Genomic DNA, 56,845 nt, shown 5'->3' with positions numbered 1-56,845 from the left:
CGGTTCACTCCGTTCAGGCGCGGCGCGAAGTGTGACGCGTGCGCGCCTGAGCGTCTTGTAACGCCCCCACCCCGGCTGCGCTAGAAGAATTACGCCGCCGCGCGCTGCGCCAGCGCGCGCAAGACATGTGCGGCCGCAGCAAAGCCGAAGCTTGCCGTCACGCACACGCTCGAACCAAACCCCGCGCAGTTCAATCCGACCGGCCCGGTATGGCCCGGTGTGGTCGTCACGTGCTCGGCCTCTTCGTCGATGTCGCAAACCGCCACTTCCGGATAGATCAGCGGCTCGTCCGAATACACCGCACTCACTTTGAACTTCGCCTTCGGCCCGCGCGGGAAGCCGTGCTGTTTGCGCAGTTGCGCGCGCACTTTCGACAGCAACGGGTCCTGGATGGTAAGCGCCAGATCGTCGATGCGGATGCGCGTCGGATCGAGCTGGCCGCCCGCGCCGCCCACCGTGATCAACGGCTGGCCCTGTTCGACGCACCATGCGATCAACGCGGTCTTGGTGCGCACGCTGTCGATTGCATCGATCACATAATCGAAGCCGCCGCCCAGTACCGACGCAAAGTTATCCGGCTCAATGAAGTCTTCTACTAGACGCACATCACACAGCGGGTTGATCTGCGCAATCCGCTCGGCCATCGCTTCGACTTTCGGCTTGCCATAGTTGCCGTCGAGCGCATGAATCTGCCGGTTTGTATTGCTCTCGGCAACATTGTCGAGATCGATCAACGTGAGCGAACCCACCGCACTCCGCGCGAGCGCCTCGGCCACCCACGAGCCGACGCCGCCGATGCCGATCACCGCCACCCGCGCGCGCTCGAACGCGGCGAGCGCCGGCGCGCCGTACAGCCGTGCAATGCCGCCGAAACGCCGCGCGTGGTCGGCGTCTTCAAAGGCCCCGGGGCCGGTAGTAAGATCGTTGTGGACGGTTTCGGTGGGGGTCGACATGGTCAGAGGGCTCGTCGTGATCGAACAAAAAAGCAGAGAAAAAACGGGCGCGCGGCGCACTGGGCTTCAGTCCAAACCGCATACGTCAAAGACGTGCGCGAGCCAATCCGCTATTTTGCCTGATCACGTGACATCGGGCCGGCCGCGATGACATACCCATCGGCATTTCAGGCCCCGCGAGGCCTGTCGCGCCGCACGCAGAAAATTCGTTCCCTGGCTATACTGGCCCAACTGTAGCGCTCGCATAAGAAGATGACCACACTCGCTGACCTCCGCAAAAATTATTCGCTCGGTTCGCTGGACGTAGCCGATGTCGATCGCAATCCGATCCGTCAATTCGACGCGTGGTTTGCGCAGGCCGTCGAGGCAAAGCTACCCGAGCCGAATACGATGACGCTGGCCACGGTCGATGCGCGCGGCCGTCCTTCGGCGCGCATCGTGCTGATCAAGCGTGTCGACGAGCGGGGGTTCGTGTTCTTCACCAACTACGAAAGCCGCAAGGGCCGCGAACTCGCGGACAACCCGCATGCAAGCCTGCTGTTTTACTGGATCGAACTGGAGCGCCAGGTGCGCGTCGAGGGCAGCGTGGTCCAGACCAGTGCCGAGGAAAGCGATCAGTACTTCTACTCGCGGCCGCTCGGTTCGCGGATCGGTGCATGGGCATCGGAACAGAGTCAGGTAATTGAAAGCCGCGCGGCACTCGAAGCGCGTGAAAAGGAAATCAGCGCGCAATACGGTGAACATCCGCCGCGGCCGCCACATTGGGGCGGCTACCGTCTGATTCCCGATGCAATAGAATTCTGGCAAGGCCGGCCGTCGCGTTTGCACGATCGCCTGCTCTACACTCGTTCGGCTGATAGCAGCGATTGGCAGATCGCCCGTCTATCGCCCTGAATCTATATACAACGCCGGTGCCCGCGCTGCCATAGAAGCAGCGCCCACACCGGCTGGGTCGCGCGGCCATCGAGGCTTGGGAATCACGCCACGGCACGCAGCGGCTGTGAAAGCTTTGCTTTGTATTTCATCGGACGCGGAGAGATCGCATGTTCTGGGAGAAAAAGCTGGCGCAGTGGGTGGAAGAAGTACGAACCAGGGCGAACCTGCCAGCACGCCTTGTACTGTGGGACGGTCAGCAACACGACTTCGGCACCTTCGCGGCACCGCAAGTCACACTGAAAGTGAACAGTGCCTCGGCGCTGCCGCTGCTGCTCGAACCGAGCCTCGACAATCTGGGCGAGGCGTACGTGAAGGGCAAGATCGACATAGAAGGCAAGCTGTCGGACATCATCAACATCGGCTACTCGCTCGCGCGTAGCACGGTGACGAGCGCAGGCAAGCTCGCCCGCGTACGACGCTACTTCAGTCATTCGAAATCGTCGGACAAAAAAGCTATTCAGTACCACTACGATGTCTCGAACGAGTTCTACAAGCTGTGGCTCGACGAGAACATGGTGTACTCGTGTGCGTACTTCGAAAACGGCGACGAAGATCTCGCCGCCGCGCAGATCAAGAAGATCGACCACATCCTGACGAAAATCCAGTTGCAACCCGGCCAGCGTCTGCTGGATATCGGCTGCGGCTGGGGCGCGCTCGTGTTGCGTGCTGCCTCCAGATTCGGTGCGAAGTGCGTGGGCGTGACGCTGTCGCAAAACCAGTTCGATCTGGCAACCGCGCGCGTCAAGGCGGCCGGTCTGGAAGACAGGATCGAGATCCGCCTGCAGGACTACCGCGACGTCGACGGGCAGTTCGATCGCATCACCAGCGTCGGCATGTTCGAACACGTCGGCCGCAAGAATCTGCCGGGCTACTTCAAGAAGATGCACGATCTGCTGGTCGACGACGGCGTCGCCATGAACCACGGCATCACCTCGAGCGATTCGGATAGCGGCGAGACGGCGCTGGGCGGCGGCGAGTTCATCGACCGCTATGTGTTCCCGGACGGCGAACTGCCGCACATCAGCCTCGCGCTCGAAGCCATGCAGCGCGGCGGCCTCGAAGCGGTTGACGTCGAAAGTTTGCGCCGTCACTATGCGCACACGCTCGACATCTGGGCGGAAAACTTCGAAACCCACGCTGAAGCAGCACGCAAGCTGGTGGACGACGAGAAATTCCGCATCTGGCGCGTGTATCTGGCGGGCTGCGCGTACGCGTTCGAGAACGACGACGTGTCGATCTACCAGGTGGTGTGCCGCAAGGCCGGTCGCAGCGCGACGAGCCTGCCGTGGTCGCGGCATTATATGTACGACAAATCGCTGTGACGCGGTTGCGCCGGAGCTCAGCACCGTCGTGCAGCCGCCCCGGCGCACTCTTCAACACAGCACACCTGGACAGATGGACGAAGGCAGAGCAGGCGAATTCCCGCGCGTGACGGGCGACGGTCATCGGGTTGACGATGCGAGCGGGCAAGCCGGACAACTGGATCTGTTCGGTATGCCGGTTGTGGTGACTGGTGCTGCGAATGGTGCGGATGGCACGGCAAGCGGCGCTCGCCGCAGTGGGTCAGCCATCTCGGCCTCCGTTTCCGCGGCACAGCACACCGCACCTGAGTCCACGGTGCCGGGTGTCGCCACGCTCTGGCAGGATGAAGAGACGCCACCCGCCCTCGCCGATGAGCCGGCCTCAGCGCCTGCCACCCCACCCAAAAAACGCCGCACCCGGGTGGTTTTCGCCGTCGACCCCTCGCCCGAAGTGCTGGAAGTGGCCAACGCGCTGCCGCCGCAGGTGCATCTGGGTACCTCGACGTGGTCGTTTCCGGGCTGGAAGGGCATCGTCTACGGCGACGACTACAGCAACAGCAAGCTCTCGCGCGACGGCCTCAGCGCCTATGGCGCGCATCCGCTGCTGCGAACGGTGAGCATCGACCGTTCGTTTTATGCGCCGCTGACCATCACCGATTACCTGCGCTATGCCCAGCAGGTGCCGGATCACTTCCGCTTCATCGTCAAGGCGCCCGCGCTGGTCACCGACGCCACCGTGCGCGCCGAACGCGGCGAACCGGTGTCGCTCAATCCGTGCTTCCTGAATGCACAGCTGGCAATTGATGAATTCGTGCGGCCCTGCCTCGACGGTTTAGGCGCGAAAGCGGGTTCGCTGGTGTTCCAGTTTTCGCCGTTGCCAGATCAGATGCTGGCGGCCCTGGCGGGCTTCATCGAACGACTCGGCGAGTTTCTGGCGGCCTTGCCGGCGCTGCCGGATGGCACGAGCTACGCGGTCGAAATCCGCGATGCCTGTCTGTTGACGCCGCGCTTCATTCGCACGCTCAAGGCGGCCGGCGTGCGCTATTGCGTCGGAATTCACGCACGGATGCCGGATCCGCTGCGGCAGGCGGCAGCGCTGGCGCTGCTGGATGGCGACGAGCCGGCCGGTCCGCTGATCGTGCGCTGGAGCCTGCATGGCGGCTTCAGGTATGAGCAGGCGAAGGCCAAATACGAGCCGTTCGACCGCCTGGTGGATGAGGATCCGGCTACCCGTATCGCTCTCGCCGAGCTGGCGGCACGCTACGCGTTTGCCGGTCAGCCGGTGGTGATTGCAGTCAACAACAAGGCCGAGGGATCGGCGCCCTTGACCTGCGTGAAACTGGGGCGTGCGATCGCCGACGCCTACGCGCGGATCAGCGAGGAAAGCGCACCCGGCAAGGCGGACGAGCCTGCCGGATGAGCCGGCGCGCTTTGGATTGCGAAATTCCGCAAACGCGCCGACGCCATCAGAGGATCAACTCGCCTTGATCCGATGGGCAAACTTCTGCCGAAACTTCGCGACCTTCGGCGCGACCACGAACGAGCAATAGCCCTGATTCGGATGCTGCGCGAAATAGTTCTGATGATAGGCTTCGGCGGGCCAGTAGTTGCCGTCGAGCGGCAGCACCTGGGTGACGATCTGCCCGTCGTAGATGCCTTCGGCGGCAATCTCGCGGATCGCCTGCAAGGCCGTTTCGCGCTGCGCGTCCGAATGCGTGAAGATCACCGAGCGGTATTGCGTGCCGACATCGTTGCCCTGCCGGTTAAGCTGGGTCGGATCGTGGATCGCGAAGAAAATGTCGAGAATCTCGCGGAAGCTGATTTTCGCCGGATCGAATTCGACCTTCACCACTTCGGCGTGGCCCGTCTCGCCGTCGCAGACCTGCTCATAGGTCGGCCGGCTCACCTGGCCGCCCGCATAGCCGGATTCCACCGCCGTCACACCGTCGACACCCAGGTACACCGCTTCGAGGCACCAGAAACACCCACCACCGAGGGTGGCAATTTCGCCTGTCTGACTCATGCTGCCTGCTCCTTGTTGAATGCCGCCCGCTCTAGCGCTGGGCCACGCCGCGCTGCCGCCCGATTCGTCAGCCTGGCGGCCATACCGGTCACGCGCATAAAGCGCGCCACGCTTCGTCTGAACGGGCCGCACCGTGGATAACCGCTACGCTTCACGGTCGGCCTGCCCGCGATTCCGTTAAAATTGGGACAAATCGCCGATTTTCTACATGACTTTCGAATCAATTTCTTCCATTCGCGCGCCACACTCCTCAGCCCTGTCAGCCCAGTGGACCCGCGTCCAATGAAGCACGCCAATCCGCCCAATTTCGACCAGACCGCCTTCAAACAGGCGCTGAGCCAGTTCGCCACCGGCGTCACGGTGATCACCACCCGTGCGGCGTCCGGCCAGCTGATCGGCATTACCGCCAGTTCGTTCAATTCCGTGTCGCTCGCGCCGCCGCTGGTGTTGTGGAGCCTCGCGACGCGCTCGGCGTCAATGCCGGTGTTCCGCAGCAACAGTCATTATGTGGTCAACGTGCTGGCCGCGTCGCAGCTCGACCTGTGCAAGCGCTTTGCCACCGTGAAGGGGGATCGTTTCGAAGGGGTTTCGCACGCGGCGGGCGATTCCGGCATGCCGGTGCTCGACGGTGCGCTAGCGTGGTTTGAATGCCATAACCGCAGCCGCTATGAAGAAGGCGACCACGTCATTTTCGTAGGCGAAGTGGAACGCTGCGGCGTGCGGGAACACGCCGAGGACGTGGAGCCGCTGGTGTTCCAGAACGGCCAGTTCCACGGGCTGAAGCGGCTCTAGTCCTCAGGCCGTTTCAGGCCGTGTTAGGCGGTGTTACGCCGTGCCAGGCCGCTTAAGACCGCTTCACGCCGAACCGCCGCCGCTGCCCGCTTCCGCGCCGGGCACCAGTGCCACCGGCACGCCCGAGTCCTCCTTGAGCGTCTGCAGCACGATGTTCGAGCGGATATCCATTACGCCGGGCGCCTTGTACAGACGTTGCAGCACGAAATCCGAATAGTGCTTGAGGTTGTGCGCGAGCACGCGCAGCAGGTAGTGCGTCTCGCCGGTCACGACGAACGCGCCGACCACCTCCGGCCAGTCTCGCAACGCCTCCGCGAAGGTCTCATGCCAGTTTTGCTGGTCGTTGCGCATGGATACCTGCACGAACGCTTCCAGTTCGAAACCCAGCACCTCACGGTTCAGGCACGCCCGGTAACGTTCGATGACCCCCTGCTCCTCCAGCAGCCGAAGTCGCCGCAGGCAAGCCGATGGCGAGAGCGAGATTCGCTCCGCCAGGTCTAGATTGCTGATCCTTCCTTCTTGCTGAAGCACCGTCAAGATACGGCAATCGGTGGCGTCGAGCGAGATCGCGTTCATATTCGGTCTCCCTTTCCCATTTGCATCAAATTATGTTCCAAGAGAGAGCAAAAAACGAGATTTTTTCGCAAGCACATTTCGCGACAGCACGCCTATCATTCCTGCCATAAGCCGTTCTGACCCATCGGAGACCCGCAGGAGACGCACAAAAGACATGAGTACGATCTGGGACATCACCCCTGCCATCGACCCCGCCACGCCCGTCTGGCCGGGCGATACGCCGGTCGGCATCGAGCGCGTCTGGCGCATGGAAGCCGGCTCGCCGGTCAACGTGGCACGCCTGACGATCTCGCCCCACACCGGCGCGCATACCGACGCCCCGCTCCACTATGACGAGCACGGCGCTGCGATCGGCGCGGTGCCGCTCGACACCTATCTGGGGCCATGCCGGGTGATTCACTGCATCGGCGCTACGCCGGTCGTGACACCCGGGCATCTCGACGGCGCGCTGCGCGACGTGCCGCCACGCGTGCTGCTGCGCACCTACCAAAGCGCGCCCACCAGCGCATGGGACAGCGCCTTTTGCGCGGTCGCGCCGGAGACGATCGACCTGCTTGCGGCCCACGGCGTCAGGCTGATCGGCATCGACACGCCGTCGCTGGACCCGCAGGATTCGAAGACGATGGACGCGCATCACCGGATCCGCACACACGGCATGGCAATCCTCGAAGGCATCGTGCTGGATGCCGTCGCACCCGGCGACTACGAGTTGATCGCGCTGCCGCTCAAATTCGCCACGCTCGACGCCAGCCCGGTTCGCGCGGTACTGCGCGCCTTGACTGCCACGCCCGGCCTCTAACGACTCCCACCCTTTGACTGGATCACCATGAACAACCGTGAAGAAGCCGTTGCGCTCGACCGAGCCGATCCGCTCGCGCCGCTGCGCGACCAGTTCGCGCTGCCGACCACCACGATTTATCTCGACGGCAATTCGCTCGGCGTACCGCCGGCCGCCGCCGCGCAGCGCGCCCAGACCGTGATTGCCGCTGAATGGGGCGAAGGGCTGATCCGCAGCTGGAATGGCGCGGGCTGGTTCGCGCTGCCACGGCGGCTCGGCAACAAGCTCGCGCCGCTGATCGGCGCGGCGCACAACGAGGTGGTCGTCACCGATACGATTTCGATCAACCTGTTCAAGCTGCTCTCGGCTGCGCTACGGATGGCGCATCAGCGCGACCCGAAGCGGCGGGTGATCGTCTCGGAGCGTTCGAACTTTCCGTCGGATCTGTACATCGCCCAGGGTCTGATCGAACAGCTCGACCGCGGCTATGAACTGCGCCTCGTCGACGATCCATCCGAGCTGCCCGCGGCGATTGGCGACGACACGGCAATCGCCATGATTACGCACGTCAACTATCGCACCGGCTACATGCACGATATGGCCGCGTTGACCCGGCTGATCCACGACAGGGGCGCGCTCGCGCTGTGGGATCTTGCGCATTCGGCGGGCGCGGTGCCGGTGGATCTGAATGGCGTCGGCGCGGACTATGCGGTGGGCTGCACCTACAAGTATCTGAACGGCGGACCGGGTTCGCCGGCGTTCGTGTGGGTGCCGCACCGGCATCAGAGTGCGTTCGCGCAGCCGCTGTCCGGCTGGTGGGGACACCGCGCACCGTTCGAGATGAATCCGGTTTATCAGCCCGATGACGGCGTCGGCCGCTTTTTGTGCGGCACGCAACCGATGGTCTCGATGGCGCTGATCGAATGCGGACTCGACGTGTTTCTGCAAACCGATATGCAGGCGATCCGCCAGAAGTCGCTCGCGCTGACCGATCTGTTCATCGAACTGGTCGAAGCGCGCTGCGCCGAGTTTCCGCTCGAACTCGTCACGCCGCGTGAGCACGCGCAGCGCGGCTCGCATGCGAGCTTCGCGCATCCGCACGGCTATGAAGTGATGCAGGCATTGATCGCACGCGGCGTGATCGGCGACTATCGCGAACCGCGTGTGTTGCGCTTCGGCTTTACGCCGCTGTACACGCGCTTCGTCGATGTATGGGATGCCGTCGAAACGCTGCACGAAGTGCTCGCCAAAGAGACCTGGCGGGCGCCCGAGTTTGCGGCGCGCGGCGCGGTGACCTGAGGAGACGCGCGATGACCGATCACATGCAAACGCCTGGTTTGCCGGAAACACCAGGCGTGCCGGGCGCAACGGCGTCCGCACAAGGCTGCCCGTTCGGGCATGGCGGCGCGGCGCCAGCCCACGCGGCGACCCACGTGCCGCCCGCCGACGACGCCTGGCACAACGCCCAGCTCGATTTCTCGAAGTCGATGAGCTATGGCGATTATCTGTCGCTGGGTTCGATCCTGTCGGCCCAGCATCCGCTCTCGCCGGACCACAACGAGATGCTGTTCATCATCCAGCATCAGACGAGCGAACTATGGATGAAGCTCGCGTTGTATGAACTGCGTGCCGCGCTCGACGCAGTGCATCGCGATGAATTGCCGCCCGCCTTCAAGATGCTCGCACGCGTGTCGCGCATCCTGGAGCAACTGGTGCAGGCGTGGAGCGTGCTATCGACGCTGACGCCGTCTGAATACACCGCGATGCGGCCATATCTCGGCAGTTCGTCCGGGTTCCAGTCGCACCAGTATCGGCAGATCGAGTTTCTGCTCGGCAACAAGAATGAGCTGATGCTCAAGCCGCATGCACATCGTCCCGAGGTGCTCGCGGAAGTTCGGGCCACGCTCGCAGCGCCCTCGTTCTATGACGAAGTGATCCGCCTGCTCGCGCGGCGCGGCTTTGCGATTGCGCCCGAACGGCTCGAGCGCGACTGGACCCAACCGACCACGCACGACGCATCGGTCGAAGCGGCGTGGCTCGAGGTCTATCGCAATCCGTCGCAGTATTGGGAGCTGTACGAAATGGCCGAGGAACTGGTGGATCTGGAAGACGCGTTCCGTCAGTGGCGCTTTCGCCATGTGACGACGGTGGAGCGGATTATCGGTTCCAAGCAAGGCACGGGCGGCACGAGCGGCGCGGCGTATCTGCGAAAAATGCTGGACGTGGTGCTGTTTCCAGAACTGTGGCAGGTTCGGACCATGCTATAGGCGACAGGCTGCCGGCGACAGACGAGCGCGGTGAGACGCCGCGCTCGCCGCGCCGCTCAACGCGCCGTATAGCCGCCATCGATCGGCAAGGCCACACCGCTGATCATCGAAGCCGCGTCGCTCAGCAAAAACAGGATCGGCTGCGCTACCTCGTGCGGCTGCGCAAAGCGCCGCAACGGAATGCCCTGCAACGCAAGCTCGCGCCGAGCGGGATCGCTCCACGCCTGCACCGCCATCGGCGTGAGCGTCACCGTGGGATTCACGCTATTCACGCGGATCCCATACGGCCCAAGCTCGATACAAAGGGTCCGTGTGATGGCATCCAGCGCGGCCTTCGACGCCGAATAACTCAGATGATCATCCAGCGCCGCCAGCGCCGCCTGGCTCGATACATTGACGATGCTGCCCTGCCGCCGGCCCGCCATCATTCCGCGCGCTACATGACGCGCCACCAGCGCCGCCCCGCGCGCATTCACCGCCATCACGCGGTCGAAACTCTCTGCCGTCGTATCCACTGCCTTCTCGAGCACGGTGATGCCCGCGCAATTGACCAGGCCGTCGAAGGCGTCGAGATCCGCGAGCGCTTCGTGAATGGCTTCCGGACTGCCCACGTCGAGCACCAGCGGATCGCAGCCAGTCTCTTCGGCGAGGTGCGCCAGTTCGTTCACGTTGCGCGAAGCCGCGACGACGTTCGCACCGCTGGCGCATAACAGTTCGACGGTCGCGCGGCCAATGCCGCTCGACGCCCCGGTGACGAGAATCGAACGGCCCGAAAAATCGAACGTGGTATTCATGCCGGGTGCAAAGGACGAGCAGCGGGTAACAACTAAAGGTAACCCTGAAAAGCACGACAGGCCACTCTTAAAGAAACCGCGGACCGATACTTTTTTCACCCGGGCTGGTCCCGGCGCAAAGCAGGTCAAATTTGATGCGACGCAGCAGCGCCGCAGAAGCCCTTGGCACACCCCTGGCGGGTTGCCAGCTCGCCGCTTAAGCCCGTGCCACGCCGCGCTGCGCCACAGATAGCCGGGTTTGCCGCCTTGACTTTCGATTCGCCGGGTACGATCATTCGCTCACAGACAGAGCAAATGCTCCGCATCAGAAAACGCACGCGCAGATCGTGCGCGAAAGATTTTCGCAAACATATTGCATGGGACCGGACTGCCCGCTCAAGCGCCAGATCCGGTCGACAAAGGAGACGCAAATGAACAGCGGCCAAGGCGGCGTCGCGGACGCCCATGTGATCTTGCACATCGGCGCAGGATCGTTTCATCGCGCCCATCAGGCGTGGTATCTGCACAAGCTCAACGAAATTCGCAAGGACGGCGAGCCGCGCTGGTCGCTCACGGTCGGCAATATTCGCGGCGACATGAACCCCGTGCTCGAAGGGCTGGCTGCGCAGGACGGCGTGTATACGCTCGAAACGGTCACGCCCGCCGGCGAGCGCGCCTATGAGACGGTCCGCTCGATCGAACGCGTGTTGCCCTGGTCCGCGAGTCTCGACGGACTGATCGAAGCGGGGGCCGATCCGGCCTGCAAGGTCATCGCGTTCACCGTCACGGAAGGCGGCTACTACCTCGACGAACACGACCGCCTCGACACCGCCAACCCGGACCTCGGCGCCGATCTCAAGGGCGGCCACGGCACCATTTACGGTGCGCTGGCGGCTATCCTCGAAGCGCGCATGCAAAGCAACGCGGGCCCGGTCACGCTGCAAAGCTGCGACAACCTGCGCAGCAACGGCGAGCGATTCCACGCGGGCATGAGCGAGTTTCTCGAACGACGCGGCGCCAACCCGCTGAAGGCATGGTTCGACGCCAACACGAGCTCGCCCAGTTCGATGGTCGACCGCATCACGCCGCGTCCGACGCCCGACGTGCGCGAACGCGTGCTGGCCGCCACCGGCTTCGACGATGCCGTGCCGGTGATGGGCGAAGCCTTTATCCAGTGGGTGATCGAAGATCGTTTTGTGGCCGGGCGTCCGGCGTGGGAGCGCGTCGGGGCGGAAATGGTCGAATCGGTGGTGCCGTACGAGGAGGCCAAAATCCGCATCCTCAACGCCACGCACAGCTGCATCGCGTGGGCCGGTACGCTGGTCGGACTGCGCTATATCCACGAAGGCACGCTTGACGCTGAGATCCGCCAGTTCGCCTACGACTACGTCACCCAGGACGTGATTCCGTGCCTCACGCCAAGCCCGCTGGATCTGGCGCGCTACCGCGACGTCGTGCTGGATCGCTTCAGCAATCCGCATATCCAGGACACGAATCAGCGGGTGGCCGCGGACGGCTTCTCGAAGATCCCGGGCTTTATCGCGCCGACGCTCTCCGAGTGCTTCGAGCGCGGTGTCGAACCAGCGGCCACGGCGATGCTGCCCGCGCTGTTCTTCCGGTTCCTCGATCGCTGGCAGGCCGGCAAGCTGCCGTACCAGTATCAGGACGGCGTGATGGATGAAAAGGTCGCGCGCGGGTTCTTTGCCGCGCCCGATCCATTGCAGGCGTTTTGCGCGGACCGGCTGCTGTGGGGCAGCATGGCGCAGACGCCCCACCTCGAAAAGGCGCTGCGCGGCGCGCTCGGCCGGGTGGACGGCTGGCTCGCCAAACGCGGCGCCTGAGTTCGATCATCTCTCACGCCGCGCGCCGACAGCGAAGCGCGGCGCGGGCTCAACGGGTACGAGCAGAGGTACGAGCAGAAACGAACCGGCCGGTTCAGGCATGTCGCGAACATGCCTGAACGCAAACCCGCCTCGCCGGCGCCGCCGCGACCCATCACGAATCCGCACCTGGCCGCCCACGGGTCAGGTCTAACGCCCATGGCATCGCCTGCCGTGTGCGGCTAAAGTAGCGCATCCTCATCGACGAAGGTTCCGCGCCCATGTATCTCGGCATCGACCTCGGCACGTCCGAAGTGAAAGTCCTGCTGCTCGCGTCCGATGGCCGCGTGATCGGCACGGCAGGTTCGCCGTTTACCGTCTCGCGCCCGCATCAGCGCTGGGCCGAACAGAATCCCTCCGACTGGTGGGAAGGCACGCGTGCCGCATTGTTCACGCTGCGCACGAGGCATCCCGACGAATTCGCGCAGATCCGCGGCATTGGCCTGTCCGGCCAGATGCACGGCGCAGTCCTGCTCGACGCGCAAGAGCGCGTGTTGCGCCCGGCCATCTTGTGGAACGACATGCGCAGCGTCGAGGAATGCGCCGAGCTGACCGAACGCGCGCCCGAATTGCACAGGATTGCCGGCAATCTGGCCATGCCCGGCTTCACCGCGCCGAAGCTGCTATGGGTCGCGCGCCATGAACCGGACATTTTCAAACAGACCGCTTACGTGCTGTTGCCGAAGGACTATCTGCGCTTGCAGCTGACCGGCGACAAGGTCTCCGATCCATCGGATGCGGCCGGCACGCTGTGGCTCGACGTCGCCAGACGCGACTGGTCCGACGCGCTGCTGGCCGCATGCGACATGCGCCGCTCGCAGATGCCGCGGCTGTGCGAAGGCAGCGAGTCGTCGGGCACCTTGCGCGCCGATGTCGCGCGCGAGTTCGGCCTGAGCGAAAGCGTCGTCGTGGCGGCGGGCGGTGGCGACAACGCGACCAGCGCGATCGGCATCGGTGCGACCCAGCCGGGCGACGGTTTCGTGTCGCTCGGCACGTCAGGCGTGTTATGCGTGGTGGGCGACAGCTTCCGGCCGAATCCTGCCTCGGCCGTGCACGCGTTTTGCCATGCGATTCCCGACCGCTGGCATCAGATGAGCGTCGTGCTGTCGGCGGCGAGTTGCCTGCGCTGGGTCTGCAAGCTCACCTCCACCGACGAGCCCACCCTGCTCGCCGAAATCGAAGCGCTCAAGCCCGATGCACTGGCGAGCGCGCCGTTCTTCCTGCCGTACCTGTCAGGCGAGCGTACGCCGCATAACGACCCGTACGCACAGGGCGTGTTCTTCGGCATGAGCCACGCAACGGATCGGGCGTTGCTCGGCTACGCGGTGCTCGAAGGCGTGAGCTTCGCGCTGACCGACGGACTCGACGCCCTGCGCGCGGCCGGCACTGAGGCCAGCGCGTTATCGCTGCTCGGCGGCGGAGCGCGCAGCAACTACTGGGCGCAACTGCTGGCCGACGCGCTGAACACGACCACCCGCAAGCACGGCGGCGGCGAAACCGGCGCAGCATTGGGCGCGGCACGTCTGGGCTGGCTCGCGGCAGGCGGCGATCCGGCCAAAGTCCTGACCAAGCCGCCGGTGGAACTCGAGTTCACGCCGAACCCCGAGCGGCACGCCGCGTTGCGCCAACGTCTCGAGGGTTTCCGCGCCTTGTACCGGCATGTGCGGCCGCTGTTCGACCCGTCGCGCGAGCGGCTGGCCTAGGTGATTCAGGTGATCTCCATGCCGGGATCGGCAGGCTGAGCGACTGCCTATCCTCGGCGCACATCAAAAGAAGCCTATCGTGCCCAAGTCCAACGAAAAACTCGACCTCGCCACTCGCGCCGCCTGGCTCTACTACGTGGCCGGCAACACCCAGAACGAGATCGCCGAGAAGCTGCAGGTTTCGCGCCCCGTCGCGCAGCGGCTGGTCGCGTTCGCCGTCGAGAAGAACCTGATCCGGGTGCGGGTCGACCATCAGCTGGCCGACTGCCTGTCGCTCGCCGAACAGTTGTCGAAGCGCTATGGACTGACAATGTGCGAAGTGGTGCCGGTCGACAGCGACACGCCCGAGGAAATCGACCGCAAGCTGGCCGTCGCCGGCGCGCAGGTGATGGAGCGCTACCTCAACGAAGAAAAGCCGATGGTGATCGCCGTCGGAAGCGGCCGTACGCTGAAAGCCGCGGTCGATCAGATCGCGCAGATAGAGCGTCCGCAGCACCGGCTGGTATCCATGGTAGGGGCGATCGCCCAGGACGGCTCCTCGAACCGCTATGACGTCGCGCTGCACATTTCGGAGAAGACGGGCGGCAAGCATTTTCTGCTGCCGGCGCCGCTGCTCGCCGACAGCATCGCCGAACGCGCCCAGTGGTGCAATCACCGCCTGTACCGGATCGTCGAAGCGCTGACGAGCGAGGCGGATGTCGCGTTTGTCGGGATCGGCAATGTCGGGCCGCACTGTCCGCTGCACGAGGACGGCTTCATCACCGGCGCGGAGGTCAAGGAACTGGTCCAGCGCAAGGCGGTGGCCGAGATGCTGGGGTTGCCCATCGACGCCTCCGGTATGCACGTCGATTCGCCCACCGGCGATCGCGTCACCAGCGTCGCGCTGGATTCGCCGCCGCGCCGTCCGACAATCGGCTTCGCCGGCGGCATGCACAAACACGACGCAGTCATTGCGGTGCTCAAGGGCGGCTGGCTGTCGGGGCTGGTGACCGATGAGCTGTGCGCGCGAGCCGCGCTGGGGGCGTAGCCCGAAAAGAAACAGGCGGCCGCTGGCCGCCTGAACCGACACCGCATCGGACGCAGCGTGCGCCGCGTCCTTTCACCTCATCAAGCCGCCAGCACTTCCACGATCTTGCGCTGGAACGCTTGCCCGTTAGCGTCGAACAGATGGCAATGCTCGGGCGTGGCGCCGAGCTTTTGCATATCACCCTTGGTTTGCCGTTGAAGCGGCGGAATGCGCGCAATCAGGCCCTCCGGCGAAACGCTCGATTCCGCGTACAGATACGCCGCGTCACCAAGCGATTCCACCGCCATCGTGCGAGCCGAAACACCGTCGTCAGCCGCGCCCACGTGCAGATGTTCAGGACGAATGCCCACCGTCACCTTGTCGCCCACCTTCACCGCGCCCGGTTCCACCGCCACACGTTGCGTTTCGCCGGTTTCGTAGCGCACCGTGACGCCGTCGTGCGTGACCGACTGCACCACGCCTTCCATGAAGTTCATCTTGGGCGAGCCGATAAACCCCGCGACAAAGCGGTTGGCCGGCGCGTGATACAGCATGGTCGGCGAGCCGACCTGCTCCACATTGCCCGCTGACAGCACCACGATCTTGTCGGCGAGCGTCATGGCCTCGACCTGATCGTGCGTCACGTAGATCATGGTGGTCTTCAGTTCGTCGTGCAGACGGGCGAATTCGAGGCGCATCTTTACGCGCAACGCGGCGTCCAGATTCGACAGCGGTTCGTCGAACAGGAACACCTTCGGCTTGCGCGTGATGGCGCGGCCAATCGCCACCCGTTGCCGCTGACCGCCTGACAACTGCTTCGGCTTGCGATCCAGCAGGTGATCGATGTGCAGGATCTTCGCCGCATTGCGCACCGCCGCGTCGATCTCCGGCTTCTTGGTACCGGCGAGCTTCAGGCCGAATGCCATGTTGTCGTACAGCGTCATGTGCGGATACAGCGCGTATGACTGGAACACCATCGCAATGCCGCGCTTGGCCGGCGGAATGTCGTTCACGCGCGTGCCGTCGATATTCAGGTCGCCGTCGGTGATGTCTTCGAGGCCGGCGATCATGCGCATCAGCGTGGATTTTCCGCAGCCGCTCGGGCCGACGAACACGACGAATTCACCGTCCGCGATGTCGAGGTTGATGTCGCGCATCACTTCGTTGTCGTCGTAAGCTTTTCTGATGTTCCGCAGCGTTAAGCTTGCCATGATGTGTCTCCGTGTGTTGCTGGTACTACGTTGATCTGCTGAAGGGTTCTGCGCGCGCCGTCTTGCTGCGTCGTCGGTACAACCCGTTTCAATCCGATACTGCGCTCATTGCGATTCCGCCGTCACGCGCTGGGTCCATTGCGCCACCAGTGCCGGTAACTGCGTCATGTCGTCGAACACATGAGCCGCGCCCGCCGCGTGCAGCGCATCGATCTGCGCCTCGCTCGCATGACCGCCGCCAATAAAGCCCAGCACCGTCATACCCGCCGCGTTGGCCGCGGTCACACCGGTCACGCTGTCTTCCACGACCAGACACGCCGTGCTTTCCACGCCGAAGCCGCGCGCCGCCGCCAGATACACGTCCGGCGCAGGCTTCGGCTGAGCCACCGAATCCGCACAATACAGCCGCTCGCCGAAAAACTGCTTGAGACCCGTGCGCGCCAGCACCGTCTCGACATACGGCCTGAAACTGTTGCTTGCGCAGGCCTTCGTCAAGGGAATCTGCGCGAGCGCTTCGGCGATGCCGGCCACCGCGGGTGCCTGAACTGCCGCTTCTTCGACCGCGCGCCGTATCGTGTCGACGTCTTCGGCGGACAGGGTTCTGCCCAGCCGGGCGGCGGCGCCGTCCAGCACGCGTTCGATGCGCAAGCCCAACAGCGGCAGAACCACCGGTTCGACATCCGACCCCGGCCAGCGCGCCTCGAGTTCGTGCACCAGCGTGCGTGCCGCCACGGCTTCGCTGTCGATCAGGACACCGTCGCAATCGCAGATCAGCGCGAGATTCGCTTCCGTTACAGGGCCTACGGTCATTTAACCGCCCCGAACGTGAGGCCGCGCACCAGTTGCTTCTGCGACAGCCAGCCGACGATCAGGATCGGCGCCACCGCCAGCAACGAAGCCGCCGACAGCTTGGCCCAGAACAGGCCTTCCGGACTCGAATACGACGCAATGAACACCGTCAGCGGCGCGGCATTCGAACTGGACAGGTTGATGCTCCAGAACGCTTCGTTCCACGACAGGATCACCAGCAGCAGCGCCGTTGATGCGAGACCCGGCAATGACATCGGCATCAGCAGATAGACGATTTCCTGCCAGGTCGCCGCGCCGTCGATACGTCCGGCTTCGAGAATGTCGCGCGGAATTTCGGCAAAATACGTGAAGGTCATCCACACCGCGATCGGCAGATTGATCAGCGTATAGACGATGATCAGACCCGACACCGAATCGAGCAGCCCCGAGTTCTTCCACAGCAGATAGATCGGCACCAGCACGCCGACCGACGGCATCATCTTGGTCGACAGCATCCACAGCAGCAGTTTCTGCGTGCGGCGCGTCGGGAAGAAGGCCATCGCATAGGCGCACGGCACGGCAAGCAGCAGACACACGATCGTGACACCCGCCGAGATCAGCACCGAATTCCACGCAAACGAGAAGTAGTTGCTACGGGCGAACACCTCACGAAAACTGTCCAGCGTGGGAATGAAGAACAGTGACGACGCGTACGCCTGCTGCTCGGTCTTGAATGCGGTGATCGTCATCCAGAAGATCGGGAAAAACAGCAGCAGCGCGATGATCCACGCGAGCACCCCGGGAAGCGCACGCTTGACGACGGCCATCGGCGAATGCGTCGAGCTTTTCACGCTCGTGGTAACAGGTGAAGAGGCAACGTGGCTCATTTTTCGTACTCCCCTTTCAGGTTCTTCGCGAGCATGCGGACAAGGAAGAACGACACGATATTCGCCAGCACGACCGCGAGAATCCCGCCCGCCGAGGCCAGCCCGACATCGAACTGCTGCAGGCCGAGCGAATAGATCAGGTACGACAGGTTAGTGGTTGCCGTGCCCGGGCCACCGCCGGTGGTCGTATAGATTTCAGCGAAGATCGACAGCAGGAAAATGGTTTCCATCATCACCACCACCGCAATCGCCCGTTTGAGGTGAGGCAGCGTGATGTAGAAAAACATCGAAAAAGCGCCGGCACCGTCAATCTTGGCCGCTTCCTTCTGCTCCTGGTCGAGCGACTGGATCGCCGTGAACAGAATCAGGAACGCGAACGGCAGCCACTGCCACGACACGATCATGATGATCGCGGTGAGCGGATAGTCGGCGAACCAGTCGATCGGCTGCATGCCGATGGCGCGCATGCCCTGTGCGATCAACCCGTACACCGGGTGCAGGATCATGTTCTTCCAGATCAGCGCGCTGACGGTCGGCATCACGAAGAACGGCGCAATGGCGAGCAATCGTGCCACGCCCTGGCCGTAGAACTTCCGGTCGAATAGCACCGACATCAACACACCGCCCACCACCGTGATCACCAGCACGGAGATGATCAGTTCGAGTGTGTGCCCGATGGACGGCCCGAACGACGGATCGGAAGCCAGGTATTTGTAGTTGTCGATCCCGGCAAAACCTTTCTCGTCGGGATTGAGCAGGTTGTAGTGCGAGAACGAGAACCAGATTGTCATCGCGAGCGGAATCGCCATCCACAGGACCAGCACGGCCGTGGACGGCGCGGCCAGCCAGCGTGCGGAATTGGCTTTACGCGTTTCGCGTTCTTTTTCAGTCTGGGGATGGGCATGCATGAGAGAAAGGCGCAGAGGACGCATGATGTGACCACCTGTTCGGTAAAGCGCGGGACATCGCGGCTGCTTTGGCTTGAGCGTCATCTCGAGTCGCGCAGCAACGCTGCGCGGCGTGGGATCAGACACTCAGGTTGCAACCGTGACGGCCCGCTGTGCTGCAGGGGCCGGCCAACTGGCGTCAGCCGGCGTGTTTCACGTCACTTCAGATAGCCGGCCTGACGCACCGCGCGCTCGGCTGTGGCCTGCCCGGCCGCCAGCGCCTGATCGACGGTCATCTGACCGGCAACCGCGCCCGAGATGCTCTGACCCACCACCGTGCCAAACGACTGGAACTCAGGAATCCCGACGAACTGCACACCCGTATAGGGCACCGGCTTCGCTGTCGGATGGTTCGGATCAGCCGTTTCGATCGCCTTCAGCACGAAGTCTGCGAACGGAGCCGCAGCCTTGTACTCGGGACGCGCGTACGTCGATTGCCGCGTTCCCGGAGGCGCCGAGGCCCAGCCTTCGTCCTTCGCGACCATTTCGATGTATTCCTTCGAAGTGGCCCATGCGATGAACTTCTTCGCCGCGTCGGCCTGCTTCGACGACTTCGGAATGGCGAGCGCCCAGGCCCACAGCCAGTGCGCGCCGTTCGGCGTCACTTCGGTCGGGGCAGCAGCGAAACCCACCTTGTCGGCGATCTGCGATTGCTGCTTGTTGTACAGCATGCCGGCGGCCACCGTCGCATCGATCCACATCGCGCACTTGCCCGAGGACATCAGCGTCAGGTTTTCGTTGAAGCCGTTCGAGCTGGCTCCCGGCGGGCCGTCTTTCTGCAGCAGGTTGACGTAGAAGGTGATGGCCTTCTTCCATTCCGGCGAGGTGAGCTGCGGCTCCCACTTCTCGTTGAACCAGCGGCCGCCGAAGGTGTTCACCACCGTCGTCGCATAGGCCATGTTCTCGCCCCAGCCAGCCTTGCCGCGCAGGCAGATGCCGTACATGCCGTTGGCCTTGTCGGTCAGCTTGTCGGCGAATTGCTGGATCTGGTCATAGGTCGGCTGATCGGGCATGGTGAGGCCCTTCGCCGCGAACAGGTCCTTGCGGTAGTAAGTCATCGAGCTTTCGACGTAGAACGGCAGCGCGTACAGCGAGCCGTTGTACGACAGCCCTTCGCGCGCCGTCTTCACGACGTCGTTCAGATCGTAGCTGGCGGGCAGATTGGTGATCGGCGTGAGCCAGCCGCGCTTGCCCCATTGCGGAGTCTCGTAAGCGCCGATGGTCATCACGTCGAACTGGCCGCTGCCGGTCGTGATGTCAGTCGTGGCGCGCTGGCGCAACACGTTTTCTTCGAGGATCACCCAGTTGAGCTTGATGTCCGGATTGGCCTTCTCAAACGCGGGCGAGAGCTTCTTCAGCTCGATCATGTCCGGATTGTTCAACGTGGCGATGGTCACCGTCGCGGCCGACGCGCTCAGTGCTGCGCACGCCAGCGCCGCGGCGCTGATCGCTTTCAGCGTAGGTTTAAAGGCTGGTTTCATCACTTGTCTCCTTTCTAGTACGTTATGTTTTGCTGCGTTGTTATACCAACGGGGTGTTGAGCGGGCTTGCGCCGTGCGTTAGCTCATCCAGTTGCCGCCGTCGACGTTCAGGGTTTGCGCGGTGATGTAATCGGCGTCGGCCGAAGCGAGAAACAGTGCCGCACCGGTCAGGTCAGCGGGCACACCCATGCGGCCGAGCGGCACAGCTTCGCCGACCAGACGTTTTTTCTCGCCCAGCGGGCGATTCTCGTAACGGGCGAACAGCGCGTCGACCTGCTCCCACATGGGCGTGTCGACCACGCCAGGGGCAATCCCGTTGACGTTGATCTTGTGCGGCGCCAGAGCGAGCGCAGCCGACTGTGTATAGCTAAGCACCGCAGCCTTGGTCGCGCAATAGTGCGAAACCAGTGCTTCGCCGCGCCGGCCGGCTTGCGATGACATATTGATGATCTTGCCGCCCTGCCCCTGCTCGACCATCCGCTGCGCGACGGCCTGCATCAGGAAGAACATGCCTTTGACGTTGACGGCGAACAACCGGTCGAACACGTCCCACGATTCGTCGAGAATCGGACGCATGTCGAACAGCGCGGCGTTATTGAAGAGGATGTCGATCTGACCGAAACGCTCGATGGTGCTCGCGACAATACGCTGGATGTCCTCACGGCGTGTGACGTCGGCGCTGAGGGTCAGCACGCGCTCGCCGTCCGTGTCGCGCAGAGCGTGTCCGAAGGCGTCGGCGGACTTGACGTCGACCAGCACGCAGCGCGCACCTTCGTCCAGGTACCGGCGGGCCACCGCTTCACCGATTCCGCTTGCCGCACCTGTGAGGATCGCTACCTTGCCTTGCAATCGCGCTGTCACTGCGTGTCTCCGGTTCGTTTCGAGTCTGCACCGCGCGGTGAGCGAACGCTCTGCACGCGAACAATTGCTCTGTTTGTGATCGAATGATCGGATACGCATCCGGTCATGTCAAGGCGGGAAACAAGATTTCGATGGTGCAGCGCGGCAGGACCGAGGTGGGATCCATGACAAATTATCTAGATACGTTATATCATTGCACTCCCGCTTCATTGCCAAGTCCAACTTGATCGACCGGAGCCCCGCCATGGCACCTTTGCCCGCCGAACGGCACGCTGCGACGCTGGCGCGCGCAGACGCGCTCGCGAACCAGCGCGGTCTCGCGCTTACGCCGCTGCGCCGTCAAGTGTATGCGGCGATCGTGACCAGTGAGCGGCCGGTCGGCGCGTACGACCTGCTGGCGGCACTCGAACCGCAGCGCGGCCGGGTGCCGCCCACGACGGTCTATCGCGCGCTCGAGTTTCTGGTCGAGCATGGCTTCGTGCACCGGATCGAATCGAAGAACGCGTTTGTTGCCTGCTGCGCGCTGGATCGCCCGCATCAAGGCCAGTTCCTGATCTGCGAAACCTGCGGCGAAACCGTCGAGATTCCGGGCGGCGAACTGGCCGAGCAGCTCTCGAATAGCGCGCCCGCGCACGGTTTCGAAGTGCATCACCAGGTTGTCGAACTGAGCGGCGTGTGCGCCGCCTGCAAGAACCATCCAGCGGACGATTTGGCCACAGCGCGCCGGCCGCATCGCTCGTAACGTCTGTCGTTCACCCAATTCTCAAGGACCAGGGAAGTCGATGAAAGCAATCAGCCTGAAGTGGAACGGGGCGCGCCGCGCGCTCAACCTGTCGAAGTTTCTGGCGGCCGCCGCCGCGGCGTTCGCCTTCGGCCATGCCGCCTTTGCGCAGGAAGCGAAGATCAACGTGGTCGCCGCGGAAAATTTTTACGGCGACGTCGTGCATCAACTGGGCGGCGAGCACGTGGCGGTCACCAGCATCCTGAGCAATCCGGATCAGGACCCGCACCTGTTCGAAGCCAGTCCCAAGACCGCCCGCGCGCTGCAGAACGCGAGCCTTGTGGTCTATAACGGCGCCGACTACGATCCGTGGATGGCAAAACTGCTGAACGCTTCGAAGGACGCAAAGCGCACGACGATCGTGGCGGCCGATCTGGTCGGCAAGAAAAGCGGCGATAATCCGCACCTCTGGTACGACCCGGCCACGATGCCCGCCGTGGCCCGCGCCGTGAGCGCGGCGCTCGTGACGGCTGACCCGGCGCACAAGTCGGCGTACGATGCGAACCTCGCGAAGTTTCTCGATTCGCTGAAGCCGATCGACGCCAGGGTGGCCGAGCTGCACGGGCGCTACGCCGGCCTGCCGGTGACGGCAACCGAGCCGGTGTTCGGCTATATGTCGGACGCAATCGGCCTGAGCATGCGCAATCTACGCTTCCAGCTGGCGACGATGAACGACACGGAAGCGAGCGCGTCGGACATCGCCGCGTTCGAGCAAGACCTGCGCCAAAAGCGCGTGCGCGTTCTGATCTATAACAGCCAGGCAACCGAAGCCCTGACCAGACGCATGTTGAAACTCGCCCAGCAATCGCACGTTCCGAGCCTGAGCGTCACGGAGACTGAACCGGCCGGCAAGACTTACCAGACGTGGATGCTGTCGCAACTCGACGCGCTCGCAAGCGCGCTCGCCGCGGGAGATGCGGGGGCGGCCGCGAGCACGCCAGCGGGTAAATAAAGGAATCAGGCAATGAATCAGACTGGCCAGTCGGCGCCGGGAATCGCGGCCAAACCCGCACCTGTGCTCGAGCTCGATAACGTGACCCTCGAACTGGGCGAGCGCGTCATCTTGCGCGACACGAGCTTCACGGTGAATCAGGGTGAGTTCATCGGCGTGCTCGGGCCGAACGGCGCGGGCAAAACCACGCTGATGCGCGCGGTGCTCGGCCTCGTGCCGGCCTCGCGCGGCACGATCCGCGTGCTCGGCCAGCCAGTGGTGCGCGGCAATGCCTCGATCGGCTATATGCCGCAGACGCGCAGCGCGCTCGCGGGGCGCCGCGTGCGCGGCCGCGATTTCGTCGCCATGGCCGCCGACGGCCATCGCTGGGGTCTGCCGCATGCGGACGCGAAGACGCGTGCGGACATCGAACGGGTACTGGATCTGGTCGGCGGCCGCGCGCTCGCCGAACGGCCGTTGTCGGAACTATCGGGCGGCGAGCGCCAGCGTCTGCTGCTCGCGCAGTGCCTGCTTGGCAACCCGCAACTGCTGCTGCTCGACGAGCCGCTGATCAGTCTCGATCCGCATCATCAGAAGAGCGTGGTCGAACTGGTGCGCAAGGTGCAGCAGGAACTCGGCATCGCCGTGCTGTTTTCGGCGCATGAGCTCAACCCGCTGCTGCATGCGCTCGATCGCGTGCTGTACCTGGGCAGCGGTGTGGCGGCACTCGGCACGGTTGATGAGGTGATCACGAGGCCGGTGCTGTCGCGGCTCTACGGCTCGACCATCGACGTGATGCGCGTGAACGGCCGCATCTTCGTGATGTCGGGCGACGTCGAAGTAGAAAAGCACGATCACGAGCACGAAGACGACGCGCACGATCACGGCGACGGTGCGGGCCACGCACACGCGCATTCGCATGGTCACTCGCACTCACATCATCAGGCCTCACGCGACGGACACACGAACGATGTTTGAATACGATTTCATGGTGAACGCCTTCGCGGCATCGGGGATCGTCGCGGTGCTGGCGGGGATCGTCGGTTACTTTCTGGTCATGCGCGGCCAGACCTTCGCCGGCCACGCGCTCTCGCACGTCGGCTTCACCGGCGCGACGGGCGCGGTGCTGATCGGCATCTCGCCGATCTGGGGGATGATCGGCTTCACGCTCGCGGCCGGCGTCGGTATGGGCGCCCTGGGTGAGCGTCTCGCCGGACGCGACGTGGCGATTGGTGTGATCCTCTCGCTCGCGCTGGGCTTTGGCTTGCTGTTCCTGCACTTCTTTACGGCGTATGCGACCCAGGTGACGGCGCTGCTGTTCGGCAACGTGCTGGGTGTGAATGCGTCCACGCTCGGCGTGCTGGCCGGACTTGGCATCTTGAGTCTGCTTGCCCTTGCCGCGATCATGCGGCCGCTGCTGTTCGCTTCGCTGCAGCCGGAACTGGCGGAAGCCAAGGGTGTGTCGTTGCGGCTCGTGTCGGTGCTGTTTCTGGCGATTGCCGCACTGGCTGTGGCGGCCTGCACCCAGATCGTCGGCGTGCTGCTGGTGTTCACGCTGATGGTGGGTCCGGCAGCCGCGGCCCAGAACCTCACTACGCGGCTTTCTGTCGGGCTGGTGCTCGCGGCATTGCTCGCGCTGGTGCAGGCGTGGGTCGGCTTGACGCTCGCGTTTTATACGGATTGGCCCACGAGTTTCTGGATCACTGCACTCGCGGCGCTAGTGTATGGCGGGAGTTTGCTGGGGCGGCGGTAGCCAGGCAGGAGGCGCGGTTCGCCCGGAGTTCCAGGCGAACCGCATGCTTTGAAGCGTCAACGCCTCAAGCCAGCAGCACCTTCGCATGATGCGCGAGGTGATCCTCGATAAAGGTCGAGATGAAGTAGTAGCCGTGGTCGTAGCCTTCATGGCGACGCAGCGTCAACGGCTGACCCGCCGCCCGGCACGCCGCCTCGAACACGTCGGGGTACAGCTGTTCGGCAAGGAACTGATCCGACAAGCCCTGATCGATCAGAATGCCTTCCGCGAACTTGTGCGACGCGCGCGCCACCAGTTCGCTCGAGTCGTACTGCTTCCACGCTTCACGGTCCTCGCCCAGATATCCCGAGAACGCCTTCTCGCCCCACGGACAGCGCGAGGGCGCCGCGATCGGCGCAAACGCCGACACCGAGCGGTAGATATCCGGGTTGCGCAGCGCCATCATCAGCGCGCCGTGGCCGCCCATCGAATGTCCGAAGATGCCGAGCCGCTCGCCGTTCACCGGCAGATTCGCCAGCACTGTTTCACGCAGTTCGTCACGCACGTACGAGTACATGCGGAAGTGCCTGGACCACGGTTGCTGGGTTGCGTCGACATAGAAGCCTGCTCCCACGCCGAAGTCCCACGCCGCGCTCTCGCCCGGAATGCCCGTACCGCGCGGGCTCGTGTCCGGCGCAATCAGCGCGATGCCGTGCTGCGCGGCAAAGCGCTGCGCGCCGGCCTTGATCGGGAAGGTCTCTTCGGTGCAGGTGAGACCCGCCAGATAGAACAGCGCCGGCACCTTGCCCTGCGAGGCCTGCGGCGGCAGGTACACGGAAAAACGCATCGGCAGGCCGATCAGCCCCGAGTCATGCCTGTAGATACGCTGCACGCCGCCGTAGCAGGCGTGCGAGGCGAGAAGTTCGAGCATTGCGCGCTCCTTCGTTGATCCAGCGCGAGTTAGTACAGCACGACCGAGCGGATCGATTCGCCCTTCTTCATCAGGTCGAAGCCTTCGTTGATGCGTTCGAGCGGCAGACGATGCGTGATCAGATCGTCGATATTGATCTTGCCTTCCATATACCAGTCGACGATCTTCGGCACGTCGGTGCGGCCACGCGCGCCGCCGAACGCCGAGCCTTTCCACTCGCGGCCCGTCACCAGCTGGAACGGCCGCGTGCTGATTTCTTCGCCCGCCGCCGCCACGCCGATGATGAACGACTGCCCCCAGCCCTTGTGCGTGCACTCCAACGCCTGACGCATCACCTTGGTATTGCCGATGCATTCGAACGAGTAGTCCGCGCCGCCATCGGTAAGTTGCACGATGTGGTCGACCACGTTCTCCACTTCATTCGGGTTGATGAAGTGCGTCATGCCGAACTTCTTCGCCAGCTCGACGCGGCCCGGATTCAGATCCACGCCGATGATCTTGTCCGCGCCCACCATCTTCGCGCCCTGGATCACATTCAGGCCGATGCCGCCCAGCCCGAACACCACCACGTTCGCGCCGGCTTCGACCTTCGCCGAATACACGACGGCGCCCACGCCCGTCGTCACGCCGCAGCCGATGTAGCAGATCTTGTCGAACGGTGCGTCCTCACGAACCTTCGCCACCGCGATCTCCGGCACGACGATGTAGTTCGAGAACGTAGAGGTGCCCATGTAGTGAAACAGCGGCTTGCCGTCCAGCGAAAAGCGCGAAGTCGCGTCGGGCATCAGGCCCTTGCCTTGCGTCGAACGGATGGCCTGGCACAGGTTGGTCTTGCGCGACAGGCAGAACTTGCACTGCCGGCATTCCGGCGTGTACAGAGGAATGACGTGATCGCCCTTCTTCAGGGTGCCGACGCCGGGCCCGACATCGACGATCACGCCCGCACCTTCGTGGCCGAGAATGGCCGGGAAGATGCCTTCCGGGTCCGCGCCCGACAGCGTGTAGTAATCGGTATGGCAAATGCCCGTGGCCTTTACTTCGATCAGCACTTCACCGGCGCGCGGCCCTTCCAGATCGACTTCTTCGATCGTGAGCGGTGCGCCTGCTTTCCAGGCAATTGCTGCTTTCGTCTTCATGGTGAATGCTCCTGTAGTTCGCTCAAATCCTGCCCTGCGTCCGGGACCTTTGCTGACGCGGTCATGCGGTGATGCGCGCGCACCATGCTTCAGGCGCCCGGGCGCGTGTCTCGTGCTGCGTGTTGCACAACGGGCGCATATGATCGCCGAAAATCGCGACGCACGTATTCGAGCCAGCGTCACGCCCTCGCCTGCGGACGACCTCGGATCACCTTCGGTCACTCGTCCCGCGGCGCCGCGAACCAGTCTTCGACGCGCCCATACAGATCGATGAAGCGCTCATAGCGATCAGCGAGCGCCGCATCGTTTTGCGGAGCCGCGACGCGGGTCGCCGCCGGTGCCAGCGCGGCGAGTTCGCCCGCCTGCCAATGGCCGCTTGCGAGGCCGCCCAGCAGAGCCGCGCCGCGTGCCGCCGCATTCGGACAATCGAGCGCATACAGCTCGACGTTCAGCGCGTCGGCAAGCAGCTGACGCCAGCGAGCATCCACCGAGCCGCCGCCTGCGAGGCGCAGCGAGGCCACCGCCGCACCGCTCGCGCGAATCGCATCGAGCCCGGCGCGCACCGAGAACGCGACGCCCTCGAACGCGGCCCGCATCATCGTGCCGCGCGTGTGTCCGAGTGCGAGACCCAGCCAGCCGCCGCGTGCGGACGGATTGAGCCATGGCGTACGTTCGCCCGTGAGATAGGGTAGAAATGCAAGGCCCGGCGCGGCATCTGCCGCGAAGGCGTCGGCATAGGCATGCGTCCATTCGTAGGCGAGCCAGCCGCGCACCGTTTCGAGCGCGACGCCGACGTTCTGCATGGCCGCCATCCGATACCAGTGATCGCTCGCCGCGCGATAGCGATGCAGTCCCTGCGCGGCGGCCGGCGCCTCGCTCGCGAGCACGACAATCTGACCGCCGGTGCCGGTCGTGAGCAATGCGTCGCCGTCCTGCGCGAGGCCGCTGCCGAGCGCCGCGCACGGCGTATCGCCGGCGCCGACCGCGAGGGTGATGCCGGCGCGCAACCCGAGCGCAGAGGCCGCTTCCCGTGACAATATGCCGCCCGCCGCATACGACGGCGCGAGCGGCGCGAACCATTGCTGCGGCAATTCCAGCTGCTCGAGCTGCGTGCCGTCCCACACGCCGGCTGGGTCGGCCAACGCGGTGGCGCACGCATCGGAAGGATCGGTGACGAAAGCGCCGCCAAGCGCGACGCGCAGCCAGTCCTTCGGCTGCAGCGCCCAGCGTGTCGCGCGTGCCGACGCCGGTTCGTGCAGCACGATCCAGCGCAGCAACGGCCCCGCCATTCCCGGCGCGACAGGGTTGGGTTGCGGCGCCGGCCATTGATCGAGCAGACCGAGCGCGCGCGTGTCGGGCCAGAGCATCGCGGGACGCACGGCTTGCCCGTGCGCGTCCGTGAGCACGACACCATGCATCTGCCCGGAGAAGCCAATCGCCTCGACGCTGTCGCGCAGCTCAGCGGGCAAGCGCGCCGCTGCTTCGCACAGCGCGCGCCACCAGGTTTCGACGCGCGTTTCCGCCCAGCCGGGATGCGGCGTTTCGATTGCATACGCCACGCTCGCCGCCGCCTGTTCGCGGCCGCTACCGTCGACGATTGCAAGTTTGAGTGAACCGGTGCCAAGGTCGATGCCGAGAAAGCTCATGAGCGAGAAGGTATCTGGTTGAGCGCAGCGAGCCTGAGTGCGCAGACGAAGTCGAAAGCAAACGCGGCCATGAAGAGACCGCTGGAACGGTATTCTGCCGCATCGCCGCTGCGGCTCAGCGAGGCGCCGATTGCGGGTTAACCCAGCCACCCGGCAGATGGCATTGAAACCGCACTATGCGCCTGCTTGAATACACCTCATGGATTCTTACACATATCGCTTCGCGCATCGCCACTGTGCCGATCCGGACGCGGCACCGTGCCAAGGGGCTCGCAGGCGATTTGCCCGGCTCGCGCATTTCGATTGGCTTTCAAAACAGTCCCATGCATATGCCCATCGGGAAGCCGGGAATAGCCCCCAGTGGTCTTGTTGCGCTTTTTCTCTCCACATACCTTGGAGTCATCCCAAATCATGAAGATGGAGAGAGACAACATGCAATCGAATGCGACTCACCCGTGTGACGAACGACTGCCCGCTGGCCAGTTGCTCACGCTCGGCATTCAGCACGTACTCGTCATGTATGCGGGCGCGGTTGCGGTGCCGCTCATCGTTGGCAGCGCGCTCAAGCTGCCCAAGGACCAGATCGCGTTCCTGATCAGCGCCGACCTCTTCTCCTGCGGTATCGCCACGTTGATCCAGACACTCGGCCTGTGGATCTTCGGCATTCGCCTGCCGGTCATCATGGGTTGCACGTTCGCGGCCGTGGGTCCGATGGTCGCCATCGGCACCAATCCGAGCCTCGGCATTCTCGACATCTTCGGCTCAACCATCGCGGCGGGTGTGGTGGGGATCCTGCTCGCGCCCGCGGTCGGCAAGCTGCTGCGGTTCTTTCCGCCGGTGGTGATCGGCGTGGTGATTTCGGTGATCGGACTTTCGTTGATGGAAGTGGGCATCAACTGGGCGGCCGGCGGCGTCGGCAACCCGGACTATGGCAACCCGGTGTATCTCGGCCTGTCGCTCGTCGTACTCACGCTGATCCTGCTGATCAACAAGTTCGGCAAGGGCTTCATCGCCAATATATCCGTGCTGCTCGGCATCGTTGCGGGCTTCGTGATTGCGGCACTGCTCGGCCGCGTCAACATGGAAGGCGTGACGGCCGCGCCGTGGGTCGGCATCGTGATGCCGTTCCACTTCGGCCTGCCGCATTTCGATCCGCTCGCCATTGCCACGATGGTCACGGTAATGTTCGTCACCTTCATCGAATCGACCGGCATGTTCCTCGCGGTCGGCGACATGGTGGAGCGGCCCGTCGACCAGAAGACGCTGGTGCGCGGGCTGCGCGTCGACGGTCTCGGCACGCTGATCGGCGGCATCTTCAACTCGTTCCCGCACACGTCGTTCTCGCAGAACGTCGGGCTGATCGGCGTGACGGGGGTGAAGAGCCGCTTCGTCTGCGCGATGGGCGGCGTGATTCTGGTGCTGCTGGGTCTCTTTCCGAAGATGGCGCAAGTCGTCGCTTCGGTGCCGGCCTTCGTGCTGGGCGGCGCGGGCATCGTGATGTTCGGCATGGTCGCGGCGAACGGCATCAAGGTGCTGTCGAAGGTCGACTTCGTGAAGAACTCGCATAACCTGTTCATCGTTGCAGTGAGTATCGGTCTGGGACTCGTGCCGGTAGTGTCGCCGCACTTCTTCGCGAAACTGCCGTCTGCGTTGTCGCCGCTGCTGCATAGCGGGATTCTGCTGGCGTCGGTGTCAGCAGTCGTGCTGAATCTGGTGTTCAATGGCGCGAAGGGCGAACGCGCGGCGAAGTGCGACATCCGCCGCGCTGGGCGTGATTTCGACGGACGCGGCGGTCACGAAGACCCCGCCGGCGACGAGATGCTGCGCGCGGCGGATTTGCATTGAGGGGAAGGGCTGCGCGGGACGCGAATAAAACCGCGCTGTAATGCAAAACGCCACGGCATGCCGTGGCGTTTTGCTTTGCTACGTCAGCGAGAAGCGGGCCCCACCAAAGCGGGCCGCCCTCGCCTGTGCTGCTGTCAGTTTGCCGAAGACGCCGAGGCTGCCGCCGGCACGCTGGCCGCACTGTAGTCGACTGCTGCATCGGCCGGACGCGGCTGGTCGCCGTTCCGCTCGATCCAGCCGCCGCCAAGTGCCTGATACAGATCCACCAGGTTCGTCAGCCGCGCAACGCGTGCCGAAATCAACGCCTGCTGCGCCGAATACAGATCGGTCTGCGCCGTCAGCACCAACAGGTAGCTGTCCACGCCGTTGCGATAGCGCAGGTCTGACAGGTCGAGCCGGCGCTGTTCCGCGAAGGTGTCGCGTTCGAGCGCCGCGATCTGCTCGTCGTACGTGCCGCGTGCCGCCAGACCGTCCGCCACTTCGCGGAAGGCCGTCTGGATCGCCTTTTCGTACGTCGCAACCTGAATGTTCTTCTGCACGTTAGCGAGGTCGAGGTCAGCCTTGTTCTTGCCACCGGTGAAGATCGGCAACGTGATGGTCGGCGTGAAACCCCAAGCCGCCGAACCCGGCTTGAACAGACTGCCCAGCGTCGGGCTCAGCGTACCGAAGTTGCCGGTCAGCGAGATCTCCGGGAAGAACGCCGCACGCGCCGCGCCGATATTCGCGTTGGCCGCGAGCAGGTTCTCCTCGGCCTCCATGATGTCCGGACGACGCGTCAGCAGATCGGACGGCAGACCCGCCGGAATATCCGTGAGCAGATCCTGGCTGTCGAGCGTCACGCCCGGCGGCAGATCGTCCGGCAACGGTTCACCGACCAGCAGCACCAGCGCGTTGACCGCCTGGGCACGCAGGCGCGCCTCCTGCTGGTAGTTCGCGCTGGCCTGTTCGACCACGGTTTGCGCCTGGCGCAGATCAAGCTCGGAACCCGTGCCGTTGTCGAACTGCAGCTTGGTGATCCGATACGATTCCTGCGCCGTCTTCAACGTGCCTTCGGTGACCTTCAGCAGATCGTCGAACGACAGCACCGTCAGATACTGGTCCGCCACCTGCGAGACGAGCGAGATTTCCGCCGCCTTGCGAGCCTGCGCCGTGGCCAGATACTGATCCAGCGCCTGGTCCTTCAGGCTTTGGATCCGGCCGAAGAAATCGAGCTCCCACGAACCGCTGACGCCCACCGAATATTCGTTCGTGATCGTCTGGTTGAAGAAAGACAGATCTTTCGGCGTACGCGATTTGGTCTGCGAACCGACTGCGTTGATGGTCGGCATAAGCCCGGCACGCGTGATCTGGTATTGCGCGCGCGATGCCTGGATATTCAGCACCGCGACGCGCAGATCGCGGTTGTTCTTCAGCGAAATTTCGATCAGCCGCTGCAGGCGCGGATCTGTGAAGAAGTCGCGCCAGCCGATGTCGGCCGCAGGCTTGGCATTCGCACTGCGCGTGCCGTTGTCGGCCGCGCCGGGCTGCGTTGCGTAAATGCCTTGCGCCGGAAACTGAGCCGATACCGGCGCGGCCGGCCGCTCGTACTTCGGCTCCAGCGTGCAAGCCGCAGCGAGGAACGCAACCGCCAATGCGATCAAAGAGTGTTTTTGCATCTCAATGTCCTTCCTTGCCCGAGTCGTTGCCGCTCTGAGCGCCGCCTTGCGGCTCATGAGGATGGTGCTCGTTGTAGTGCGCGATCGCCTCATCCGGGTCTTCCTGCTCGCCGCCGAACTTCGCGCGGATCACCACGAAGAACATCGGGATCATGAAGATGGCGAGGAAGGTTGCGGTCAACATGCCGCCGATCACACCGGTGCCGATGGCGTGCTGGCTCGCCGAGCCGGCGCCGTTACTGATGGCAAGCGGCATCACGCCCAGAATAAACGCGAGCGATGTCATCAGAATCGGGCGCAGCCGCAAACGCGCCGCTTCCATGGCCGCTTCGACCGGCCCCATGCCCTCCCCCTGCTGCAGCTCGCGGGCGAATTCCACGATCAGAATCGCGTTCTTCGCCGACAGCCCCACCGTGGTCAGGAGACCCACCTGGAAGAACACGTCGTTCTCGAGGCCACGCAGCGTGGCGGCAAGCAGAGCGCCCAGCACGCCGAGCGGCACCACCATGATCACCGAGAACGGGATCGACCAGCTTTCATACAAGGCCGCGAGACACAGGAACACCACAAGGATCGAGATGCCGTACAGGATCGGCGCTTGCGAACCGGACTGGATTTCCTGGAACGACAGACCCGTCCATTCGTAGCCGATACCCGCGGGCAGTTTCGCCGCAATGGCTTCGACTGCCTGCATGGCCTGGCCGGTACTCTTGCCAGGCGCCGCCGCACCCTGGATTTCCACTGCGGAAATACCGTTGTAGCGCTCCAGCTTGGGCGAACCGTAGGCCCACGTACCGCTTGCGAACGACGAGAACGGCACCATCGTGCCCGCGTTGTTACGCACGTACCAGTCGCTCAGATCTTCCGGGTTCATACGGAACTGCGCGTCACCTTGCAGATACACCTTCTTGATCCGGCTGTCCGTATCGAGGAAGTTGTTGATGTACGCAGAGGCCCATGCAATCGAGAACGTCTGGTCGATCGTGGCGAGCGACACGCCGAGCGCGGAGGCCTTCTCGTGGTCGATCGTCACGTTGAACTGCGGCGTGTCGTTCAGGCCGTTCGGACGTACCTGCGCCAGCACCGGATCTTTTGCTGCCATCCCCAGTAACTGGTTACGCGCGGCCATCAGCGCCGCATGACCCACGCCTGCACGGTCTTCGAGTTCGAAGTCGAAGCCCGCAGCCGTGCCCAGTTCAGGAATGGACGGCGGATTCACCGGGAACACCAGCGCGTTCTTGTACCCCGCGAACTGCATGTACAAACGGCCCACCAGTGCCTGGACCTTCTCGTCGGCATGCTGACGCACCGAATAGTCCTTCATCCGCACGAACACGAGACCCGCATTCTGGCCACGACCGGCGAAGCTGAAGCCGTTCACCGTGAAGACGGATTCGACGATGCCCTTCTCTTTGTCGAGCAGGTAGTCGGAAATGTCCTTCAGCGCGTGTGCCGTGGTTTCCTGGGTCGAGCCTGACGGTGTCTGCACCAGCACGAACATCGTGCCCTGATCTTCATCCGGCAGGAACGACTTCGGCAGACGCACGAACAGCATCCCCACCGCGACGATCACCACCAGATAGATGATGAGCCAGCGGCCCGAGCGCTTGATCACGTGCGCGACGCCGTCGTGATACTTGTCGCGGCTGCGGTCGAACGTGCGGTTGAACCAGCCGAAGAAGCCCTTCTTCTCTTCGTGGTGCCCCTTCGGGATCGGCTTGAGAATCGTCGCGCACAGCGCCGGCGTCAGAATCAACGCCACCAGCACGGACAGCACCATGGCCGACACGATGGTCAGCGAGAACTGCCGGTAAATTGCGCCCACCGAACCGCCCGACAATGCCACCGGCACGAACACCGCCGACAGCACCAGCGCGACGCCAACCAGGGCGCCCGTGATCTGGTCCATGGCCTTGCGGGTCGCCTCGCGTGGCGACAAGCCCTCTTCGGCCATCACCCGCTCGACGTTTTCCACCACCACGATGGCATCGTCCACCAGCAGACCGATTGCCAGCACCAGCCCGAACATGGACAGCGTGTTGATCGAGAAGCCCACCACGTTCATGATCGCGAACGTACCCAGCAGCACCACCGGCACCGCAATCGTCGGAATCAACGTGGCGCGCAGGTTCTGCAGGAACAGGTACATCACGAGGAACACCAGCACGATACCTTCGAGCAGCGTCTTGATCACTTCCTCGATGGACAGGCGCACGAACGGCGTCGTGTCATACGGGTACTTCACGACCAGACCGTGCGGGAAGTACTTCGACAGCTGATCGACCTTCGCACGCACCGCCTTCGCGGTCGCGAGAGCATTCGCACCGGTTGCGAGCTGAATGCCGAAACCCGCGGTTGGCTGGCCGTTGTACTTGGTGTCGAAGTTGTAGTTTTCGCCGCCCAGCTCGATTCGCGACACGTCCTTCAGCAACACGCGCGAGCCGTCCTGATTCACCTTCAGCAAGATGTTGCCGAACTGCTCGGGCGTGCTCAGCAGGGTCGCTTCGCTGATCGTGGCCTGCAGCGCCTGCCCCGGCACCGACGGCGTGCCGCCGAGCGAGCCGCCCGCGACCTGCACGTTCTGCGCGGTAAGCGCCGTCTGCACGTCGACTGGGGTGAGACCGAAGTTGGTGAGCTTGTTCGCATCCAGCCAGATGCGCATGGCGTACTGCGAGCCGAACAGCGTGACCGTACCCACGCCGTCGATCCGGCTAACCGGATCTTCGACATTCGACGCGACGTAGTTCGCGAGGTCGTACTTGCTCATGCTGCCGTCCGTCGACACGAACGCCATCACCAGCAAGAAGCTGCTGCTCGACTTGGTGACCTTCGTGCCGAGCTGCTGCACGGCTTGCGGCAACAGCGGCGTGGCGAGCTGCAACTTGTTCTGCACCTGCACCTGCGCGATGTCGGGATTGGTGCCGGCTGCGAACGTCAGCGTAATGGTGGCGGTACCCGAGTCGTCCGAGGTGGACGACAGATACAGCAAGTGGTCGAGACCACTCATCTGCTGCTCGATCACCTGCGTGACGGTGTTTTCAACCGTCTTCGCCGATGCACCCGGGTACGTTGCGCTGATCTGCACGGCCGGCGGGGCGATGGTCGGATATTGCGCGATCGGCAGGACGAAGATCGACGCGATACCCGCGAGCATCAAAATGATGGCGATCACCCATGCAAAGATCGGGCGATCAATGAAAAACTTTGCCATGAAACAGGCTCCCTGTTATTGCGCGCCTGATGCAGCAGAGGCACCCTGGGCGGTCTGAGCAACGCTGGCGACCGGCGCTGCTTCAGCGGAGGCGTCGGAGGCGGCGGCAGCGGGCAACTGGGCCGCGACTGTTTTGACTTCCATGCCCGGACGTGCCTTGTCGGTGCCTTGCACGATCACGCGGTCGCCCGCGCTCAGGCCGCTATCGACCACCCAGTTCGTGCCGTAGGTACGCGAGGTGACGAGCTGACGCAGCACGACCTTGTTGTCCGGGCCGACCACCAGCGCGGTCGGCGTGCCCTTCTGGTCATGCGTGACGCCGATCTGCGGCACGATGATCGCCTTGTCGTTCACGCCTTCTTCGATGCGCGCCCGCACGAACATGCCCGGCAGCAGGACGCGGTCCTTGTTCTGGAATAGCGCGCGCACCGTGACCGAGCCGGTGCCCTGGTCGACCGTGACGTCGCTGAACTGCAGCTTGCCCTGCTCCGAATAGGTACGGCCGTCTTCGAGAATCAGCGTGACCCTGGCGGCATTCGGGCCGCTCGTTTTCAGACGCCCTTCCTGCACTTCGCGGCGCAGCTTCAGGCCGTCGAGGCTCGATTGCGTCAGGTCGACGTACATGGGGTCGAGCTGCTGCACCGTCGACATCAGCGTGGCGGCGCTTGCCTGCACATACGCGCCCGGCGTGACCTGCGAAATGCCGACCTGGCCGCTCACCGGCGCGACGACATCGGTGTAGCCGAGGTTGATCTGCGCGGTGTCGACCGCCGCCTTGCCCGATGCGACATCCGCCGCCGCCTGGCCTTCCGAGGCCACGGCGTTGTCGTAGTCCTGCTTCGAGACCGCGTTGGCCGCGACCAGCACCTTGAAGCGGTTGGCTTGCGCCGTCACTGAAACGAGGTTGGCCTCGGCCTTCGCCAGGGTTGCCTTGGCACTGTTCAGCTGCGCGATATACGGCGCCGGGTCGATCTTGTAGAGACGCTGTCCTGCCTTGACGTCATTACCTTCGGTGAATTCGCGTCGCAGCACGATGCCGTCCACCCGCGCGCGCACCTGCGCCACGAGGAACGCATTGGTACGGCCCGGCAATTCGGTGATGACGGGCACAGCCGTCGGTTCAACGGTGACGACGCCGACTTCGGGCGTTTGTTGCGGCGGGGCCGATTGTTTTGGTCCGCACGCTGCCAGAAACACGGCAGCCGTCGCGGCACTGATTAAGCGGAATGGAACCCGTTCGACGCGCATGGAGCGACCTCTGTCAAAGACTGAGAATGAAAAAGTGCGCGCGTCCCTACCCCGGGGACAGCAGCGCACACATGCGTCTCGCGACGCAAGACCGGAAACCCGTTGATGCGGACTCGCGGCATCCACGGCAATGAGTGCAATCTGGAAATGCCACGCGGCGCCGGCCGTTTTGACACGACGCCAAGCGTTTTGAAAGACAACAGTGACGGATATTAACCGCCCGCCACGGCTGGGGCTATCCGTTCGATAGGGTGCTATTATATATACATCCGCGAATGCATGTAAAAGTGTCTTTCACTATTGCATGGCCGAAGCGCAGGCAATAATTGTTCGCGAAACACGCAACAATCAGTCGGATCGTGATGCGGCGCGTTTAAAAGTGTCAGGGTTACCCCGCAAAATAAAGCAGGTCGAGAGATATGGTCAGACGAACCAAGGAAGAGGCGCAGGAGACACGCGCAGGCATCCTTGATGCCGCCGAACGGGTCTTTTTTGAGAAGGGTGTGTCACGCACGTCGCTGGCTGATATCGCTCATGCCGCGGGGGTCACGCGCGGCGCGATCTATTGGCATTTCGCCAATAAGGGCGATCTGTTTACAGAGATGTTCGACCGCGTGCTGCTGCCGCTCGACGAACTCAAAGCCGCCTCGATCAACCCGGAAGAAGCCGATCCGCTCGGGCGTCTCGTCGAAATCTGCACGCTGTGCCTGCGCGACACCGCCAACGATCCGCGGCGCCGTCGCGTGTTCGACATCCTGTTTCTGAAGTGTGAATTCGTCGAAGAGATGGGGCCCGTGATGGCGCGCCATCAGAACAACATGCGCGAAGGGCTCGCGAAGCTCGAAGTGGGCTTGCGCAACGCGATCACCAAAGGGCAGCTGCCCGCGGATCTGGATACGAAGCTGGCGGCTTCGCTACTGCACGCTTTCGTGGGGGGGTCGTTGCGTGACATGCTGTTCCTGCCCGACGCCACTGACTTCGGCAAGCATGCACGTCAGCTGGTCGACGCCATGTTCGATGCGCTGCGGCTCAGCCCCGCGTTGCGCACTACCGGCAACACTGGCGCGGCGCCGGCACTCTAGGCGCCGTTTCGCGCCAGCTGCCGGGCCGGCCGGCCGTCATGCGCCGTCAATTCGGCCCGCTGAACCAGTGCGTCGCATAGAGCAGCAGCGCGACGAGGAAGATCATCGCCGCCCACGCCCAGTAGGGCACCGGGTGTGGGGTGGGTTGTTCGCGGGACACGCTGTGCGCAGCACGCGCGCCGAACAGCGTGCTCGTCGCCCGGCCGGTCAACGACCCGTGATGCTCATGCAGCCGTGCGCGGCGCGCCATGCCGCCAAGATTGATGGGGCGCAGGAACACGTGCTGACGTCGTGCGTGCGTGCCGCGCGCCTCGTTCGGCCCCTGGCCGTGCTTGGCTTGCACGACCGCACAGAATTCGGTGAAGAAATCGTCCGCCAGATCGTGCAGCGCCTTTTCCAGCTGGCGGGTCGGCAGTTCGGCGAGCGGCCCGGTCATGGTGGCCCACACCGAATAGTCGATGCGGGTGCACGGCCCCCTCGACGGCCCGGTGTCATCCGCGCGCAAGGTGACGTCGATCTGGCCGCGCAGCGAGCCGACGCCTTCGGCGCGCGCCTTGAAGTTAAGCGCACGCTGCGGCAAACCAGGCTGACCCGCCGTTTTGTTGGCGACGTGGGCACGCACCTCGTAGCGGGCGCGCAACGGTCCGAGCGGCACGGTCAGCGTCAGCGCGTACTCGCCGCCCGCCAGCCGGATGAATGACTCGCAATTGTCGAGGCTTGCCCGCAGCAACGCGAGATCCTGCAGCGCGTCCCAGACGTCTGACGGCGCAAGCGGAATCCGTAATGCGTTGTTCAGTTCCATGGCAGCCTCCCCCGATGGCCGCGTGCGTTCGCCAGATCAGGATGTCTGATCGATGCGGTCGACACGCGATGTGTAAAACGCAAGATACCCCTTGATCCGCTGGGCGCCTTCGAGCGGCGCCTCATAACACCAGACCGCATTTTCGACGAGGCCGTCTTCGGTGCGCAAATGAAAGTACGACGCATCGCCTTTGAACGGGCAATGCGACGTATGGTTCGATCGCTCGAGCCGCGCCATATTCACATCGTCGCGCGGGAAATAAAAAACTTCCGGCAGGCCCGTTTCCGCGAGCGTCAGCGCGGCCTGCGTGTCGGCCATCGTGACGCCCTGGTGAATCACGCGCACCCGATGCCGGTTCAGCGTGATCTCGATGCGGTGGCCGGCGCGCGCCTCGCCCGACGCATTCGCGCCGTGCGCGGGCGTCCCGGCGGGACTTCCTTTGGACGTCGGGGCATCGCTCATGTCTCGGCTCCGTAACACGTAACACGTCAGGCAGCAGTGCTGGCGATCAATCCGCCGATCCGAGCCGAACCAGCCCGACCGCGCGAAATGATAGCTCCAGCAGATGGCAGCGGCTTTTCGATCGAAAAAAGCCACGGGCATCCCGTGGCTTCATTATCGGCCAAAGTTCGGCGGATTGCGCGGCCATCCGCACCCCTGCCGTTACTGGGTGTTCCAGTAGAAAGCTGCCTTCGCCGTGCCCTGAGCCGGCACGGTGACCGCCTTCTGCTGATCGTCGCTCTTGTAGCGGGCATGCACCGTATAGCGGCCAGGATGCAGCCTGACGAGCATGTAAGGTCCGCGCGAGCTGGCGTTCAGCACATCGGCGCCGTGCGCATCGACGATCTGCACATGGACGTCCGCGAGAAAATCGGAGCCGGGACCGGTAAAGCGCATCGACAGCGGCCATTGGCTTTGCGCCGCTTGCAGTGCCTTCGATTCGTCGCTGCCGACGCCGCCGGACACATACTGCACGTCACCCTCGCTCTGGATCTGCGGCATGCCGCCGCCGTTGACGTTGCCGGCGCTGCCGTTATCGGTCGTGCTGCCGCCGCTGACGTCGCTTGCCTGCGCCCATGCGCCGCCGGCAAGACCCAATGTCAGCGCCGCGCCCACGGCCGCCGCAACCAGCCGTCGCCGATTCCCTTGGTTTTTCATTGCATCGCTCCTTTCTGTGAGTCTGACGGGACTGCCGGATCGATATCTGCAACTGCCGTGCCCAGTTCGTGCGCCGGACCCAGCGCCAAGGCGTGACGGTCTTCAGCGCCCCGCACCGCGCGGCGCACCAAAACAAAACGGGCGCCATGCGCCCGTTCCGGAAAGGTCCATCGGCAAGTTATGCAAACGGACCGGCAAGTTTTACGTCATCCATCCGACGCCGATACAGCCACGGCCTGCTGTCAACCGCAGATCAGCCGAGGTCGACCGGCACGAAAATCTGCGAGTTGTCACGCTGGATCAGCAAAGCAATGCTGTTGCCCGCCTGCGCGATCATCTGCTTGAGCTGTTCGACGCTCGACACCGGACGGCCGTTGACCGCGAGGATCACGTCACCCGGCTGGATCCCGGCGTTTTCGGCGGGGCCGCCCGCCTGTTGCACCAGCAAGCCGTGCGAGACCGACGCGCTGCTCTTTTCGTCCGGCGTGAGCGGCCGCACCGCGACGCCCAGACGCCCTTGCAGTTCAGGCGGCGCCTTGTCGTTCGAGGCCACCTTGGCATCCGACAGCGAGCCGATGGTCACCTTGATGTCCTTGCTTGCCTTGTCGCGCCACACCTGCACGTTGGCCGTGCTGCCCGGCGCCAGACTCGCGATCTGCGACGGCAGGCTTTCCGAATCCGTCACCGGCACGCCGTTTACCGAGGTGATCACGTCGCCCGGCTGCAAACCTGCCTTGGCGGCCGGACCATTCGGGTCCACCGAACTGACCAGCGCGCCATTCGGCTTTTGCATGCCGAACGAATTCGCCAGCGTCTGGTTCATGCCCTGCACTGCGACGCCCAGACGACCGCGGCTCACGTGACCGGTCTTGACCAGATCGTCCTTGACCTTGATCGCTTCGTTGATCGGAATCGCGAACGACAGGCCCTGGAAGCCGCCCGTCTGCGAATAGATCATTGAATTGATGCCGATTACTTCGCCCTGCAGATTAAACAGCGGGCCGCCCGAGTTGCCGGGGTTGACCGGCACGTCGGTCTGGATAAACGGCGTGTAGTTCTCGTTGGGCAGCGAGCGCGACTTCGCGCTGATGATGCCCGAGGTCACCGTGTTGTCGAAACCGTACGGCGAGCCGATTGCCACGACCCACTGGCCGACCTTGCTCTGGCTCGGATCGCCGATCTTCACAGTAGGCAGATTCGACGCGTCGATCTTCAGCACCGCGACATCCGACTGCTTGTCCGCGCCGACCACCTTGGCCTTGAATTCGCGCTTGTCGGTCAGCTTCACGGTGACCACGTTCGCACCGTCGACGACGTGCGCGTTGGTCAGGATGTAACCGTCGCTGCTGACGATAAAGCCCGACCCGAGGCTGGCGCTCGGCTGATCCGGTTGATCGCCGCCGTCGCCACCGCCGCCACCGCCCTGCATGCCGGGCATGTTGCCGAAAAAGTGCCGGTAAAACTGGTAGAACGGATCGCTCGGGTCGATCGGCAGTTGCTGCGCGCCGCCGTTGCCCGGATTGCCGCGCAGCGCCGTCTGCTTGACGACGTGTTTCGCGCTGATATTGACGACGGCCGGGCCATAGGTTTCGACCAGACCGGAGAAATCGGGGATGCCGGTTTTTGCTGCGGCCTCGGCAGGCATCATCGCGGCCTGGGCCGGGGAGATGACTTGAGGCGCGGGCACATCACGATGTCCCGCCACGTAGCCGGCGGACAACGCGACGGCAACCGCCACGGCAACGGCACTTCGAGACAGGGTTTTCGCTTTCATCGGGTACTCCTGACAGGGAGGAAGGCATGAGGGATGGGATGAAGCGTAAGGGGCGTCACTTAAAAGAGTCTTAAATATGGGAACTCCTTTAAACCCGCCCACTTCACGTGCCTTACGGCCCTCTTCGCTGCTTCCTTTGCGTTAGAAACGCACGCTGACCAGCAAGCCGCCCGCCGGCGATTCGCCGAGCGTCACGCTCGCGCCATGCTGCGTGGCGATGCGGCGCACGATGGCGAGGCCCAGGCCGCTGCCGGAGACGTCGGTGCGTGCGCGATCCGCGCTGGCCCCGGCCCGATAGAAACGGTCGAAGACGCGTTCGCGCTCGGCGGGCGGAATCCCGGGCCCGCTGTCGGCGATCCGCACGACCGGCCGGCCGTCCCCGGTCAACAGGTTCACGTCGACCCGGCCGCCGGGCGGCGTGTATTTGGTCGCGTTGTCGACCAGATTGTTGAGCATCACACGCAGCGCGTCGGCATTGCCGGTCACGCTGGCAGGCTCGTTGACCTCGATGCCGAGGTCGACGCCGCGCAGTTGCGCAAGCGGCGCGTAAGCGAGCACGCAGTCTTCGAGCAGCGCGCGCAGATCGATCGTCTGCGTCTCCAGATCGCTGTCCGGCTCGGAGCGCGCGAGCGCCAGCAGTTGCTCGGCGAGCCGCGTCGCGCGCGTGACGCCTGCTTGCAGATCGGCGAGCGCCTCGCGGCGGGTGGCCTCGTCGGCGGCGCGCGCCACCAGTTGCGTCTGGATCTGCACGGCGGCAAGCGGCGTGCGCAGTTCATGCGCGGCATCGGCGACGAAGGCCTTTTGTGTATCGAGCGCGGTCGCGAGCCGTTGCAGCAGCCCGTTCAGCGCGCGCACCAGCGGCTGCACTTCGAGCGGCAGACGGCTATCGGGAAGCGGATCGAGTGCTTCCGGATGACGCGCGTCGAGTGCGCCCGTCACGCGTCGCAACGGCTTGAGCCCGCGACCGACCACTACCCAGACCGCGAGGCCGAGCAGCGGCAACAGCACGATCAACGGCCACAACGTGCGCAACGCGACGTTGGCGGCCAGCCGGTTCCGCACGGACACCGGCTGCGCCAGCTGCACGACGTTATCGCCGACGATCGCACCGTACACGCGCCAGTCGCCGCGATCCGTACGCTCCGTCGAAAAACCCAGTTCGGCGCGCGGCGCGAGCGGCGCACGCGGCCGCGAGTAGTACATCAGCGCGCCGTTGCGATTCCAGATCTGCAGCACGATGCCTTCGTCGCCGGTGTCGCGCGAGCCGAGCACTTGCGAAAACGGCTCGGACGGCAGCGCTTCGGCGATTTCCTGCAGCTGGTAATCGAACAGCTCGTTGGCTTCGGCGAGCGCCTGGTGGTAGATCAGCCAGCCCGCAATGCCGACGCCGAGCAGCACGATGGCAAGCAGCCAGAACAGCAATTGACGGCGGATCGAACGCATCGGCTCAGGCGTCCTTGGCGATCATGTAGCCGAGGCCGCGCACGTTGCGGATCAGGTCCGCACCGAGCTTCTTGCGCAGCGCGTGGATATACACCTCGACGGTATTGCTGCCGATTTCCTCGCCCCAGCCGTACATCTTTTCTTCGAGCTGGCTCTTCGACAACACGGCGCCAGGCCGCGCGAGCAGCGCCTCGAGCAGCGCGAATTCGCGGGCGGACAAGGCCACCGGCGCGCCGGCCAGGGTGACCTGATGCGAGGCGGGATCGAGCGTGAGCGCGCCGTGGCGGATCGTCGAATCGCTGCGGCCGGATTGACGGCGAATCAGTGCGCGCATGCGGGCGCCGAGTTCGTCGAGATCGAAAGGTTTGACGAGGTAGTCATCTGCGCCGGCGTCGAGTCCCTTGACGCGGTCGGCCACCGCGTCGCGCGCGGTCACGATCAGCACGGGCAGTGTATGGCCGCGCGAGCGCAAGGTGCGCAGCACGTCGAGGCCGTCGCGTTTGGGCAGACCCAGATCGAGCAGCACCAGATCGTAAGGCTGGCTGGCCGCCGCGCTCAATGCCGCGTCGCCGTCTTCGACCCAGTCGACGGCAAAGCCTTCGCCGCGCAGCGCCTTACGCACGCCTTCGGCAATCATCCGGTCGTCTTCGACTAGCAATATGCGCATGGCTGTACGAGTCCCGAAACATTCATGATGCCGCATTCTAGCGCCCGTGCCGCGCTCACGCGCAGCGGCGCTCGTGCCGGCGAATTTCATCCCGCAATTTCACGCAGGCAGCGGCATGTCTCTACAATGAGCGCTTTTGCGCAGCGCGCCATGTGACTCCAGCCGCAGTGCGTAAGGTTGACGGGACTGACGCGTAGCGTGAACGAAAGGTTGCGCCGTGCTCGCCGGTAGCCGCTCGACTGCCGTGCTCCGCGAAAGCAGCGCGCCCTCTTCCGTAACGCCATACCTGAGCACGCCGCGCCTTGCGCCGTGCTTCAGCCGTGATTTTTTGGTCTTTTCGCCCGTTCATGACGCTCGTCTTTTTGTCTTCACTTGCACGCCGCCTCGCGCCACGTCTGGCTTCGTCTGCTGCCTCTGCCCCATCTGATTTTTCCACCGCCATCAGCAGCCCGCATGCGGCGCGCATGGGGCGTCACTGGCGCGCCGCAGCCTGGGTGATGACGTGTACCGCGCTGGCCTGCGCCGCGCCGGCGCAAGCCCGCGTCAAGGCGACGCATCCGCTGGTCAGCGTCAGCACGGTGCTGCCGCCTGCGGTCATGGCGGGTCTGGAGCGCGCCCACGTGCCGTTGACCGCGATCAGCGTGGTGGTCGAAAAAGTCGGCGATCGCACGCCCATCGTCGCACTCAACGCGGGCAAGCCGATGATGCCCGCCTCGACGATGAAACTCATCACCACCTATTCAGGTCTGTCGATCCTCGGGCCGGACTATCGCTGGCGGACCACCGCGTATGCGGACGGCAATCTCGATGCGAACGGCGTACTGCACGGCAACCTGTACATCCAGGGCACGGGCGACCCGAAGCTCGTGCCGGAAGAACTGATCGACCTCGTGCAGAAGATCCGCAAGGCGGGCATCAACGGCATCGACGGCGCGCTGGTGCTCGACAAGCGCTTCTTCGATCCGTCGACCCGCGATCTGCCGCCGTTCGACGACGACACCACTGCGCCGTACAACGTCGGCCCCGATCCGCTGCTCTACGCGTTCAAGTCGTTGACGTTTACGATGACGCCGTCGCCGGACGGCAGCGTTGCCGTCGACGTGATTCCCGCGCTCTCGCAGTTGCAGATCGACAATCATTTGCACGCGACGCGCGGACCGTGCCGCGGCGAATTGCCCACCCCTGCCGTGACGCCGCAACCGAACGGCACGGTCGTCGCATCGTTCGATGGCGACTATCCCGAACGATGCGGTCCGCGCTCGCTCAACGTCGCCGTGCTCGATCACACCGCGTTCTTCGCGGGCGGCTTCCTCGCGCTGTGGCAGCAGACCGGCGGCACCTTCAGCGGCACCACGCGCGAAGGCGCCGTGCCGCTGAATGCACGTCTGATCGCGACGCACGACGGGCCGATGCTGTCGGACATCGTTCACGACATCAACAAGTTCAGCAACAACACGATGGCGCGCAACCTGTTCCTGACGATCGGCGCGACCGTCAACAAACCGCCCGCGACGCCCGAAAAATCGGCGCGCGCAATCGAAGCGTTTCTGCAGCGCAGCGGCCTGAACACGGAGTACCTCTCGCTGGATAACGGCTCGGGTCTGTCGCGCGACGAACACGTCACGGCGCTCTCGCTGGCGGACCTGTTGCAGGCCGCCAATGCCAGCCCGGTCGCCCAGGTGTTTGTCGATTCTCTGCCGGTGGCGGGCGTCGACGGCACGATGCGCAACCGGCTCACTTCGCAGCCGGTGGGCGGCAATGCGCACATCAAGACCGGCACGCTGCGCGACGTGCGGGCCATTGCGGGTTACGTGGCATCGGCCGACGGTGTGAGTTACATCGTCGTCAGCATCATCAACGACCCGCATTCGGAGGCCGCCCGCGCAGCGCACGATGCCCTGCTCGAATGGGTCTATCAGGGTCCCTCCCAACCGATGCAGGAAGTCGCCGCCGAGCCGCGCGCCAAGCCCAGGAAAAACCCGCACAAGCACGGCCAGCATTGAGGATTCCTTCTAGCGAAGCCGCGCGCGGCGAGCCGTAGAGCGTGTACGCTTGCGGCAGTGTTTGAAGCGCGCTTCAAAAATATCGAGGCGCGCGCAGGCCGCGCGCCGGTTTCGCCGGCGTTGCCAGATCAAACAATAACGACAACGCCCGCTGCGGCAATCGCAGCGGTCAGGGACCACGGAGGAAGACGGACATGCAATTCGATGCCGAATTGCTGTTGCTCGCCATGGCGCCGGTCTTCCTCGCATGTATCGGCTGGGAGGCGTGGCACCTGCATCGCACGCGCCCGGACGCGGGCTTCTACAGTTGGCGCGACACGCTGTGCAATGCCGCGCTTGCGCTCATGCAGCAGGCCGCCGACAAGCTCGCGTGGCTCGCGATCATCCCCGTTTATGCGTATTGCTATCGCCATTTCCGCGTCTGCACGTGGCCGGCGGGATGGCTGTCGTTCGTGGTGCTGTTCGTCACGCAGGACCTGCTCTACTACGTGTTTCATCGCTGCAGTCATCGGGTGCGCTGGCTATGGGCGGCGCATGTCGTGCATCACTCGTCGGAACGGATGAATTTTTCCACCGCCTTCCGGCAGAGCCTGATGTATCCCATTGCCGGCATGTGGGTGTTCTGGATTCCGCTCGCCGTGCTCGGCTTTCCGCCCACGCAGATCGTCGCCATCGTGCTGATCAATCTGGCCTTTCAATTCTTCGTGCATACGCAGGTGATCGGCAAGCTCGGCTGGCTCGAATACGTGCTGAACACGCCGTCGATTCATCGCGTCCACCACGCGCGCAACGAACGCTATCTGGACCGCAACTACGCAGGCGTGCTGGTGATCTGGGACCGGCTGTTCGGCAGCTTCGTCGAGGAGGATCCAGACGACCTTCCGATGTACGGCATCGTCGAACCTTTGTACACGTACAACCCGTTGAAGGCGACGTTTCACGAATGGACCTCGATGTTCGGCGACGCGCTGCGGGTACAGGGTTTGCGCAACAAACTGCGCGCGCTGTTCGGACCGCCCGCATGGGCCGCCGACTATCACGCCCAGCTCGCGCGTGCCCGTGAATCTGCCGGCACGGCGCAACAGGAGGTAGCAGGTCAACGTATCTGAAAACGAAACACACCGTATCTGAGGACGCTTTCTAAAAACAACCGGCCGCGTTTCAAACAGCGCGCAGGCCGGGGAAGATTCTGTAAGCTGTCGCCACGCCGCCGAAGCGGCGGGCGCTGCCTGCATCACATGGCAAAAGAGCCACATACGAGGAGATGAAATCAATATGAAACATCAGGGAATCAAACAGCGCGGTCTGTTGCGCATGACACAAGTGGCGATCGCCAGCGCAGCGTTCGTCTTGCTGGCAGCGTGCGGCGGTGGCGGCAGCAGCAATAACAGCGCGAGCGCGACGCCCGCGGGCGGCGTGAATCTGCAGGTGGTGTCGTTCGGCGACAGCCTGTCGGACGTGGGGACCTATTCGCCGGTGATCGCCGCGAACTTTGGCGGTGGCCGCTTCACGACCAACCCGGGCGAGATCTGGACGCAGAAGGTGGCCGAATACTATGGCGGCACGTTGACGCCGGCCAACCTGGGTGGCTTCGGACAACCGCTGGTCGCGACGACCGGCCTGGGTTATGCGCAAGGCGGTGCTCGCATCATGGTGACGCCGGGCGTCGGCTCTCCGCAGGCGACCGCGGTATCGGTCAATGCCCAGGTCACGCAATATCTTCAGCAGCACGGCAGTTTCAACGGCAATCAGCTTGTGCTGATCGAGGGCGGCGCGAACGACGTCCTGATCGCAGCGCAAACCATTGCTGCTGATCCGAGCACGGCGGGTGCGCAGGAAGTCGCAGTCGGAACCGCAGCGGCGCAGCTGGCGGGCATCGTCGGTGAGCTGCTGCAGAATGGCGCCACCAAAGTCGTGCTGGCCAACATGCCCGATATCGGCCAGACGCCGCAGGGTGTCGGTTCCGCGGACGGCGGTGCACTGCTCACGGGCCTCAGTACCGTCTTCAATCAGGAACTGGAGAGCGCGCTGACGTCCGCGGGCATTATGAACAAGGTCATCTACCTCAACACCTTCAAGTTCATCGACAACGCGGTGGCCAACTTCGCCTCGAACGGCTTCCAGGTGTCGAACACGCAGACGGCCTGCGCCCTGCAGGCGATGATCAACAACGCAACCGCCTACGCCGAGCAAAACCCGAGCGTGCTTCTGCCCGGCGAGACGGCCTCCGACTTCGGCACCTCGTTCGGCTCGTCGCTGTTCTGCTCGCCGCAGACCTACACGGTTGCCGGCGCGGACCAGACCTATATGTTCGCCGACACGATTCACCCGACCACGCATCTGCACGCCCTGTTTGCGCAGACGGCCGAGCAGACAATCGCAGCTGCGGGTATCGGCAAGTAAGGTTGTGGAGTTGAGCTAGCGGCTGACGAACGCTAGCGCAGGCAATGTCCGGCTCGACGGGACCGCACATTGCCTGCGGTGACTCGCGCGGCGCGCATCCAACGCGCCGCACTTCGACAGAATTGCGCTACTTATCCGCCAGATCGCGGCGTCTCGTCGGGAACGATCCGGATGGTCGGCGAATCGACGATGGCCCGCACCACGCTATCCTCGCTGCATAACACCGTCCATTCAGCCGGATGATGCAGATTGACATGCACCGGGCGTCCGAGCGTGGCATCGAGCGGCGCCAGTTGATCCAGCAGCCGTGTGAGACTCACGCGCCCCACCACCATCAGGTCGATATCGGTGCCTGCCGTATCCGTGCCCCTCGCGACCGAACCGAACACGAAGGCTTCGTCGATCTCTTCCATCAGCGGCGCGAGCGCTTCGCGCAGCATGCCCGCGAGCCCAAACGACTTCGCGCAGATGCTGCGCAACTCCGGGTAGAGCGGGAAATCCGTGTTGGCCTGAAACAGACGCTGATTGCCGACGCGCGATTCGCGCAACACACCCGCTTCCCACAAACGACGCACGGCATGTTGACCGGCACCGCTGCCTGCGCCTGAGCGCGACATCAGTTCAGCCAGATTGAAGCTTCGCTCCGGCGTGGACAGGACAAGCGACAACACGCGCTGCTCGCGCGGAGTGAACATGAAATCCGCAATACCCATTCGCCTCCCTTAGGGTTCATCCATGCCAACTGTTGGCACGATTATGCCAAGGACTGGCACCGAAGGCAGTTGAGCCTCGCAATGATATTCAGCGGGAGCGGGGAGCGGGCATGTCATGCCGGCTTCCCGCTTTGGATGAAGATTTTGAAAGGCTCCCACGCGCAGGCCGCAGTTGCGACAGGCGAGGCTGCCGGGCCTAACCCTGCGCTTCGAATGCGGCCGCCGCGCGACCGAGGCGGTCGTTGACGGCGATCCATTCGATCGTATCCGGCAGCTTCTCAATCAGGATGCGCGTGACATTCGCGCGGTCGAGCGCACGCAGCAAGCCGTAAAGCTCGCGAGCGTAGACATGCGGATCTTCGGGTGCGGCGATGAAATGCACGCCTTCGGCTTCGGCCCACCGTCCGGCGCGCGACACGCGCGCGACCAGCGCCACGCGCTCCTGCGGCTCGCGCGCCGCCAGCACGGGCTCCAACGCTTCAAACGGCAACAACGCCAGCGGCGTGCGCGGCGCATAGTGCGCCTTGAGGGTGCCCGAGGCGCGCGGGGCGCTTGCGTCCGAACCGTCCGGCAAACGCGGCGCCTCACCCAGCACCTCGGCAATGTCTTGCGGCGTCACACGCCCCGGGCGCAGCAGCGCCGGAAAGCCGCGCGACAAATCGAGAATGGTCGATTCGATGCCGACGTCCGATGGCCCGCCGTCGAGCACGTGAATCATGCTGCCGAATTCGTCGCGCACGTGTTGTGCCGTAGTCGGGCTGACATGACCGAAGCGATTTGCCGACGGCGCGGCCACCCCGCCATGTCCGCCGCGCCGCGCGCTAAACGCCGCGAGCAGCGCCTGCGCCACCGGATGCGACGGACAACGCAAGCCCACCGAATCCTGACCGCCGCTGACGGCTGCCGGAATATGCGCGGCACGCTTGAGAATCAGCGTGAGCGGGCCTGGCCAGAATGCGTCGATCAGCCGCAATGCTTCCGGCGGCAAATGCTCGACCCAGTAACCCGGATCGCCTTGCGGCGCGAGATGCACGATTACCGGATGATTTGCCGGCCGCCCTTTGGCCGCGTAGATGCGCGCCACCGCATCCGGGCTTTGAGCGTCGCCGCCCAGGCCGTAGACGGTTTCAGTGGGAAACGCGACGAGTTCGCCCGCATCGAGCAGCGCTGCCGCGTGGTCGATCTGCGCGGCGCCGATGACGGCGCCGGCAGACCCGGTGGATCCACCCGGCTTGCCGGCCTGGCCGGCAGGGGCGGCGTTAGCGGCTTTCGCTGCGTCCGCGGGTTTAGCTTGATCCGGCATGGTAACGACTGGGTCAGCCCTTCAGGATATGCAGCAGCCGGGCGCAATCGCGCGCGGCCGTGCGGGCTTCGTCGAGCGTCGCCGCGGTGAAGTTCACGTGACCCATCTTGCGACCGGCCCGCGCCTCTTCCTTTCCATACAGATGCAGGCGCGCTGCGGGCATTGCAGCCACCTCATGCCACGGCGGCGTGACTGCGGCACGCTTGCTGCCGTCGGGGAACCACACGTCGCCGAGGATGTTCAGCATCACTGCCGGCGAGTGCTGGCGCGTGTCGCCGAGCGGCATGCCGGTCATGGCGCGGACCTGCTGCTCGAACTGGCTGGTGGCGCACGCGTCGACCGTGTAGTGGCCGGAGTTGTGCGGGCGCGGCGCCATTTCGTTGGCGACCAGCGAACCGTCTTCCAGAATGAAGAACTCGACGCATAGCACGCCGATATAACCGAGCTTGTCGGCAATTTGCATGGCCGCCTGCTGCGCCTGCGCCACGAGCGTCGGAGTCGCATCCGGGGCCGGCACGATGGTGTGCGACAGCACGCCGTCGCGGTGCGTGTTCTGCGCCAGCGGATAGACCACCGACGTGCCGTTCGCGCCACGCGCAATCAGCGCCGATACTTCGAACTTCAGCGGCAGGCGCTTTTCCAGCACACAGGCCACGCCGCCCATCGACGCATGCGCCTCGCGCACTTCTTCGGCATTGCGCACGCTCACCTGGCCCTTGCCGTCGTAGCCGAGACGCGCAGTCTTCAGAATGCCCGGCAGCACGGCTTCGAGCCTGGCGTCTTCGAGTGCCGCGAGCGCCGCGGACGATTCGATCACCACATGCGGGGCGACGGCCACGCCGGACTCGGCGATGAAGCGCTTTTCGGCGATGCGGTTCTGCGCCACCGCGACGCAGCGACCAGCCGGGCTCACGAAGGTGGTGCGCGCGAGGAAATCGAGGCTCGTGGCGGGCACGTTCTCGAACTCCGTCGATACCGCCGCGCACAGGCGCGCGAGTTCGGTCAGCGACGCTTCGTCGTCGTACGCGGCACGCAGGTGACGGTCGGCAACCGCGCCGGCCGGACTGGCTTCGTCCGGGTCGAGCACGGCCACGCGATAGCCCATCGCCTGAGCGGCAAAGCAGAACATGCGGCCAAGCTGGCCGCCACCAACCATGCCAAGCCATGCGCCGGGCAGAATCGGTGATACCGGTGTGTTGTCTGGGTTCATCTCAGTGGTCAGTCACGACCGGCGCGCACGTGTGTACGCCGGCCGGGGTTCGGGCAATATGAAGCGTTCGCGCTTACAGCGCGGGCAATACCATTGCGTGCGCCGCTTCGTTCTGGCGCACACGGAATGCGGCGAGCGCGTTCGCGTATTCAGTCGACGTGACGCTCAGGATCGACACCGCGAACAGCGCCGCATTCGCCGCGCCCGCTTCGCCGACAGCAAAGGTGGCAACCGGCACGCCCTTGGGCATCTGCACGATTGAATGCAGCGAATCGACACCCTTCAGATACTTGCTCGCCACCGGCACGCCGAGTACCGGCACGGTTGTCTTGGCGGCCAGCATGCCGGGCAGGTGCGCCGCGCCGCCGGCGCCCGCGATGATGGCGCGCAGGCCGCGCTCACGCGCGCCTTCGGCATAGGCAAACATCTCGTCGGGCATGCGGTGCGCGGACACGACTTTCGCTTCATACGGTACGCCGAATTCCTGCAGGATCGCAACGGCGTGCTTCATGATTTCCCAGTCGGAACTGGATCCCATCAGCACGCCGACGAGCGGCGCAGCATGCGTATGTGCTGTCTGTGCCGGCTGGGCAGTCTGGACTTGGCTCATTTGTGGGGCTTCCTTGTCTGTCACTCGCGGCATCAGGCGAGCGTCTGCCCGGTCAGGCGTTCGAGCGCTTCCTGGTACTTCGCGGCCGTCTTCGCCACGACCTCGTCCGGCAGCTTCGGTGCCGGCGGCTCCTTCTTCCACGACTGCGTTTCCAGCCAGTCGCGCACGAACTGCTTGTCGAAGGACGGCGGGTTGGTGCCGACCTGGTATTCGTCGGCCGGCCAGAAGCGCGACGAATCGGCGGTCAGCGCTTCGTCCATCAGGTACAGCTTGCCGTGATTGTCCAGACCGAATTCGAACTTCGTGTCCGCAATGATGATGCCGCGGGTGGCCGCGTAATCAGCGGCTTCCTTGTACAGCTTGATCGAGATGTCGCGGATCGTGGCCGACAGTTCGGTGCCGATGCGCCGTTCCATGTCGTCGTACGTGATGTTCTCGTCGTGGTGGCCCATTTCAGCCTTGGCGGCCGGCGTGAAGATGGGCTCGGGCAGCTTCTGCGCGTTTTGCAGGCCCGGCGGCAGTTGCACGCCGCACACGGAACCCGTGGCCTGATAGTCCTTCCAGCCGCTGCCGGCCAGATAGCCGCGCACCACCGCTTCCACGAGGATCGGCTCGAGGCGCTTCACCACGACGGCGCGCCCCTTCACCTGGTCGGCTTCGTCAGCGGCCACCACCGACTCGGGCGCCACGCCCGTCAGGTGGTTCGGCACGATGTGCTTGAGCTTGTCGAACCAGAAATTGGCCATCTGGTTCAGCACGCGACCCTTGTTCGGAATCGGCTCGCCCATAATGACGTCGAACGCCGACAGACGGTCGGTGGTGACGATCAGCAACTGGTCGTTGCCCACCGCATAGTTGTCGCGGACCTTGCCGCGGCCGAGCAGCGGCAGCGAGCGGAGCGTGGATTCGTAAAGGGTAGACATCGTCGTAGTTCGCTAAAAGTGGGGCAAAAAATGAGACCGGAACAAAAGGGAAACGCCGTTCCCCCTATCATGCGGGAACGGCGAAACGGACTGCAACCTGGCCGGATGGCCAGGTCCGTGCTGTACTGACTGCCTAGCGGACGACCTGTGCGAGCTCGCCCTGCTTGTACTTCTCCGCGATTTTATCAAGCGACACGGGCTTGATCTTCGCCGCCTGGCCTTCGCAACCGAATTGCAGGTAACGCTCCACGCAGATCTTCTTCGTGGCTTCGCGCGCCGGCTTCAGATAATCGCGCGGGTCGAACTTGCCCGGATTCTGCGCCATGTAGCGGCGAATCGCGCCGGTGATGGCCAGCCGCAGGTCGGTGTCGATATTAACCTTGCGCACACCGTGCTTGATGCCTTCCTGAATTTCTTCGACCGGCACGCCGTAGGTTTCCTTCATGTCGCCGCCGAATTCGCGGATTTCCGCCAGCAACTCCTGCGGCACCGAAGACGAGCCGTGCATCACCAGATGGGTGTTCGGAATGCGCCGGTGAATTTCCTTGATGCGTTGAATGGACAGGATGTCGCCCGTGGGCTTTTTGCTGAATTTGTACGCGCCGTGTGACGTGCCGATGGCGATAGCCAGCGCGTCGCATTGCGTGAGCTTGACGAAGTCAGCCGCCTGCTCCGGGTCGGTCAACAGCTGTTCGCGGGTCATGGTGCCTTCCGCGCCGTGGCCGTCTTCCTTGTCGCCCTTCATGGTTTCCAGTGAACCCAGCACGCCGAGTTCGGCTTCGACCGTCACGCCGATCGAGTGCGCCGCTTCCACCACCTTGCGCGACACGTCGACGTTGTACTCGTACGAAGCCACCGTCTTGCCATCGGCTTCCAGCGAGCCGTCCATCATCACGCTGGAAAAACCACTGCGGATGGCCGCCATGCACACGGCCGGCGACTGCCCGTGATCCTGGTGCATCACGACCGGAATGTACGGATACGACTCAACGGCAGCTTCGATCAGATGGCGCAGGAACGGCTCGCCCGCATACTTCCGCGCGCCCGCCGAGGCCTGCATGATCACCGGGGCGCCGACCTGATCCGCCGCCGCCATGATGGCTTGCACCTGCTCCAGATTGTTCACGTTGAATGCCGGGAGCCCATAACCGTGTTCGGCGGCATGGTCCAGCAGTTGACGCATTGATACGAGAGGCATGCATGTACTCCTAGATTGAAACGAAAACCTGTGCCGTCGGCATCTATATATTGGGATTTTATCGCGAAGCAACCTTCATACCCTTGCGCTGCAGGCGCGGGACTCGCCCGAAGGCTGTCCCAAAGTCCTGCGCGCCGCCTCTCGCGGGGTGCGACGGTTGCTCCGCCGTGCCGATTCAAGCAGTTTTACAGCCGATCAATACGGTTCGCCCACCCGCACGATCTTCAATGTGTTCGTTCCGCCGGCCTGGCCCATCGGCTCGCCGACCGTCAGCACGACCATATCGCCGCGCGACGCGTAACCCTTGCTGACCACGGTTTCCAGCGCCTGCTGCAACGCCGTGTCGCGGTCGCTGCTGGTGTCCAGATGCAGCGAGGTGACGTTGCGGTAGATGGCCATGGCGCGCTCGCTGCCGACCCGCGGCGTGAGTGCGAAGATCGGCACGTGCGTCCAGTGACGCGACATCCACAGTGCGGTCGAACCCGACTCCGTCAACGCGACGATGGCCTTCGCGCCGAGATGGAATGCCGTGAACAGCGCGCCCATGGCGATCGACTGGTCGATTCGCGTGAACGTGCGGTCGAGGAAATCCTTGTCCAGCTCGGACTGCTCCGACTTTTCCGCTTCGACGCAGATCGCGGCCATCGTCTCGATGGTCTGCACCGGGTATTTGCCCGCTGCGGATTCGGCCGACAGCATCACCGCGTCCGTGCCGTCCAGCACCGCGTTGGCGACGTCCGACACTTCGGCGCGGGTCGGCACCGGGGCGTAGATCATCGACTCCATCATCTGCGTGGCGGTGATGACGAACTTGTTCGATTCACGCGCCATCCGGATCATGCGCTTTTGCAGCGCCGGCACTGCGGCGTTGCCGACTTCCACGGCCAGGTCGCCGCGCGCCACCATGATGCCGTCCGAAGCGTCGAGGATGCCTTGCAGCGCCGGAATCGCTTCGGCGCGCTCGATCTTCGCGATCATTTTCGGCTTGATGCCGTACGGCGCGCCGGCGATATTCGCGAGCTGGCGGGCCATTTCCATGTCGGTCGCGTTCTTCGGGAACGAGACCGCGACGTAATCCACGCCGAGCGACATGGCCGTGCGGATGTCTTCCATGTCTTTCGCGGTGAGCGCCGGCGCCGTCAGGCCGCCGCCCTGGCGGTTGATACCCTTGTTGTTCGACAGCTCGCCGCCGATCTTCACGGTGGTATGAATCTCGCTGCCGAGCACGCGCACGACATCCAGCACGATCAGGCCGTCGTTGAGCAGCAGCACGTCGCCGGGTTTCAGGTCGCGCGGCAGGTCCTTGTAGTCGAGGCCGACGCGATCGTCGTTGCCGAGTTCGCATTCGGAATCGAGCACGAACGGGTGGCCGGGCACGAGCGTGGTCTTGCCGTTTTCAAAGCGGCCGACGCGAATCTTCGGGCCCTGCAGGTCTGCCATGATGGCGACTTCACGGCCGGCCTGGCGCGCCGCTTCGCGCACGAATTCGGCGCGTTGGCGGTGGTCGTCGGCGGTGCCGTGTGAAAAGTTGAGGCGCACCACATCGAGTCCTGCCTGAATCATTTGCAGCAGGATTTCCGGCGTACTGGATGCCGGACCGATAGTGGCGACAATCTTGGTGGCGCGATGCATGAGTCTCCTCGTTTGGAAAGGATCGCTGGAGTTGGCGCTGCGAGTCAGGTGCGGAGGCTGCGCACCGAAGGATGCTGCCAGGGGCCGCGCGCCAGTTGCAACCGGCGTCGCTTTTTTGTGTGCTGAAGAGGTATTCGAAACCGGCGCATGCAGCGCCGGACTTGCTGCGGGCGTTGCGGCTGCGGCTGGCGATTCAGCCAGCGTCACGCCAGATTCAGTTGTTCCGGATGATGCAGTGCCGGCATGACCGGCGGGTGAAAGCGCGGCAGGCGCGGCAGGCGCGCTTTTCGTGGCGCGCGCGGCGCGCTCTGCTGCGGAAGACTTCGTGACCGGCGTGGCCGGGGCTGACGCGCTCTCCGCGGCGCCTTTGGACGACGCCTTCACGCGCGTCTTTGCTGTTTTTGCCGGGGAGGAGCGCGTCGCCACGTTAAGCCCGCGCTTCCAGAACTGCGACGGCGGGCAGCTTCTTGCCTTCGAGGAACTCGAGGAAGGCGCCGCCGCCCGTCGAGATATAGCTGACCTTGTCGTGGATGCCGTACTTGGCGATGGCCGCGAGCGTATCGCCGCCGCCGGCAATCGAGAACGCCGCCGATCTGGCGATGGCATCCGCCAGGGTCTTCGTGCCGTTGCCGAACTGGTCGAATTCGAACACGCCAACCGGACCGTTCCAGACGATCGTGCCGGCCTTTTCGAGCTGAGCCGCGAGCGCCATGGCGGTTTGCGGTCCGATGTCGAGGATCAGATCGTCGTCTTCCACGTCGGCCACGGCCTTGACTTCGGCCTTCGCCGTGGGCGAGAACTCCTTGGCTGTCACGACGTCCGTCGGGATGGGCACCGAAGCGCCGCGTGCCTTGGCCGCGTCGATAATGGCTTTGGCTTCGTCGACCAGGTCCGCTTCGGCCAGCGACTTGCCGATCTTCAGACCCGCCGCCAGCATGAACGTATTCGCAATACCGCCGCCCACGATCAGCTGATCGACCTTCTCGGCGAGCGACTTCAGGATGGTCAGCTTGGTGGACACCTTCGAGCCCGCGACGATCGCCACCAGCGGGCGCTTCGGCGCGCCGAGCGCGCTGCCGAGCGCGTCGAGCTCGGCTGCCAGCAGCGGCCCCGCGCAGGCAACCGGCGCGTACTTCGCAATGCCGTGGGTGGTCGCTTCGGCGCGATGCGCGGTGCCGAATGCGTCATTGACGTAGATGTCGCACAGCTTGGCCATCTTCTGCGCGAGTTCGTCGGAATCTTTCTTCTCGCCCTTGTTGACGCGGCAGTTTTCGAGCAGCACCACCTGGCCGGGCGCGACGTTCACGCCGTTTTCAACCCAGTTCGCTACCAGCGGCACGTCGCGGCCGAGCAGTTCGGCCAGACGCTGCGCGACCGGCGCGAGCGAATCTTCGGGCTTGAACTCGCCTTCCGTGGGACGGCCCAGATGCGACGTCACCATCACGGCGGCGCCGGCGTCGAGCGCCGCCTTGATGGCCGGCACGGAGGCGCGGATGCGGGTGTCTTCGGTGATGTTGCCTTGATCGTCCTGCGGTACGTTCAGGTCGGCGCGGATGAACACGCGTTTGCCGGACAGCTTGCCTTCGGAGATCAGATCGGAGAGACGCAATACCTTGTTCATGGGCGTTTGTGTGCGAGTTGATT

At 64.1% G+C, this 56,845-nt stretch carries 49 protein-coding genes; 19 read left to right on the top strand and 30 right to left on the bottom strand.

The features are described 5' to 3' along the window. Window positions 1–89: 89 nt before the first annotated feature. A complete protein-coding gene (gene tcdA / locus VGH41_RS05395) occupies window positions 90–953 on the bottom strand; it encodes a tRNA cyclic N6-threonylcarbamoyladenosine(37) synthase TcdA (protein ID WP_331596312.1) in 864 nt (287 codons plus the stop codon). Window positions 954–1,205: 252 nt separating this feature from the next. Between tcdA and pdxH the strand changes: the two genes are divergently transcribed. The 3 genes from pdxH (at window position 1,206) to VGH41_RS05380 (ending at window position 4,610) form a co-directional block, all read left to right on the top strand. After that, window positions 1,206–1,847 carry a pyridoxamine 5'-phosphate oxidase gene (gene pdxH / locus VGH41_RS05390; protein WP_331596311.1) on the top strand — a complete coding sequence of 214 codons (642 nt, stop codon included), beginning with the start codon at window positions 1,206–1,208 and terminating at the stop codon, window positions 1,845–1,847. Between the two features lie 149 nt (window positions 1,848–1,996). Further along, the gene (locus tag VGH41_RS05385) at window positions 1,997–3,211 is read left to right on the top strand and encodes a cyclopropane-fatty-acyl-phospholipid synthase family protein (protein WP_331596310.1); all 1,215 of its coding nucleotides are present in this window, start codon (window positions 1,997–1,999) and stop codon (window positions 3,209–3,211) included. Between the two features lie 73 nt (window positions 3,212–3,284). After that, complete coding sequence (locus tag VGH41_RS05380) at window positions 3,285–4,610, top strand: DUF72 domain-containing protein (protein WP_331596309.1); 1,326 nt, start codon at window positions 3,285–3,287, stop codon at window positions 4,608–4,610. Between the two features lie 54 nt (window positions 4,611–4,664). Here the strand turns inward: VGH41_RS05380 and msrA are convergent, their stop codons facing one another. Next, window positions 4,665–5,213, bottom strand: coding sequence for a peptide-methionine (S)-S-oxide reductase MsrA (gene msrA / locus VGH41_RS05375; RefSeq protein WP_331596308.1), 549 nt, complete (start codon window positions 5,211–5,213; stop codon window positions 4,665–4,667). Window positions 5,214–5,495: 282 nt separating this feature from the next. Here msrA and VGH41_RS05370 point away from each other — a divergent pair, with 282 nt between their 5' ends. Then, on the top strand, window positions 5,496–6,005 hold the full coding sequence (locus VGH41_RS05370; protein ID WP_331596307.1) for a flavin reductase family protein: 510 nt from the start codon (window positions 5,496–5,498) through the stop codon (window positions 6,003–6,005). A gap of 63 nt (window positions 6,006–6,068) precedes the next feature. Here VGH41_RS05370 and VGH41_RS05365 read toward each other — a convergent pair whose 3' ends face one another. Beyond that, on the bottom strand, window positions 6,069–6,581 hold the full coding sequence (locus tag VGH41_RS05365) for an Lrp/AsnC family transcriptional regulator (protein WP_331596306.1): 513 nt from the start codon (window positions 6,579–6,581) through the stop codon (window positions 6,069–6,071). Between the two features lie 154 nt (window positions 6,582–6,735). Between VGH41_RS05365 and kynB the strand changes: the two genes are divergently transcribed. The 3 genes from kynB to kynA are packed head-to-tail and all read left to right on the top strand — an operon-like array spanning window position 6,736 to window position 9,626. Then, window positions 6,736–7,380 (top strand): arylformamidase, encoded by a 645-nt coding sequence (gene kynB / locus VGH41_RS05360; RefSeq protein ID WP_331596305.1) that lies wholly within the window; start codon window positions 6,736–6,738, stop codon window positions 7,378–7,380. 27 nt (window positions 7,381–7,407) lie between these two features. Then, window positions 7,408–8,658, top strand: coding sequence for a kynureninase (kynU, locus tag VGH41_RS05355; RefSeq protein WP_331596304.1), 1,251 nt, complete (start codon window positions 7,408–7,410; stop codon window positions 8,656–8,658). Window positions 8,659–8,669: 11 nt separating this feature from the next. Then, the gene (gene kynA, locus VGH41_RS05350; protein ID WP_331596303.1) at window positions 8,670–9,626 is read left to right on the top strand and encodes a tryptophan 2,3-dioxygenase; all 957 of its coding nucleotides are present in this window, start codon (window positions 8,670–8,672) and stop codon (window positions 9,624–9,626) included. A gap of 56 nt (window positions 9,627–9,682) precedes the next feature. Here the strand turns inward: kynA and VGH41_RS05345 are convergent, their stop codons facing one another. Then, on the bottom strand, window positions 9,683–10,420 hold the full coding sequence (locus tag VGH41_RS05345) for an SDR family oxidoreductase (RefSeq protein WP_331596302.1): 738 nt from the start codon (window positions 10,418–10,420) through the stop codon (window positions 9,683–9,685). A gap of 410 nt (window positions 10,421–10,830) precedes the next feature. Between VGH41_RS05345 and dalD the strand changes: the two genes are divergently transcribed. The 3 genes from dalD (at window position 10,831) to VGH41_RS05330 (ending at window position 15,009) form a co-directional block, all read left to right on the top strand. After that, window positions 10,831–12,240 carry a D-arabinitol 4-dehydrogenase gene (dalD, locus tag VGH41_RS05340; protein WP_331596301.1) on the top strand — a complete coding sequence of 470 codons (1,410 nt, stop codon included), beginning with the start codon at window positions 10,831–10,833 and terminating at the stop codon, window positions 12,238–12,240. Window positions 12,241–12,500: 260 nt separating this feature from the next. Next, window positions 12,501–13,982 (top strand): xylulokinase, encoded by a 1,482-nt coding sequence (xylB, locus tag VGH41_RS05335; RefSeq protein WP_331596300.1) that lies wholly within the window; start codon window positions 12,501–12,503, stop codon window positions 13,980–13,982. A gap of 79 nt (window positions 13,983–14,061) precedes the next feature. Continuing rightward, window positions 14,062–15,009: a sugar-binding transcriptional regulator gene (locus VGH41_RS05330; protein ID WP_331596299.1), complete on the top strand. Its 948-nt coding sequence runs from the start codon at window positions 14,062–14,064 to the stop codon at window positions 15,007–15,009. An 80-nt stretch (window positions 15,010–15,089) separates the two neighbouring features. Here the strand turns inward: VGH41_RS05330 and VGH41_RS05325 are convergent, their stop codons facing one another. From VGH41_RS05325 to VGH41_RS05300, 6 genes are all read right to left on the bottom strand, one after another. Beyond that, window positions 15,090–16,199 carry a sn-glycerol-3-phosphate ABC transporter ATP-binding protein UgpC gene (locus tag VGH41_RS05325; RefSeq protein ID WP_331596298.1) on the bottom strand — a complete coding sequence of 370 codons (1,110 nt, stop codon included), beginning with the start codon at window positions 16,197–16,199 and terminating at the stop codon, window positions 15,090–15,092. Between the two features lie 105 nt (window positions 16,200–16,304). Continuing rightward, window positions 16,305–17,009, bottom strand: coding sequence for an HAD family phosphatase (locus VGH41_RS05320; protein ID WP_331596297.1), 705 nt, complete (start codon window positions 17,007–17,009; stop codon window positions 16,305–16,307). Further along, window positions 17,006–17,815 carry a carbohydrate ABC transporter permease gene (locus VGH41_RS05315; RefSeq protein ID WP_331596317.1) on the bottom strand — a complete coding sequence of 270 codons (810 nt, stop codon included), beginning with the start codon at window positions 17,813–17,815 and terminating at the stop codon, window positions 17,006–17,008. The genes VGH41_RS05320 and VGH41_RS05315 overlap by 4 nt, the downstream gene beginning before the upstream one ends. A 56-nt stretch (window positions 17,816–17,871) precedes the next feature. Then, a complete protein-coding gene (locus VGH41_RS05310; protein ID WP_331596296.1) occupies window positions 17,872–18,807 on the bottom strand; it encodes a sugar ABC transporter permease in 936 nt (311 codons plus the stop codon). A gap of 173 nt (window positions 18,808–18,980) precedes the next feature. Then, the gene (locus VGH41_RS05305) at window positions 18,981–20,303 is read right to left on the bottom strand and encodes a sugar ABC transporter substrate-binding protein (RefSeq protein ID WP_331596295.1); all 1,323 of its coding nucleotides are present in this window, start codon (window positions 20,301–20,303) and stop codon (window positions 18,981–18,983) included. Window positions 20,304–20,381: 78 nt separating this feature from the next. Then, window positions 20,382–21,164: an L-iditol 2-dehydrogenase gene (locus VGH41_RS05300; protein WP_331596294.1), complete on the bottom strand. Its 783-nt coding sequence runs from the start codon at window positions 21,162–21,164 to the stop codon at window positions 20,382–20,384. Window positions 21,165–21,408: 244 nt separating this feature from the next. Here VGH41_RS05300 and VGH41_RS05295 point away from each other — a divergent pair, with 244 nt between their 5' ends. From VGH41_RS05295 to VGH41_RS05280, 4 genes are read left to right on the top strand one after another with little or no spacing between them, the layout of a single operon-like run. Continuing rightward, entirely contained in the window at window positions 21,409–21,906 is a 498-nt protein-coding gene (locus tag VGH41_RS05295; RefSeq protein ID WP_331596293.1) for a Fur family transcriptional regulator, read from the top strand. A gap of 40 nt (window positions 21,907–21,946) precedes the next feature. Continuing rightward, window positions 21,947–22,897 carry a metal ABC transporter solute-binding protein gene (locus VGH41_RS05290; RefSeq protein WP_331596292.1) on the top strand — a complete coding sequence of 317 codons (951 nt, stop codon included), beginning with the start codon at window positions 21,947–21,949 and terminating at the stop codon, window positions 22,895–22,897. A gap of 12 nt (window positions 22,898–22,909) precedes the next feature. Further along, window positions 22,910–23,854 (top strand): ABC transporter ATP-binding protein, encoded by a 945-nt coding sequence (locus VGH41_RS05285; protein WP_331596291.1) that lies wholly within the window; start codon window positions 22,910–22,912, stop codon window positions 23,852–23,854. Continuing rightward, on the top strand, window positions 23,847–24,629 hold the full coding sequence (locus VGH41_RS05280; RefSeq protein ID WP_331596290.1) for a metal ABC transporter permease: 783 nt from the start codon (window positions 23,847–23,849) through the stop codon (window positions 24,627–24,629). The genes VGH41_RS05285 and VGH41_RS05280 overlap by 8 nt, the downstream gene beginning before the upstream one ends. A 64-nt stretch (window positions 24,630–24,693) precedes the next feature. On the opposite strand, the gene fghA is transcribed toward VGH41_RS05280, so the two are convergent. From fghA to VGH41_RS05265, 3 genes are all read right to left on the bottom strand, one after another. Further along, window positions 24,694–25,539 carry an S-formylglutathione hydrolase gene (gene fghA, locus VGH41_RS05275; RefSeq protein WP_331596289.1) on the bottom strand — a complete coding sequence of 282 codons (846 nt, stop codon included), beginning with the start codon at window positions 25,537–25,539 and terminating at the stop codon, window positions 24,694–24,696. A 29-nt stretch (window positions 25,540–25,568) separates the two neighbouring features. Beyond that, window positions 25,569–26,675 carry an S-(hydroxymethyl)glutathione dehydrogenase/class III alcohol dehydrogenase gene (locus VGH41_RS05270; protein ID WP_028197996.1) on the bottom strand — a complete coding sequence of 369 codons (1,107 nt, stop codon included), beginning with the start codon at window positions 26,673–26,675 and terminating at the stop codon, window positions 25,569–25,571. Window positions 26,676–26,893: 218 nt separating this feature from the next. Next, a complete protein-coding gene (locus tag VGH41_RS05265; RefSeq protein ID WP_331596287.1) occupies window positions 26,894–28,321 on the bottom strand; it encodes a xylulokinase in 1,428 nt (475 codons plus the stop codon). Between the two features lie 432 nt (window positions 28,322–28,753). Between VGH41_RS05265 and VGH41_RS05260 the strand changes: the two genes are divergently transcribed. Further along, on the top strand, window positions 28,754–30,166 hold the full coding sequence (locus VGH41_RS05260; protein WP_331596316.1) for a nucleobase:cation symporter-2 family protein: 1,413 nt from the start codon (window positions 28,754–28,756) through the stop codon (window positions 30,164–30,166). Between the two features lie 134 nt (window positions 30,167–30,300). Here VGH41_RS05260 and VGH41_RS05255 read toward each other — a convergent pair whose 3' ends face one another. From VGH41_RS05255 to VGH41_RS05245, 3 genes are read right to left on the bottom strand one after another with little or no spacing between them, the layout of a single operon-like run. Beyond that, window positions 30,301–31,821 (bottom strand): efflux transporter outer membrane subunit, encoded by a 1,521-nt coding sequence (locus VGH41_RS05255; RefSeq protein ID WP_331596286.1) that lies wholly within the window; start codon window positions 31,819–31,821, stop codon window positions 30,301–30,303. 1 nt (window position 31,822) lies between these two features. Beyond that, window positions 31,823–35,032: an efflux RND transporter permease subunit gene (locus VGH41_RS05250; protein WP_331596285.1), complete on the bottom strand. Its 3,210-nt coding sequence runs from the start codon at window positions 35,030–35,032 to the stop codon at window positions 31,823–31,825. A gap of 15 nt (window positions 35,033–35,047) precedes the next feature. Next, entirely contained in the window at window positions 35,048–36,280 is a 1,233-nt protein-coding gene (locus VGH41_RS05245; protein ID WP_331596284.1) for an efflux RND transporter periplasmic adaptor subunit, read from the bottom strand. 419 nt (window positions 36,281–36,699) lie between these two features. Between VGH41_RS05245 and VGH41_RS05240 the strand changes: the two genes are divergently transcribed. Next, a complete protein-coding gene (locus VGH41_RS05240; RefSeq protein WP_331596283.1) occupies window positions 36,700–37,362 on the top strand; it encodes a TetR family transcriptional regulator in 663 nt (220 codons plus the stop codon). A 46-nt stretch (window positions 37,363–37,408) separates the two neighbouring features. Here VGH41_RS05240 and VGH41_RS05235 read toward each other — a convergent pair whose 3' ends face one another. The 6 genes from VGH41_RS05235 to VGH41_RS05210 form a co-directional block, all read right to left on the bottom strand. Continuing rightward, on the bottom strand, window positions 37,409–38,164 hold the full coding sequence (locus VGH41_RS05235; protein ID WP_331596282.1) for a CoxG family protein: 756 nt from the start codon (window positions 38,162–38,164) through the stop codon (window positions 37,409–37,411). A 36-nt stretch (window positions 38,165–38,200) separates the two neighbouring features. After that, window positions 38,201–38,626 (bottom strand): DUF427 domain-containing protein, encoded by a 426-nt coding sequence (locus tag VGH41_RS05230; protein ID WP_331596281.1) that lies wholly within the window; start codon window positions 38,624–38,626, stop codon window positions 38,201–38,203. 201 nt (window positions 38,627–38,827) lie between these two features. Further along, the gene (locus VGH41_RS05225) at window positions 38,828–39,322 is read right to left on the bottom strand and encodes a carboxypeptidase regulatory-like domain-containing protein (protein WP_331596280.1); all 495 of its coding nucleotides are present in this window, start codon (window positions 39,320–39,322) and stop codon (window positions 38,828–38,830) included. Window positions 39,323–39,575: 253 nt separating this feature from the next. Next, window positions 39,576–41,096 (bottom strand): DegQ family serine endoprotease, encoded by a 1,521-nt coding sequence (locus VGH41_RS05220; RefSeq protein ID WP_331596279.1) that lies wholly within the window; start codon window positions 41,094–41,096, stop codon window positions 39,576–39,578. A gap of 141 nt (window positions 41,097–41,237) precedes the next feature. Beyond that, entirely contained in the window at window positions 41,238–42,539 is a 1,302-nt protein-coding gene (locus tag VGH41_RS05215) for an ATP-binding protein (protein WP_331596278.1), read from the bottom strand. Between the two features lie 4 nt (window positions 42,540–42,543). After that, entirely contained in the window at window positions 42,544–43,206 is a 663-nt protein-coding gene (locus VGH41_RS05210; protein WP_331596277.1) for a response regulator, read from the bottom strand. A gap of 347 nt (window positions 43,207–43,553) precedes the next feature. Between VGH41_RS05210 and dacB the strand changes: the two genes are divergently transcribed. From dacB to VGH41_RS05195, 3 genes are all read left to right on the top strand, one after another. Then, window positions 43,554–45,209, top strand: coding sequence for a D-alanyl-D-alanine carboxypeptidase/D-alanyl-D-alanine endopeptidase (dacB, locus tag VGH41_RS05205; RefSeq protein WP_331596276.1), 1,656 nt, complete (start codon window positions 43,554–43,556; stop codon window positions 45,207–45,209). 194 nt (window positions 45,210–45,403) lie between these two features. Beyond that, on the top strand, window positions 45,404–46,318 hold the full coding sequence (locus tag VGH41_RS05200; protein WP_331596275.1) for a sterol desaturase family protein: 915 nt from the start codon (window positions 45,404–45,406) through the stop codon (window positions 46,316–46,318). Window positions 46,319–46,484: 166 nt separating this feature from the next. Next, on the top strand, window positions 46,485–47,612 hold the full coding sequence (locus tag VGH41_RS05195) for an SGNH/GDSL hydrolase family protein (protein ID WP_331596274.1): 1,128 nt from the start codon (window positions 46,485–46,487) through the stop codon (window positions 47,610–47,612). Between the two features lie 131 nt (window positions 47,613–47,743). Here VGH41_RS05195 and VGH41_RS05190 read toward each other — a convergent pair whose 3' ends face one another. From VGH41_RS05190 to VGH41_RS05155, 8 genes are all read right to left on the bottom strand, one after another. Further along, window positions 47,744–48,325, bottom strand: a complete 582-nt coding sequence (locus VGH41_RS05190; protein ID WP_331596273.1) for a nucleotidyltransferase domain-containing protein — start codon at window positions 48,323–48,325, stop codon at window positions 47,744–47,746. A 196-nt stretch (window positions 48,326–48,521) separates the two neighbouring features. Further along, window positions 48,522–49,628: an L-threonylcarbamoyladenylate synthase gene (locus VGH41_RS05185; protein WP_331596272.1), complete on the bottom strand. Its 1,107-nt coding sequence runs from the start codon at window positions 49,626–49,628 to the stop codon at window positions 48,522–48,524. A gap of 13 nt (window positions 49,629–49,641) precedes the next feature. Continuing rightward, entirely contained in the window at window positions 49,642–50,838 is a 1,197-nt protein-coding gene (locus VGH41_RS05180) for a 5-(carboxyamino)imidazole ribonucleotide synthase (RefSeq protein WP_331596271.1), read from the bottom strand. Window positions 50,839–50,911: 73 nt separating this feature from the next. Continuing rightward, window positions 50,912–51,448 carry a 5-(carboxyamino)imidazole ribonucleotide mutase gene (gene purE / locus VGH41_RS05175; protein WP_331596270.1) on the bottom strand — a complete coding sequence of 179 codons (537 nt, stop codon included), beginning with the start codon at window positions 51,446–51,448 and terminating at the stop codon, window positions 50,912–50,914. A 32-nt stretch (window positions 51,449–51,480) separates the two neighbouring features. Beyond that, entirely contained in the window at window positions 51,481–52,371 is an 891-nt protein-coding gene (locus tag VGH41_RS05170) for a phosphoribosylaminoimidazolesuccinocarboxamide synthase (protein ID WP_331596269.1), read from the bottom strand. Window positions 52,372–52,504: 133 nt separating this feature from the next. Beyond that, window positions 52,505–53,569: a class II fructose-bisphosphate aldolase gene (gene fba / locus VGH41_RS05165; RefSeq protein WP_331596268.1), complete on the bottom strand. Its 1,065-nt coding sequence runs from the start codon at window positions 53,567–53,569 to the stop codon at window positions 52,505–52,507. Window positions 53,570–53,764: 195 nt separating this feature from the next. Beyond that, entirely contained in the window at window positions 53,765–55,201 is a 1,437-nt protein-coding gene (gene pyk, locus VGH41_RS05160) for a pyruvate kinase (RefSeq protein ID WP_331596267.1), read from the bottom strand. A 427-nt stretch (window positions 55,202–55,628) separates the two neighbouring features. Beyond that, window positions 55,629–56,822 carry a phosphoglycerate kinase gene (locus VGH41_RS05155; protein ID WP_331596315.1) on the bottom strand — a complete coding sequence of 398 codons (1,194 nt, stop codon included), beginning with the start codon at window positions 56,820–56,822 and terminating at the stop codon, window positions 55,629–55,631. Between the last annotated feature and the right edge of the window lie 23 nt (window positions 56,823–56,845).

The organism is Paraburkholderia sp., assembly GCF_036488795.1.
Classification (GTDB): Bacteria; Pseudomonadota; Gammaproteobacteria; order Burkholderiales; family Burkholderiaceae; genus Paraburkholderia.
The sequence above is the reverse complement of the archived record's forward strand: the minus strand, read 5'-3'. Positions and strand labels throughout refer to the sequence as shown.

Bases quoted from the DNA above. Each gene is read 5' to 3' on its own strand.
- tcdA (WP_331596312.1), bottom strand. From the start codon at position 953: ATGTCGACCCCCACCGAAACCGTCCACAACGATCTTACTACCGGCCCC.
- pdxH (WP_331596311.1), top strand. From the start codon at position 1,206: ATGACCACACTCGCTGACCTCCGCAAAAATTATTCGCTCGGTTCGCTG.
- VGH41_RS05385 (WP_331596310.1), top strand. From the start codon at position 1,997: ATGTTCTGGGAGAAAAAGCTGGCGCAGTGGGTGGAAGAAGTACGAACC.
- VGH41_RS05380 (WP_331596309.1), top strand. From the start codon at position 3,285: ATGGACGAAGGCAGAGCAGGCGAATTCCCGCGCGTGACGGGCGACGGT.
- msrA (WP_331596308.1), bottom strand. From the start codon at position 5,213: ATGAGTCAGACAGGCGAAATTGCCACCCTCGGTGGTGGGTGTTTCTGG.
- VGH41_RS05370 (WP_331596307.1), top strand. From the start codon at position 5,496: ATGAAGCACGCCAATCCGCCCAATTTCGACCAGACCGCCTTCAAACAG.
- VGH41_RS05365 (WP_331596306.1), bottom strand. From the start codon at position 6,581: ATGAACGCGATCTCGCTCGACGCCACCGATTGCCGTATCTTGACGGTG.
- kynB (WP_331596305.1), top strand. From the start codon at position 6,736: ATGAGTACGATCTGGGACATCACCCCTGCCATCGACCCCGCCACGCCC.
- kynU (WP_331596304.1), top strand. From the start codon at position 7,408: ATGAACAACCGTGAAGAAGCCGTTGCGCTCGACCGAGCCGATCCGCTC.
- kynA (WP_331596303.1), top strand. From the start codon at position 8,670: ATGACCGATCACATGCAAACGCCTGGTTTGCCGGAAACACCAGGCGTG.
- VGH41_RS05345 (WP_331596302.1), bottom strand. From the start codon at position 10,420: ATGAATACCACGTTCGATTTTTCGGGCCGTTCGATTCTCGTCACCGGG.
- dalD (WP_331596301.1), top strand. From the start codon at position 10,831: ATGAACAGCGGCCAAGGCGGCGTCGCGGACGCCCATGTGATCTTGCAC.
- xylB (WP_331596300.1), top strand. From the start codon at position 12,501: ATGTATCTCGGCATCGACCTCGGCACGTCCGAAGTGAAAGTCCTGCTG.
- VGH41_RS05325 (WP_331596298.1), bottom strand. From the start codon at position 16,199: ATGGCAAGCTTAACGCTGCGGAACATCAGAAAAGCTTACGACGACAAC.
- VGH41_RS05320 (WP_331596297.1), bottom strand. From the start codon at position 17,009: ATGACCGTAGGCCCTGTAACGGAAGCGAATCTCGCGCTGATCTGCGAT.
- VGH41_RS05315 (WP_331596317.1), bottom strand. From the start codon at position 17,815: ATGGCCGTCGTCAAGCGTGCGCTTCCCGGGGTGCTCGCGTGGATCATC.
- VGH41_RS05310 (WP_331596296.1), bottom strand. From the start codon at position 18,807: ATGCGTCCTCTGCGCCTTTCTCTCATGCATGCCCATCCCCAGACTGAA.
- VGH41_RS05305 (WP_331596295.1), bottom strand. From the start codon at position 20,303: ATGAAACCAGCCTTTAAACCTACGCTGAAAGCGATCAGCGCCGCGGCG.
- VGH41_RS05295 (WP_331596293.1), top strand. From the start codon at position 21,409: ATGGCACCTTTGCCCGCCGAACGGCACGCTGCGACGCTGGCGCGCGCA.
- VGH41_RS05290 (WP_331596292.1), top strand. From the start codon at position 21,947: ATGAAAGCAATCAGCCTGAAGTGGAACGGGGCGCGCCGCGCGCTCAAC.
- VGH41_RS05285 (WP_331596291.1), top strand. From the start codon at position 22,910: ATGAATCAGACTGGCCAGTCGGCGCCGGGAATCGCGGCCAAACCCGCA.
- VGH41_RS05280 (WP_331596290.1), top strand. From the start codon at position 23,847: ATGTTTGAATACGATTTCATGGTGAACGCCTTCGCGGCATCGGGGATC.
- fghA (WP_331596289.1), bottom strand. From the start codon at position 25,539: ATGCTCGAACTTCTCGCCTCGCACGCCTGCTACGGCGGCGTGCAGCGT.
- VGH41_RS05270 (WP_028197996.1), bottom strand. From the start codon at position 26,675: ATGAAGACGAAAGCAGCAATTGCCTGGAAAGCAGGCGCACCGCTCACG.
- VGH41_RS05265 (WP_331596287.1), bottom strand. From the start codon at position 28,321: ATGAGCTTTCTCGGCATCGACCTTGGCACCGGTTCACTCAAACTTGCA.
- VGH41_RS05260 (WP_331596316.1), top strand. From the start codon at position 28,754: ATGCAATCGAATGCGACTCACCCGTGTGACGAACGACTGCCCGCTGGC.
- VGH41_RS05255 (WP_331596286.1), bottom strand. From the start codon at position 31,821: ATGCAAAAACACTCTTTGATCGCATTGGCGGTTGCGTTCCTCGCTGCG.
- VGH41_RS05250 (WP_331596285.1), bottom strand. From the start codon at position 35,032: ATGGCAAAGTTTTTCATTGATCGCCCGATCTTTGCATGGGTGATCGCC.
- VGH41_RS05245 (WP_331596284.1), bottom strand. From the start codon at position 36,280: ATGCGCGTCGAACGGGTTCCATTCCGCTTAATCAGTGCCGCGACGGCT.
- VGH41_RS05240 (WP_331596283.1), top strand. From the start codon at position 36,700: ATGGTCAGACGAACCAAGGAAGAGGCGCAGGAGACACGCGCAGGCATC.
- VGH41_RS05235 (WP_331596282.1), bottom strand. From the start codon at position 38,164: ATGGAACTGAACAACGCATTACGGATTCCGCTTGCGCCGTCAGACGTC.
- VGH41_RS05230 (WP_331596281.1), bottom strand. From the start codon at position 38,626: ATGAGCGATGCCCCGACGTCCAAAGGAAGTCCCGCCGGGACGCCCGCG.
- VGH41_RS05225 (WP_331596280.1), bottom strand. From the start codon at position 39,322: ATGAAAAACCAAGGGAATCGGCGACGGCTGGTTGCGGCGGCCGTGGGC.
- VGH41_RS05220 (WP_331596279.1), bottom strand. From the start codon at position 41,096: ATGAAAGCGAAAACCCTGTCTCGAAGTGCCGTTGCCGTGGCGGTTGCC.
- VGH41_RS05215 (WP_331596278.1), bottom strand. From the start codon at position 42,539: ATGCGTTCGATCCGCCGTCAATTGCTGTTCTGGCTGCTTGCCATCGTG.
- VGH41_RS05210 (WP_331596277.1), bottom strand. From the start codon at position 43,206: ATGCGCATATTGCTAGTCGAAGACGACCGGATGATTGCCGAAGGCGTG.
- dacB (WP_331596276.1), top strand. From the start codon at position 43,554: ATGACGCTCGTCTTTTTGTCTTCACTTGCACGCCGCCTCGCGCCACGT.
- VGH41_RS05200 (WP_331596275.1), top strand. From the start codon at position 45,404: ATGCAATTCGATGCCGAATTGCTGTTGCTCGCCATGGCGCCGGTCTTC.
- VGH41_RS05195 (WP_331596274.1), top strand. From the start codon at position 46,485: ATGAAACATCAGGGAATCAAACAGCGCGGTCTGTTGCGCATGACACAA.
- VGH41_RS05190 (WP_331596273.1), bottom strand. From the start codon at position 48,325: ATGGGTATTGCGGATTTCATGTTCACTCCGCGCGAGCAGCGCGTGTTG.
- VGH41_RS05185 (WP_331596272.1), bottom strand. From the start codon at position 49,628: ATGCCGGATCAAGCTAAACCCGCGGACGCAGCGAAAGCCGCTAACGCC.
- VGH41_RS05180 (WP_331596271.1), bottom strand. From the start codon at position 50,838: ATGAACCCAGACAACACACCGGTATCACCGATTCTGCCCGGCGCATGG.
- purE (WP_331596270.1), bottom strand. From the start codon at position 51,448: ATGAGCCAAGTCCAGACTGCCCAGCCGGCACAGACAGCACATACGCAT.
- VGH41_RS05170 (WP_331596269.1), bottom strand. From the start codon at position 52,371: ATGTCTACCCTTTACGAATCCACGCTCCGCTCGCTGCCGCTGCTCGGC.
- fba (WP_331596268.1), bottom strand. From the start codon at position 53,569: ATGCCTCTCGTATCAATGCGTCAACTGCTGGACCATGCCGCCGAACAC.
- pyk (WP_331596267.1), bottom strand. From the start codon at position 55,201: ATGCATCGCGCCACCAAGATTGTCGCCACTATCGGTCCGGCATCCAGT.
- VGH41_RS05155 (WP_331596315.1), bottom strand. From the start codon at position 56,822: ATGAACAAGGTATTGCGTCTCTCCGATCTGATCTCCGAAGGCAAGCTG.